Source organism: Agriterribacter humi (assembly GCF_009192765.1).
Taxonomy (GTDB): Bacteria; Bacteroidota; Bacteroidia; order Chitinophagales; family Chitinophagaceae; genus Agriterribacter; species Agriterribacter humi.
In genome coordinates, this window is record NZ_VOHQ01000018.1 from 57,672 (window position 1) to 103,540 (window position 45,869).

At 41.4% G+C, this 45,869-nt stretch carries 48 protein-coding genes (1 of these 48 only partly in view); 23 read left to right on the forward strand and 25 right to left on the reverse strand.

What is annotated here, in order from left to right; all coding sequences use genetic code 11:
• On the reverse strand, positions 1-1,514 hold the 5' portion of the coding sequence (locus FRX45_RS21340) for a prolyl oligopeptidase family serine peptidase (RefSeq protein WP_152270518.1). The gene continues 856 nt to the left of window position 1, outside the view; only the first 1,514 of its 2,370 coding nucleotides appear in the window; the start codon lies at positions 1,512-1,514; the stop codon falls past the left edge of the window.
• Between the two features lie 15 nt (positions 1,515-1,529).
• Positions 1,530-2,921 (reverse strand): magnesium transporter, encoded by a 1,392-nt coding sequence (mgtE, locus tag FRX45_RS21345; protein WP_152270519.1) that lies wholly within the window; start codon positions 2,919-2,921, stop codon positions 1,530-1,532.
• Between the two features lie 88 nt (positions 2,922-3,009).
• Here mgtE and FRX45_RS21350 point away from each other — a divergent pair, with 88 nt between their 5' ends.
• A complete protein-coding gene (locus tag FRX45_RS21350; RefSeq protein ID WP_152270520.1) occupies positions 3,010-3,396 on the forward strand; it encodes an SET domain-containing protein in 387 nt (128 codons plus the stop codon).
• 116 nt (positions 3,397-3,512) lie between these two features.
• On the opposite strand, the gene FRX45_RS21355 is transcribed toward FRX45_RS21350, so the two are convergent.
• Positions 3,513-4,394, reverse strand: coding sequence for a fructosamine kinase family protein (locus FRX45_RS21355; RefSeq protein ID WP_152270521.1), 882 nt, complete (start codon positions 4,392-4,394; stop codon positions 3,513-3,515).
• Between the two features lie 385 nt (positions 4,395-4,779).
• The gene (locus FRX45_RS21360; RefSeq protein WP_152270522.1) at positions 4,780-5,700 is read right to left on the reverse strand and encodes a hypothetical protein; all 921 of its coding nucleotides are present in this window, start codon (positions 5,698-5,700) and stop codon (positions 4,780-4,782) included.
• Between the two features lie 545 nt (positions 5,701-6,245).
• Between FRX45_RS21360 and FRX45_RS21365 the strand changes: the two genes are divergently transcribed.
• Positions 6,246-6,536, forward strand: a complete 291-nt coding sequence (locus FRX45_RS21365) for an isoamylase early set domain-containing protein (protein WP_152270523.1) — start codon at positions 6,246-6,248, stop codon at positions 6,534-6,536.
• 85 nt (positions 6,537-6,621) lie between these two features.
• On the opposite strand, the gene FRX45_RS21370 is transcribed toward FRX45_RS21365, so the two are convergent.
• Positions 6,622-7,503 (reverse strand): alpha/beta hydrolase, encoded by an 882-nt coding sequence (locus FRX45_RS21370; RefSeq protein ID WP_152270524.1) that lies wholly within the window; start codon positions 7,501-7,503, stop codon positions 6,622-6,624.
• A 77-nt stretch (positions 7,504-7,580) separates the two neighbouring features.
• Positions 7,581-8,513: a glycoside hydrolase family protein gene (locus tag FRX45_RS21375; RefSeq protein ID WP_152270525.1), complete on the reverse strand. Its 933-nt coding sequence runs from the start codon at positions 8,511-8,513 to the stop codon at positions 7,581-7,583.
• Positions 8,514-8,782: 269 nt separating this feature from the next.
• Here FRX45_RS21375 and FRX45_RS21380 point away from each other — a divergent pair, with 269 nt between their 5' ends.
• From FRX45_RS21380 to FRX45_RS21390, 3 genes are all read left to right on the forward strand, one after another.
• Positions 8,783-9,874 (forward strand): mechanosensitive ion channel family protein, encoded by a 1,092-nt coding sequence (locus tag FRX45_RS21380; RefSeq protein ID WP_152270526.1) that lies wholly within the window; start codon positions 8,783-8,785, stop codon positions 9,872-9,874.
• 122 nt (positions 9,875-9,996) lie between these two features.
• Positions 9,997-11,331 (forward strand): MATE family efflux transporter, encoded by a 1,335-nt coding sequence (locus tag FRX45_RS21385; RefSeq protein ID WP_152270527.1) that lies wholly within the window; start codon positions 9,997-9,999, stop codon positions 11,329-11,331.
• Positions 11,332-11,394: 63 nt separating this feature from the next.
• On the forward strand, positions 11,395-12,336 hold the full coding sequence (locus tag FRX45_RS21390; RefSeq protein ID WP_226805505.1) for a bile acid:sodium symporter family protein: 942 nt from the start codon (positions 11,395-11,397) through the stop codon (positions 12,334-12,336).
• Between the two features lie 44 nt (positions 12,337-12,380).
• Here the strand turns inward: FRX45_RS21390 and FRX45_RS21395 are convergent, their stop codons facing one another.
• The 4 genes from FRX45_RS21395 to FRX45_RS21410 form a co-directional block, all read right to left on the reverse strand.
• Positions 12,381-13,253 carry a sulfite exporter TauE/SafE family protein gene (locus FRX45_RS21395; protein ID WP_226805506.1) on the reverse strand — a complete coding sequence of 291 codons (873 nt, stop codon included), beginning with the start codon at positions 13,251-13,253 and terminating at the stop codon, positions 12,381-12,383.
• 81 nt (positions 13,254-13,334) lie between these two features.
• Positions 13,335-13,622 (reverse strand): hypothetical protein, encoded by a 288-nt coding sequence (locus tag FRX45_RS21400; RefSeq protein WP_152270529.1) that lies wholly within the window; start codon positions 13,620-13,622, stop codon positions 13,335-13,337.
• A 62-nt stretch (positions 13,623-13,684) separates the two neighbouring features.
• Positions 13,685-14,638: an NAD-dependent epimerase/dehydratase family protein gene (locus tag FRX45_RS21405; RefSeq protein ID WP_152270530.1), complete on the reverse strand. Its 954-nt coding sequence runs from the start codon at positions 14,636-14,638 to the stop codon at positions 13,685-13,687.
• A 120-nt stretch (positions 14,639-14,758) separates the two neighbouring features.
• Positions 14,759-15,598 (reverse strand): oxidoreductase, encoded by an 840-nt coding sequence (locus FRX45_RS21410; protein WP_152270531.1) that lies wholly within the window; start codon positions 15,596-15,598, stop codon positions 14,759-14,761.
• A 64-nt stretch (positions 15,599-15,662) separates the two neighbouring features.
• On the opposite strand from FRX45_RS21410, the gene FRX45_RS21415 reads away from it, so the two are divergent.
• Positions 15,663-16,493, forward strand: a complete 831-nt coding sequence (locus tag FRX45_RS21415; protein WP_152270532.1) for a ThuA domain-containing protein — start codon at positions 15,663-15,665, stop codon at positions 16,491-16,493.
• 4 nt (positions 16,494-16,497) lie between these two features.
• Here the strand turns inward: FRX45_RS21415 and FRX45_RS21420 are convergent, their stop codons facing one another.
• A complete protein-coding gene (locus FRX45_RS21420; protein WP_152270533.1) occupies positions 16,498-17,997 on the reverse strand; it encodes a S8 family serine peptidase in 1,500 nt (499 codons plus the stop codon).
• A gap of 176 nt (positions 17,998-18,173) precedes the next feature.
• Here FRX45_RS21420 and FRX45_RS21425 point away from each other — a divergent pair, with 176 nt between their 5' ends.
• The 5 genes from FRX45_RS21425 to FRX45_RS21445 all read left to right on the forward strand — a co-directional run bounded on the left by FRX45_RS21425 (position 18,174) and on the right by FRX45_RS21445 (position 21,325).
• On the forward strand, positions 18,174-18,665 hold the full coding sequence (locus tag FRX45_RS21425) for a VOC family protein (RefSeq protein WP_152270534.1): 492 nt from the start codon (positions 18,174-18,176) through the stop codon (positions 18,663-18,665).
• Positions 18,666-18,747: 82 nt separating this feature from the next.
• Entirely contained in the window at positions 18,748-19,170 is a 423-nt protein-coding gene (locus FRX45_RS21430) for a hypothetical protein (RefSeq protein ID WP_152270535.1), read from the forward strand.
• Positions 19,171-19,633: 463 nt separating this feature from the next.
• A complete protein-coding gene (locus FRX45_RS21435) occupies positions 19,634-19,885 on the forward strand; it encodes a short-chain dehydrogenase (RefSeq protein WP_152270536.1) in 252 nt (83 codons plus the stop codon).
• Positions 19,886-19,964: 79 nt separating this feature from the next.
• Entirely contained in the window at positions 19,965-20,315 is a 351-nt protein-coding gene (locus tag FRX45_RS21440) for a hypothetical protein (protein ID WP_152270537.1), read from the forward strand.
• A gap of 245 nt (positions 20,316-20,560) precedes the next feature.
• A complete protein-coding gene (locus tag FRX45_RS21445) occupies positions 20,561-21,325 on the forward strand; it encodes an SDR family NAD(P)-dependent oxidoreductase (protein ID WP_152270538.1) in 765 nt (254 codons plus the stop codon).
• 174 nt (positions 21,326-21,499) lie between these two features.
• Here the strand turns inward: FRX45_RS21445 and FRX45_RS21450 are convergent, their stop codons facing one another.
• The gene (locus FRX45_RS21450) at positions 21,500-22,138 is read right to left on the reverse strand and encodes an endonuclease III domain-containing protein (protein WP_152270539.1); all 639 of its coding nucleotides are present in this window, start codon (positions 22,136-22,138) and stop codon (positions 21,500-21,502) included.
• 247 nt (positions 22,139-22,385) lie between these two features.
• On the opposite strand from FRX45_RS21450, the gene asnA reads away from it, so the two are divergent.
• Positions 22,386-23,387 carry an aspartate--ammonia ligase gene (gene asnA / locus FRX45_RS21455; RefSeq protein WP_226805507.1) on the forward strand — a complete coding sequence of 334 codons (1,002 nt, stop codon included), beginning with the start codon at positions 22,386-22,388 and terminating at the stop codon, positions 23,385-23,387.
• Positions 23,388-23,420: 33 nt separating this feature from the next.
• Positions 23,421-24,704 carry a PQQ-dependent sugar dehydrogenase gene (locus tag FRX45_RS21460; RefSeq protein WP_226805508.1) on the forward strand — a complete coding sequence of 428 codons (1,284 nt, stop codon included), beginning with the start codon at positions 23,421-23,423 and terminating at the stop codon, positions 24,702-24,704.
• 292 nt (positions 24,705-24,996) lie between these two features.
• Here FRX45_RS21460 and FRX45_RS21465 read toward each other — a convergent pair whose 3' ends face one another.
• Both FRX45_RS21465 and FRX45_RS21470 read right to left on the reverse strand, forming a co-directional pair.
• On the reverse strand, positions 24,997-25,956 hold the full coding sequence (locus FRX45_RS21465) for a 3-keto-disaccharide hydrolase (RefSeq protein ID WP_226805509.1): 960 nt from the start codon (positions 25,954-25,956) through the stop codon (positions 24,997-24,999).
• A gap of 83 nt (positions 25,957-26,039) precedes the next feature.
• Positions 26,040-27,071: a PAS domain-containing sensor histidine kinase gene (locus FRX45_RS21470; protein ID WP_152270541.1), complete on the reverse strand. Its 1,032-nt coding sequence runs from the start codon at positions 27,069-27,071 to the stop codon at positions 26,040-26,042.
• A 244-nt stretch (positions 27,072-27,315) separates the two neighbouring features.
• Between FRX45_RS21470 and FRX45_RS21475 the strand changes: the two genes are divergently transcribed.
• Positions 27,316-28,431, forward strand: coding sequence for a hypothetical protein (locus tag FRX45_RS21475; protein ID WP_152270542.1), 1,116 nt, complete (start codon positions 27,316-27,318; stop codon positions 28,429-28,431).
• Between the two features lie 113 nt (positions 28,432-28,544).
• On the opposite strand, the gene FRX45_RS21480 is transcribed toward FRX45_RS21475, so the two are convergent.
• Complete coding sequence (locus FRX45_RS21480; RefSeq protein WP_152270543.1) at positions 28,545-28,976, reverse strand: SRPBCC family protein; 432 nt, start codon at positions 28,974-28,976, stop codon at positions 28,545-28,547.
• Between the two features lie 205 nt (positions 28,977-29,181).
• Here FRX45_RS21480 and FRX45_RS21485 point away from each other — a divergent pair, with 205 nt between their 5' ends.
• From FRX45_RS21485 to FRX45_RS21500, 4 genes are all read left to right on the forward strand, one after another.
• Positions 29,182-29,679, forward strand: a complete 498-nt coding sequence (locus FRX45_RS21485; RefSeq protein WP_152270544.1) for an RNA polymerase sigma factor — start codon at positions 29,182-29,184, stop codon at positions 29,677-29,679.
• The gene (locus FRX45_RS21490) at positions 29,669-30,307 is read left to right on the forward strand and encodes a hypothetical protein (RefSeq protein WP_152270545.1); all 639 of its coding nucleotides are present in this window, start codon (positions 29,669-29,671) and stop codon (positions 30,305-30,307) included. Before FRX45_RS21485 ends, FRX45_RS21490 begins: the two co-directional genes overlap by 11 nt.
• A 46-nt stretch (positions 30,308-30,353) precedes the next feature.
• Complete coding sequence (locus tag FRX45_RS21495) at positions 30,354-30,938, forward strand: PhnA domain-containing protein (protein ID WP_152270546.1); 585 nt, start codon at positions 30,354-30,356, stop codon at positions 30,936-30,938.
• A gap of 152 nt (positions 30,939-31,090) precedes the next feature.
• Positions 31,091-31,840, forward strand: coding sequence for a DUF4412 domain-containing protein (locus tag FRX45_RS21500; protein ID WP_193311804.1), 750 nt, complete (start codon positions 31,091-31,093; stop codon positions 31,838-31,840).
• 26 nt (positions 31,841-31,866) lie between these two features.
• Here FRX45_RS21500 and FRX45_RS21505 read toward each other — a convergent pair whose 3' ends face one another.
• Positions 31,867-32,289, reverse strand: a complete 423-nt coding sequence (locus FRX45_RS21505; protein WP_152270548.1) for a VOC family protein — start codon at positions 32,287-32,289, stop codon at positions 31,867-31,869.
• Positions 32,290-32,419: 130 nt separating this feature from the next.
• Between FRX45_RS21505 and FRX45_RS21510 the strand changes: the two genes are divergently transcribed.
• Together FRX45_RS21510 and FRX45_RS21515 are read left to right on the forward strand one after the other, a co-directional pair.
• Positions 32,420-32,629 (forward strand): VF530 family protein, encoded by a 210-nt coding sequence (locus FRX45_RS21510; protein WP_152270549.1) that lies wholly within the window; start codon positions 32,420-32,422, stop codon positions 32,627-32,629.
• 9 nt (positions 32,630-32,638) lie between these two features.
• The gene (locus FRX45_RS21515; RefSeq protein WP_152270550.1) at positions 32,639-33,187 is read left to right on the forward strand and encodes a DUF1415 domain-containing protein; all 549 of its coding nucleotides are present in this window, start codon (positions 32,639-32,641) and stop codon (positions 33,185-33,187) included.
• A 26-nt stretch (positions 33,188-33,213) separates the two neighbouring features.
• Here FRX45_RS21515 and FRX45_RS21520 read toward each other — a convergent pair whose 3' ends face one another.
• The 8 genes from FRX45_RS21520 to FRX45_RS21555 all read right to left on the reverse strand — a co-directional run bounded on the left by FRX45_RS21520 (position 33,214) and on the right by FRX45_RS21555 (position 41,635).
• Entirely contained in the window at positions 33,214-33,816 is a 603-nt protein-coding gene (locus tag FRX45_RS21520; RefSeq protein ID WP_152270551.1) for a hypothetical protein, read from the reverse strand.
• A gap of 308 nt (positions 33,817-34,124) precedes the next feature.
• Complete coding sequence (locus FRX45_RS21525; RefSeq protein ID WP_152270552.1) at positions 34,125-35,042, reverse strand: sugar phosphate isomerase/epimerase family protein; 918 nt, start codon at positions 35,040-35,042, stop codon at positions 34,125-34,127.
• Between the two features lie 223 nt (positions 35,043-35,265).
• The gene (hutU, locus tag FRX45_RS21530; RefSeq protein ID WP_152270553.1) at positions 35,266-37,008 is read right to left on the reverse strand and encodes a urocanate hydratase; all 1,743 of its coding nucleotides are present in this window, start codon (positions 37,006-37,008) and stop codon (positions 35,266-35,268) included.
• Between the two features lie 50 nt (positions 37,009-37,058).
• On the reverse strand, positions 37,059-37,358 hold the full coding sequence (locus tag FRX45_RS21535) for a type II toxin-antitoxin system RelE/ParE family toxin (protein ID WP_152270554.1): 300 nt from the start codon (positions 37,356-37,358) through the stop codon (positions 37,059-37,061).
• Positions 37,343-37,603, reverse strand: a complete 261-nt coding sequence (locus tag FRX45_RS21540) for a hypothetical protein (protein ID WP_152270555.1) — start codon at positions 37,601-37,603, stop codon at positions 37,343-37,345. Before FRX45_RS21540 ends, FRX45_RS21535 begins: the two co-directional genes overlap by 16 nt.
• A gap of 9 nt (positions 37,604-37,612) precedes the next feature.
• Entirely contained in the window at positions 37,613-39,148 is a 1,536-nt protein-coding gene (gene hutH / locus FRX45_RS21545) for a histidine ammonia-lyase (protein ID WP_152270556.1), read from the reverse strand.
• A 174-nt stretch (positions 39,149-39,322) separates the two neighbouring features.
• Entirely contained in the window at positions 39,323-41,068 is a 1,746-nt protein-coding gene (locus tag FRX45_RS21550; protein WP_152270557.1) for a phospho-sugar mutase, read from the reverse strand.
• Between the two features lie 72 nt (positions 41,069-41,140).
• Complete coding sequence (locus tag FRX45_RS21555) at positions 41,141-41,635, reverse strand: phosphoribosyltransferase family protein (protein ID WP_152270558.1); 495 nt, start codon at positions 41,633-41,635, stop codon at positions 41,141-41,143.
• Positions 41,636-41,725: 90 nt separating this feature from the next.
• On the opposite strand from FRX45_RS21555, the gene FRX45_RS21560 reads away from it, so the two are divergent.
• Complete coding sequence (locus FRX45_RS21560; protein WP_152270559.1) at positions 41,726-43,048, forward strand: (Fe-S)-binding protein; 1,323 nt, start codon at positions 41,726-41,728, stop codon at positions 43,046-43,048.
• Between the two features lie 85 nt (positions 43,049-43,133).
• On the opposite strand, the gene FRX45_RS21565 is transcribed toward FRX45_RS21560, so the two are convergent.
• Entirely contained in the window at positions 43,134-43,679 is a 546-nt protein-coding gene (locus FRX45_RS21565; protein WP_152270560.1) for a YceI family protein, read from the reverse strand.
• Between the two features lie 153 nt (positions 43,680-43,832).
• On the opposite strand from FRX45_RS21565, the gene FRX45_RS21570 reads away from it, so the two are divergent.
• Together FRX45_RS21570 and FRX45_RS21575 are read left to right on the forward strand one after the other, a co-directional pair.
• Entirely contained in the window at positions 43,833-44,612 is a 780-nt protein-coding gene (locus FRX45_RS21570; protein ID WP_152270561.1) for a (Fe-S)-binding protein, read from the forward strand.
• A gap of 2 nt (positions 44,613-44,614) precedes the next feature.
• Complete coding sequence (locus tag FRX45_RS21575) at positions 44,615-45,172, forward strand: NUDIX hydrolase (protein ID WP_152270562.1); 558 nt, start codon at positions 44,615-44,617, stop codon at positions 45,170-45,172.
• Positions 45,173-45,869 lie beyond the last annotated feature (697 nt).

Consider the following 45,869-nt stretch of genomic DNA (forward strand, 5'->3'; position numbering starts at 1 on the left):
AATTCCCATGGATTGTTGGTATACGAATACAATATCGCTGCTTGTTTTTCGCCGGGCGATAGTATTACATCATTGGCGCCTGTCATTGTAGTTATGCGCTCAGCCCTCCCACCGGTTACGGGCAAACGATAGCATTGCTTTTCGCCGGGATGCACTTCATTGGTGGTGATGTAAAAATGTTTTTTGTCGCCCGATAACAAGCATTTCTGTACTTCGTATTGGCCGGAAGTAAGGGCTGTTTTTTTGCCTGTAACAACATTTATTATATATACATGCGAATACCCGGTGACTTCTGATTGAAACCAAAAATCGGTCGCGTTGATCCATCCCGTATTCGTGCTGTTGATACCGGGTCCGCCTACCCATGCTTCATCGCGCTGCCTGTCTAACAAAGATAAAGTGCCTGTAGCCGCATCTAATTTCATCAGCCACCTGTCTTTATTATCATGAGCATCTATATCCACCACCGCATAATTGCCATTGGGAGACCATGAGAGATTTGATATACGCACTGCCCTTGGCTTACGCTTTGATTTCTTTTTCAATAATTCCGGGTAGTCCTTTACATAATCGGGCAAATCCAGTATACCGGGTATTGAATCCGTTTTAAAGGCTATTACCGTATCTTTTTCGCGGTCGAATACAAACAATTCGCTTGAATCCGGGGCAGCGCCAACCTTAGTGCGTCCATTAATATCTTCAGTAAAACCAGTTGCTGTTACATAATTGGGTATAATTGTTTTTTGGGTATTACCCGCAGGCTTAGAAAGAATATAGGTGATAAATCTTGCGTTGGAACTAACCGTTATACCGGAAATTGTTTTATCACCGGTATAAATGGGTTTCAGTATCTTTTTCTGCGGCAGGTTTTTTTCGTATGCTGCTTTGGCATCTTTTTTTTCCTTTCGCTCCTTTAATACTTCCATCCATTGCAACTGGTCTTTCTTCAGCCATTCTTGCTGGCTGTTTAATTTTTTATTGCTGTCTGTTGCAGGCGGGGGATTGCCTTTTTGGAAATTGGTTAGCTGGATGATTTCGCCATTGGTTATGTCCCAGGCAAATACATTATGATCATTCAGGTATATTACTCTCGTATCGTTAAATGAAAATGACGGATTGGATTCTTTCAGTGTTGTTTGAGTAATGCGCTTTATTTTGCCTGTTTTGCTGTTCACGATAAAGATGTCATCGTCTTTGGCGTATACATACATCGTTCGGTCTGCATTAAACCGGATGTCACGGGCGTATACAATATTCTGCTTTTGAAATACAGTTACTTTTTGCGGTATGTTATTTTCACTTGTAATATAATACAACGAATCTGCCGGCGCCTTGTCCGGGTTCCAGTTAAAGTACAACGTTTTCCCATCTGCGCTCCAGAGTGGATCTGAGGGAGAAACGCCTATCCATTTGGGGTCTCTCATAATTTTCTCAACAGTCAGTGGTGCCAGCGACTGGGCAAAGACGAAGGAACCTGCAAAAAGTATAAGAAAAAAAAGACTGATTTTTTTCATGAAGATTATTTTATATCAGAGTAAAATGCCCTGCAGGAAAATATAAGCCATAGAAAAATAAATAATCAGCCCGGTAACGTCTACTAAGGTAGCCACAAAAGGAGCGGATGATGCGGCGGGATCTGCGCCCAGCTTTTTAAGAAAAAGGGGTAGCATGGAACCACTGAGCGTTCCCCACAATACCACGCCAATCAAAGAAAAACCTACTGTGAGCGCTATAAAAAACGAATGAACGCCATATACATCCGGGAAAATATACGACCACAGCTCTACACGCATAAAACCAATTAATCCTAATACTGTACCCAGCATCAGCCCGGATAATATTTCTCTTTTCAATACCCGCAGCCAGTCGGAAATATATACTTCGCCCATAGCCATTGCCTGAATAATTAAAGTGGACGCCTGCGAACCGCTATTACCCCCGCTGGAAATGATGAGCGGTACAAATAGGGCCAGCACTATTGCTTTGGTGATCTCGTCCTCAAAATAGCTCATAGCCGTTGCTGTTAACATTTCCCCCATGAAAAGAACAACCAGCCATCCTGCCCTTTTACGAAAAAGCTTAAACAAAGGCATTTCAAGATAGGGTTCATCCAATGCTTCGGTACCGCCTATTTTTTGCATATTTTCCGTAAATTCTTCGTTGGCAACCCAAAGCACATCATCAATGGTTACAATGCCCAGCAATATATTGTTATCATCTACAACGGGAAGGGCTACCCTATTGTTCATTTTAAATATATTATTGGCTTCTTCCTGGGTATCATGTACATTCAGTGCAATGAAACGTTTGTCAATTATCTCCGAAAGAATAGTATCGGGGTTAGCCAGAATGATCTCCCGTATCCGGATATCATCTACAAAAGCGCCTCTTTCATTAATAACATAAATTACATCAATCGTTTCTATATGCTTTCCTTCCGTACGTATTTCATCCAGCACTTCTTCCACCGTCCAGTCTTCATGCACCGCTATATAGTCTGGTATCATTAAACGCCCAACGGATCCTTCGGGGTATCCGAGCAGCGCCAGCGTTATTTTTCTTTCCTCCGGATCAAGCAGTTTAATAAGCTCTCTTACCGCACTTGTAGGCATCTCTTCCAGGAAAGCGGTACGGTCATCTGCCGGCAACTCATTGAGCAATTCGGCGGTTTTGAGCGGAGGCAATGATTTGATGATCCTTTTTTGTTCGGGTACATCCAATATTTTAAAAGTACTTACCGCCCTGTGGGGAGAAAGAATGGAGATGATCTGCGTTTCATATTCCTCATTGTCGCTGATGAGTTGCGCCACATCACTGATGTTCTGATTATTCAGAAAATCCTGCACGGTTAATTTATCGTTGGAAGCAATGGCTTCATCAAACTGATCCTGCAATGAAATTGTTTCCTCTTCGAAGGACATAATTTTTATTTTGATGTTGCAAAATTAGAAATAGCTTTGAGCATCGCTCCTGTAACTGCATTGGGAAACCAAATCTATTTTGCCTGATATGCTTTCTGAATACCTGTATATAGATAACACCAAAGATAAAGGACGGGGCGTTTTTACCCGCAAAAAAATAGCAGAAGGAACGATTATAGAAATATCTCCCGTAATTGTAATGACCGGGGAAGACAGGAAACTGCTGGATCAAACCCTTTTACACGATTATATTTTCGTATGGGGAAAAAATAAGGATCAATGCTGTATGGCGCTTGGCTATATTGCCGTATATAATCATGCTTACCAGTCGAACTGTGAGTATTTTATGGATTATGATGATCATATCATGTACATCAAAACCGTAAGAGCAATTCATACCGGAGAAGAATTAACCATCAATTATAATGGTAACTGGGATAACAAAGAAAAAGTATGGTTTGATGTAAACGATTAAATGCGTGTGTGAGGTATCAGGCACAGCTGTCAGCTATCAGAAGCCTGCTAACGACAGGCTGAATTTCTTTTTTGCTCATAGCTGAATGCTGACAGCTTCCTTGCTATTTGGTATTCCTATTTATATTGATTGAGCGTTTCAACCACTCTTTCCCTGTAACTTCCGCCAAACAATAATAAATGTACCAGCAGCGGGTACAACTGGCATAACGCCACACGTTGCCGCCAGCCGGGCTGGAGCGGGAAATGATGTTCATATGCTTCATAAAATATTGAGTCAAATCCTCCAAAGAGCAGGCTCATGCCAATATCCATTTCCCGGTTCCCGAAATATAGGGCAGGATCAAATATTGCCGCTTGTCCGTCAGTGTCTGTAATAAAATTTCCGTTCCACAAATCACCGTGCAGCAGCGATGTCTTTTCTTCCGGAAAAATGCCATGCAGTTTATTGCAAATTTGTTCAATGGCAGTTAGATGTTCCGCCTCAAGCATTCCTTTTTCATGTGCTTTGCGTGCAAGCGGTAATATTCTCTCTGTTGCATAAAAATCCGCCCAACTGTTGTGCTGGTGGTTGGGTTGCACCAGCTTACCAATATAATTATTATAGCCCAAACCGAACATATCTTCGCTTTTATGATGGAGCCGGGATAGGCTTTCGCCAAAACCTTCCCAGAAATGTTTGGACATCTGCCCCGGTTGTATATATTCTATCACCAGGAAAATCTGCTGGTTAAATTTACCATCAAACAGCGGACGCGGCACTTTTATGGTTCCTGTATCTGCCAGTTGTATCAATCCCCTGGCTTCCTTTTCAAACATATCTAATCCAAATATGGAAGCGTTTACCTTAATGAAAAAATTGCCCTTGTTTGTTTCGAGCACAAAACACCTGTTGATGTCCCCGCCATATACAGCCTTATATTGATGTATGGATGTTGGGGAAGAAAAAAAATCAGTGAACCTTTGCTGTAAATGTTCAAGTAAAGCGGCGTGCAGCATAGCAGCTATTATTTTGAACGAAGGTAATATGGAAAAAGAACCAAATAACAAATAACAAGAACCAATCCTGTTCGCAGTGGTGGATAAAATCCGAAACGATAAATCCGGAATCCGAAGGGCTGTCAGCGGTCGGCTTTCAGCAATCAGTGTAAAACTACTAATGATCGAATGAATACTCCTTCTTTGTACTGCTCAAAGCGGAACCCGATACCTTATAGCAAGGTACCAGGCAACAAATAATAAAAACAAACCTGTCCGCAGTGGTGGATAAAAATCAAATCACAAATTTCAAATCCGAGGCAATACAAGAAAAGAAGTATCCGCCTTGTAGATAGTACTCACCCACCGGTAGCAGATAGCCCATAGCTGACGGCCGATACCTGTCCTAATAAGCTACCATCGCGGTAACGCTGTTTCCGTTAGGCCCTGCCCATACTAATTTGTAATAGTAATTCCCGGAAGGACATGATACGGGGTTGCCACCGGCATCCAGTCCAAAAGTAGCTGTGGCGGTTATTGATCCAACTGTATGTTGTATTGCACCGCTGGTTAAGCGAAAGTTACAATCCTGGCGAATCACCAAAGGATCAGTGGTTGCGCTGGTAAATGCAGAGCCGAAACGATTGGTTCCCCAAACAGCAATCGTGTTATCATTGCTTTTAGTATGGGTACCTGAAACCGCGACTACTATGCCATTATCGTAGGTAAACACGCGTTGCTGGGCTACCTGCCAGCTACGCTTTCCACCATTATTAAATGCAACATTTAAACCGGTGCTGGAAACCGTATGTGTTATGGATTCCAGTGATGACAATTGCACTAATAATCCTCCACTCACATTGGTGAAAGTTTGCTCACCATTAATCGTAATGCTCTTTTTATCTCTCTTTCGTGTCACTTTAAAATCTTTATATTCGATTTTAAATGACGCTCCCGCATTTTTCCATTGTGTACCCGTGGGAGCTGATAAAACAATAACGCCTTCCCGGGTCCGGCTTCCCAAACATTCTCCGCCATTAAAGGATATGGTAATGGTTTGCGGATTGTTCAACAGATCAACCGCTATAGAAGCATCACAAATAATATTATCCTGGTGCCTGGGGCTGACCGATCCGGCATCCAGCACCAGATTAGCATCAGAAACTACCGCGTCGGTCTCTGATGTAAAAAAAGCCTCGTCATCAGCATGGACCGAAATTTCGGGGTCATCTTTTTCCGTAACCGAATGATTATCTTTTTTACAAGCCGTAAAGCTGAGCAACAAAGCAAGGGAAAACAATTGGAGGAAATGCATGTTTTGTTTCATAAAAGAGGAATTAAAAAATTGGGAGCCGGTATTTTGAAGTTGAATTGCCGGATATGTGTCCGGCTTTTAAATTATTTCAACCATCCTGATTTAACGTGAGAGCATATTTTTTATTTCGATAAAATACCTGTTACCGCCCGATGAACAAAAGAATAAAATCTAATGATTTGATTACTATAATTTTATTAAAATGTTAAATAAATGCTATATGAAAAAGGAAACTTTAAAACAATAATGGAGCAACTATTCCCGGAACTGCGTAATGCGGGAGTATAGTTCTTATCTTAAACTATTAATTTGAAATTTATATTTTAATACAAGTATTTGACTATCACATATATATAATAAATATAAAAAATAAAATATGAGATAATGATTTTAAGAACCCTACTTATACACATATATGTGGAAAAAATCAACTCAGGCTTTCAGGTTACTTTTTACACTTCATTGTATTAAAGGCAGAAAAAGGTGTTTACCTTTGAGCGATTTGCTTTGCCGTTATTTTAAAGTATTTTATAAACCAACAATTAAAAAGAAAGCACATGGTACAGAAAACCTATTTTAAAACCAAAGATTACTGCAAAGTAAAATTCGCTTTTAAGCCTGAAAACGCTGAAACTGTTGAAATACTGGGATTGAACAGCGATTGGGAAAATGCAGTTTTAATGAGCAGGAAAAAAGACGGAACATTTAGTGCCGATGTTAACCTGCCTAAAGATTCAAAGCACGAATTTAAATATAGGGTAAACGAAACAGAATGGATTAATGATCCCGAAGCTGACGGACTGGAACCTAATATTTATGGTAGCACCAATAGCGTGATTTCCATTTAAATTTACTTTTTAAATTTTTTTTATCGCCGGTAACTTTCGTACTCATCCTGATTACGGGGTTACCGGCTTTTCTGTGTTATGCCAGTTATTTTGCATCTGGCATAGAAGCCAGTTTTGTATCTTTTAGCCAGTCTGCCAAACGTTGCGGCCAGTTTTTAATGCTTACCAGTGAAGATCGGGCTCCCATGTTGAATGCATGTTTACCTTGTGTATACAAATGAACCTCTACCGGAACCTTTGCCTGGCGGTGCATTTGCAATAATTTCACAACGGGTTCCGAACAGCATTCATCATCATTTGCCGCCAGTAAAAAAGTGGGAGGAGCTGTAGCTGAAACCGAATCAGGAACGGCTAAAGGTCCCGGGTAAATTAAAATTTGAAAAGATGGTCTTGCAGATAGCACATCAATCTTATCAGGTTTCACCGTATGATTTTCCAGGTAATGATAAGATACCCAGCCTGCCATTTCGCCTCCCGCTGAAAACCCCATCACCCCTACCCTGGCGGTATCAATATTAAATTCTTTTGCCCGGCTGCGAACCAGGCGCATAGCACGAAAAATATCCTGCTTTGCATTTTCCTCCGTATACAATGAGCTTTCCTCCCGGAATAAACGATATTTTAAAACGAATGCGGCAACACCAATGCTGTTTAAATAATTTGCCGCATCCTTACCCTCCGCATTAAATACAAGTGTACGATGTCCGCCGCCAGGACAAACAATCACAGCAGCACCAGTTGCCTTCTCCTTTGGAGGCAGAAAAACGGTAACCGAAGGATTATGAATATTTTTCACCCACCAGTCTTTGGCCTCTTCCTTTTCATCTTTTTTATTTTCAAAACCGGGAGGGCCGTTTTCCCAAAGCGGTATAACCGTTAAACCGTTCTGTGATTTTACCGAACCGGATACCAAAACAAATACCATACAGGGAAGTGTATAGAGCAGCAAAAATTTCCTGGTGAACATAGTGTGCATTTAAGCTTGCTACTAAGCTAAGCATAAATTTTATCCGGCGGGGGAAGAAATAGCTGTTTCACCAGTTACTATGGCAAACTATCCGTAGCGGGAAAAAATACCTTCACATCAGGATGCATTGTATAGAGCCTGTAGCGTTTACCATCGTTTACTAAAATACCGCTCGAAGTATTGTTACCCATAATGGGGTTATTGTCATATTTTTTCCAATGGATCAAATCTTCCGAAACAGCAACACATGTTGACCATTCGTGCCAGTCTTCGTAGGCCGAAGCATGGTAATATGCGTAATACAATCCTTTGTACTTTATTACCTGGTTGACCGCCACAGCATACCTGTCATATGTTTCCGGTCCCATCTTTAATACCGGTTCATCCTGTATGTTGGTCCATTGTTTCATATCTCTGGAAGCAGCGAGCCAAACGCCCAGGTCGCCCCGTTCGTAAAACAAATACCAAGTTCCGTTTTCCTTCCATACCGTGGGCGTTCCGTATGCGCCTTTATCTATAGGTTCACCGTTGGTTTTGCGAATGTCAAGATTACCCTGTCCTGTCCAGTGAATGCGGTCTGTTGATGTAAGCAGGTGTGCAATATCATCTCTTCCTTCGGCAAACATATAATAAATGTCATCTTCTTTCATCACAAATATATCTTCCACCCAGTCCAGCGAATAGACCGGATTATCTTTATGCCTGGTCCAGATGAACCCATCAGGCGAAGAAGCATATCCCAGGTATTTCACTTTATCCTTTCCATTTTCATAACCGGTATACCAGAGATGGTAGATACTGTCTTCCCGGAGTATATACCCCCTTTCACGAATCTGGCTATCCCATGAGCCGCCGCCGGTGCCTGCAAAAACAGGATTGTTTTTATATGGGATGAAGTGAACGATTTCTTCGGGAAATACACTTGAACCGCTGATCGCTTTTTTTGTATATCCGCATTGTAAGCTGCAGGCAGCTAACAATAAAATAAAAATTGTTTTATGTCTGTACATAACGTATTGCGGTATTATAACTGAAAGGTAACGCAATATGCGAAAATATTTGCCCCCCCGGATGTTGGTGATAGGTTGCTCATTTGTAATTGAAACAAATCATCACATTATACTATCCTAAATGCATAACCGAAGCATCACCGGCAAAAGCGTATCCGCAACCAATACTGCTAATATGTGCATCGGTTTTTTAACATGGTTATGCCATCGTAATGTGGTAAATTTGCACCTTTTCTTTTTTGTGCTGCTTATATTAAAGTCCATGTATCATGAATGAAATTTTACAACAAATATATTGGGGAAATACCATTGCTGCCTATTTAATAGCTGCGGGCGGAATAGTGGTGGTTTGGCTCATAGTGAAAGTTATCAAAGGGATCGTTATCCGTTATTTAAAGAAAAAGTCGCTTCGCACCGACAATATTTTTGATGATCTGCTGATTAAAGGAACAGAGAAATTCATTATTCCCTGTATATACCTTTTGGTAAATTACAGCATTATTACACAGCTTACACTTCAACCCAAATTAGCACGTATATTAGAAGTAGCCATTATGGTAATCACCACTTATTTTGTGGTAAGGCTTATCAACTTTGTTGTTCATGGCGCCATTTTGCTGCGCATGAACAGAAAAAAAGAAGCGCCGGAACGTGTTAAACAGCTTTCGGGAATTTTGATGGTGGTAAAAGGCATAATATGGGCATTTGGCCTGATCACTCTTATAGATAACCTCGGATACAATATCACCACCATTATTGCCGGATTGGGTATTGGGGGAATAGCCATAGCATTAGCCGCACAGAATATATTGGGAGACCTTTTCAGCTACTTTGTCATCTTTTTTGATAAACCTTTTGAAGTAGGGGACTTTATCGTGGCAAACAACTATAGTGGGATTGTGGAAAAAATAGGTATTAAAACCACGCATGTCAGAAGTCTCGACGGGCAGCAATTGGTAATGCCGAACTCAGAACTGGTGAAAACAGTAATCAACAATTTTAAAAGACTCGAAAAAAGAAGGGTTGTGTTCAATGTTCGCTTAGTGTACTATACCCCTTCAGAAAAGCTTAAGGAAATTCCGTCAATAATAAAGGAGATTATCACCAACAATAAAAACGCATCATTCGACAGGGCGCATTTTAAATCGTTTGGTGAGTTTAGCATGGACTATGAAATCGTTTATTACATCAATTCCCCGGATTATGTTTTATACATGAATACCCACCAGGAAATATGTTTTGCTATTTTCGACAGGTTTGAAAAGGAAAAAATAAAGTTTGCATTACCCACACAAACTATATTTTCAACCAACATCCCGGAAAATAATACTGTTGCCGCGCATGCAGCGGATCGGCAGTGATGCCAATGAATCATTGTGCATTACAAAAATAAATGACTGACCGGTATGCTGTTCACGGTATGTAAATTTCCAACTGCTTTATTTTAAAATATTCCATCTTTGCTGCCATTATCTCAGGTTATATGCATTTATCCTTATGGGGTGAAGCCAAAAGCACCCTGCGTTTATCGTTTCCTATAATACTGGGCGAATTGGCCCAGATGGCGCTGCATATTATTGATACGGCGATGGTAGGTGCGCTGGGATATAAGCAACTGGCTGCAGGCGCGCTGGTATTAGCCGTTCTGAATATTCCCTTTGTAATAGGCATTGGCATGACCATCTCCGTTTCGCAATTGGTATCCATGTCGCACGGGCGTAAAGACGGACAAAAAGTATCGCATTATTTTTATAACGGGTTCTGGCTATGCGCTGCAACGGCAGTTGTTATTTCCTTATTTCTTGTGCTTGGTAAGAATATCCTCTTTCACTTAAAACAAGACCCTGAAGTAGCCGCACTGGCTGTTCCTTTTTTGGAGCTGATGGGGTGGAGTGTTATTCCCATGTTACTTTTTATGTCGCTCAAGCAATTTAGCGATGGATTGGAGAAAACACGTACCGCAATGATCATTTCACTTGTTGCATTACCCGTAAATATATTCATCAACTGGCTGCTGATCTTCGGCAACTGGGGTTTTCCCCGGCTCGAATTACCTGGCGCCGGCTGGGGCACACTTATCACCCGTTCGCTGATGTTTCTTGCACTTGGCGCTGTTATTTTATGGCACCCGCTTTTTCGCCGTTATATCATCGTAAGAAAAAAACAGTGGAAGATCCGCCTAAAAACGATCAGAGAATTATTACATATCGGCGTGCCCAGCAGTTTACAGGTAGGCATGGAAGGTGGTGCATTTGCCATATCGGGTATAATTATTGGAACCATTGACGCTACATCCCAGGCAGCCCACCAGATAGCGCTAAGCTGCGCTTCATTTACCTTTATGGTATCTATGGGACTTGCACAAGGCAGCTCAATAAGAGTAAGCAACGCGTATGGCAGGCGCAACAGATTGAAAATAATTTCAATCGGCAAAAGCACATTGATCACTGCTTTGCTGTATGGCGTATGCTGCGCCGTTATCTTTATTGTATTCCGCAATTTATTACCTGTAGCATTTAATGAAAACGCAAACGTTATTCAAATGGCATCATTACTGCTGATTTATGCAGCGGTATTCCAGATATCCGATGCCACCCAGGCTATAGCGGCGGGTTTGTTGCGCGGCATTAAAGATGTTAAAGTACCTACCCTGCTCATTGGCGTCGCATATTGGATTGTGGGTATCCCTGTGGGATATGTACTGGCTTTTAATGGAAAACTGGGCGCTACAGGTATTTGGATTGGGTTCATCGTGGGACTCTCCTGCTCCAGCATATTTTTATGTTACCGCTTTTTAAGAATGGCAAAGAAGGTTTAATGGAGTGCCTGGCATGATAGTAGGTTGTGGGTTGTTTTATATTTATTTAAAGCTTAGCCACATTTGCTAAAAATCTGTATCTTCCTTTTTACGATTGTTTACCTTATAACCAGTGTTAGCATGAACCCCGGTATTATTTCAACTGCATTATTACCCCTTGCGTTGGCCATCATTATGTTCGGGCTTGGCCTTTCTCTGAAGCTCACCGATTTTAAGCAGATATTTTTGTATCCCAAAGCCATGATCACCGGATCATTTACACAATTGGTATTATTGCCTGTTTTAGGATTTATTATTGCGGCGTTATTATTGAAAAACAGCCCGGAACTGGCAATTGGGCTCATCATTCTTGCGATGTGCCCGGGCGGGCCTACTTCCAACCTGCTTACCCACCTGGCCAATGGCGATACGGCGTTGTGCATTTCCTTAACCGCCATCTCAAGTATTGTAAAAATATTCACCATTCCCCTTATGGTTAATATTGCCATAGGGCATTATATGGGTATTGCTTCTGAATTTCATCTTGATGTGCTGAGCTCAATCCTTAAAATAGTGACCATTACTATTGTTCCCGCAGCTATTGGCATGGTAGTAAAGGCTTTGGCGCCCGGCTTTTCTCAAAAAGCGCAAAAACCGGTAAAGATCATGTCGGCCATTTTTTTGGTGCTTGTTATTTTCGCTGCCATCTACCAGGAAAGAGGAAGCATTGTACAATCCATGGTACTTGCGGGGCCGGCAGCACTGCTGCTGAACTTATCGGGTATGCTTCTGGGTTACTATATACCCAAACTGTTCAACCTGCCTTTGCCGCAACAAATCACCATCAGTATCGAAACCAGTATTCAAAATGGCACTTTAGCCATTGCAATTGCCAGCAGTCCGCTTATGCTGGGCAATGCAACCATGGCCATTCCGGCTGTGGTATATAGCTTAATCATGTTTATTACAGCAGGATTATTCATTTCACTTGTTAACCGGAGAAAAGCGAAACCGGTAACGGCGTAGCTAAAATAAGCGGAATATATCCCCTGATGTACGGAGCCCGGGTTTTAGGACATTATTCCCCATAATAACCTTAGTGCTACCAGCGCAAGACAAAGGGCCAATGCTTTTACGATAACCGTTCCTTTTATTTTATGAGAAAGCCAGGCGCCCAACTGAGCACCTGCTACCACGCCAACGCATAGCCATATTACCATGCGTAATATATAGGGATCGTTATAGTTTCCCTGCGAGGCATGTACGATTACGCTAACGGTAGCCATAACCGCAAGAATAAAATGCGAAGTAGCTGTAGCAATATATACGGGAAAGCGGAGCAAATGCACCATTGCCGGCACGTGAATAATGCCGCCGCCAATACCCAGCAAAGGTGAAAGATAGCCTGTTATCACGCTTATGGCAGCGCCGGTATAGGCATTATACGTATACCGGTATGTGGTGTTTTTATTGTCTGTAAGCACATTAAACCGTTGTCCTTTGCTATTGCCGGTGCGCTCATTCTGCGAATAACCGGGGTCTCCTTTTTTAAACAAAAGAAAGGCAGACAGTGAGAGTAGCAGAATACCGAAAATGATATTGAAAACTGAATACGGAATATATTTTGTGGTGTACACCCCAAGTATAGAGCCGGGAACAGTAAATAGAGCGAACAATATGCCCGCCCTGTAATCAATGCGGCCAGAGCGGCTGTACGCTACAGAACCCGAAACGGCATTAGCGGCCACAATAACAATAGATACAGCAGTAACAATTTCGGGTGAGAACTGCGGGTGAGTTAATAATAATAAGGGCACAAGAATAAAACCTCCCCCCGCTCCTATTAATGTACCAATCGTGCCAATAACAAAACCTGTTAACAACAATACAGAAATACTATCAAAAATCATCGGGTGAACTATGCGGGGAATTATGGATATCATTCCAAAGATAAAAGTATCCGCTGTAAAAAATGCTTGTCAACCTGTTGTAAAGATTGGCAACCATTTAAACCTGTTTTAAAATTATGCAGAACCAGGCTTTGCTTTCGGTTTAATCCTTTTCCGTTCCGGCGATTTTGAAGCAGTTTTGCTATTGTCCGGATGTTTTGCTTTGCTAACTGGTTTTGTTTTAGGTTCTTTTATTTTCTTAGCCGCTTTAACAATATCATCAGCAAGCACATTGCTCATCTTTCTTATCCGTTTAAAAAATTTTTTGGCATCTATTTCACCCCTTATATCTTCAAGAGCGGTTTCAATTTTTTTGGACACCTTATCACGGAATTCTTTTTTTGATATTTTTTTATCGGTCATAGGCATTATTCATTTAATAACTCAAATATAATAGTAGCGTAACATTTCCAATGTTAAGTTTTTCATTTAAGGAGATTTTCATTTCTTTCCTGCCATTCCAGTGCCTCCTGAATAGCGGCAATGGAACTGTACCGGGGCTTATACTGCAAAAGGCGCCGGGCTTTTTCAATACTGCAGCAGGGACTATGAATGAGATGATCCCAGGTAATTTGGGCGTCTTCATCAGATACATATTCCTTCCATGTTTGCCAGTCCAAAAATTTCAGATTCGCAGGTTTATCTAACCATTCAGCTATTGTTTCGGCGTAGCCCCGCATACTCATGGCTTTGGCGGAAACGATATTGAAACTTTCTCCCTTAGCCGCCGAAGCATGACTGATCGCCAGCTCAAAAGCCTGCGCCACATCGTCAGCATGCACATGATGCAGCGTTTCCATGCCCAGGTTAGGCAGTAGCACTTGTTCGCCATTGGCTAATTTTTTGAAGACCTCCGGGTTGAGATTACCTGCCGGGTTAACTGGTTTCCATCCCGGACCAACAATATGACCGGGATGAAGTATGGTTGCGGGAAAACCATTTTGCTTAGATTCCCCCAAAAGATATGCTTCTGCATCGGCTTTGTTCTTTCCGTATTCACTTAAAGGTTTGCGTGGCTGGTCTTCTTCAGTAGGTATCATTACGCTGCGGCCATATACCCATATGGTGCCGCAAAAAAGATACTGCCTGATGCTGCCCTCCAAAGCATTTACCATTTGCGCCGCACTTTTCCTGTTGAAACAAATCATATCAATGACAATATCAGGATCCATTTCGGCTATCCTTTTACCAAAGACATCTTGCTGCCCGGGAGCATTGCGATCCATTTTTACTTCCTTAACCGCATGCCAGGCTGCGTTTTGTATATAGGGCCTGCGTTCGTTGCGTGAAACGGAAATGACATGATGACCCGCGTTTACAAGCCGTGGCGCCAGAAATGTGCCTACATGGCCGGTACCGCCAATAATAATGATGCGCATGTTTAAAAATTCAGCAAATGATGAATGCTGTTGTAGTTAGCGGCTGTCAGTAATCAGCGATCGGTGGCCGATTGTTGCAGGTTTCAGGGGTATCTCCCTGTAACATGCAACCTGAAACCTTTATTCGCCTTCAGGGTAATCCGCTCCTTTGGTAACGTTCTCCCAATCATCAAAATCGCGTTGCAATGCGGCCAGTTTATTTTTTGCGTTCCTTAAGGCAGCGGAACCCAGCAATAATAGTAAAGGTGGATTTTCAGATTCCACAACATTTACAATCGCTTTTGCGGCACGCACGGGATCGCCTTTCTGGCTGCCACTATAACCACGCACTGTATTTTTATTTGCACCCGCCGTGGGCGCATAATCGTCAATAGTTAAGGCGCTGTCTTTTGCTGATCTGCCCGCCCAGTCGGTACGGAAGCCGCTGGGAGCAACAGTGGTTATTTTGATGCCAAGATGAGCCGTTTCTTTGGCTAAAGCTTCAGAATAGGCAGTAACGGCAAATTTGGTAGCGTTATAAAAACCAAGCGCCGGAAATGCAACCAATCCCCCGACAGATGATATATTAATGATATGACCACTGCGCTGTTTGCGCATAACCGGCAGTATTGCTTTAGTAACATGCGCCAGTCCCCAAAAATTGATCTCAAACATGCGGCGCACTTCCTCTTCCTCACTTTCTTCTATCGCCCCAAAATAACCGATGCCGGCATTGTTAACCAGCACATCAATACGGTTAAACTTTTGCAATGCCTGGGTTACAACTGCATTGATATCGGATTGCTTTGTTACATCCAATGGCAAAGCGATAGCCGTACCGGGATAAGGAGCTACTATATCAATTACATCATCTGTATTGCGGGAAGTCACTACGGCTTTGTATCCCTGTTTCAATACCAATTTGGCCAATTCGCGCCCAAAGCCTGTGGAACAGCCCGTTATTAACCATACTTTATCCATTTAATTTTATTTTTAAATATATTTTTGAGCAGCAGGAAATAGGTGTACTCCATTAAATATACGAATGAAAGCTATTGTAATTTATGTCTTTTGCTTTTTTACACTCTTTCGCGGCAATGCACAAAGCAGCAAACCGGAGTTTAAAGTAATTGCTTTTTACACGGCCAAAAACGACAAGGCACATATCAGTTTTGTGCATGAGGCCAACAGGTGGTTTCCGCAAATAGGCGCCCGTTATAATTTTGTGTATGATTCCACCAACAACTGGAATAACCTGAACACCAAATTCCTTTCCCAATACCAGGTAGTGCTTTTTTTAGACACCCGGCCTGAGACTACCGGACAAAGAAATGCTTTCAAAAAATATATGGACAATGGCGGAGCCTGGATGGGATTCCACTTTGCAGGTTTCGCACTTACTCCTTCGGATTTTCCACAGAACTGGAACTGGTATCACAATGAATTTATAGGGGCGGGACAATACAAAGGAAATACCTGGAGACCAACATCTGCTATTTTACGCGTTGAGGATTCAACTCATCCTGCCACGAGGCATTTACCGCAAACATTTACATCTTCTCCCAATGAATGGTATAGCTGGGAAAAAGATCTGCGGCAAAACCCGGACATCAAAATTTTACTATCCGTTGACTCATCAAGTTTCCCGCTCGGCACAGGGCCTAAACCACATGAAATATGGCACAGTGGCTACTATCCGGCAGTGTGGACGAATACAAAATACAAAATGCTGTATATCAATATGGGGCATAACGATATTGATTATGAACATAAAACCAATAAAGAATTGTCCTTCCAGTTTAATAATCCGGTTCAAAATAAACTGATTACTGACGGATTGTTATGGCTGGGACAAACAACGAACTATAAACCATAAACGACTATTTAACTGCTTTTTCCGCATTGATTTGCCCGTTACCAAAATAGCCATCTTTGCCATGGGCGCCCAGATCTGTAGAAGCGTTTTTTAATACCTGGTCAATCATTTCCGGCGAAGCACGTTTCCCATATTTTCCATATAATAAAGCGGCAACAGCACTGACGTGCGGTGCAGCCATACTTGTTCCGGCAGCCCATGAATAAAAGAGCTCATTAGTAGTTTCATCAATGCCGCCAATATTAAATATAAAATCGAACACAAACTCATAGTTTACCACAAACCCCACTTGTACTACCTGCGTATTTAATGGATTGCTGTAATTGCCACCCGGTGCACCATATGCGATGAATTTTTTGCCTGAATTGGTAAAAATAGAAGGCAGATACAAAGAAGTATCCTGGTTTATACCCCATCCCAATGGACCGTTGGCAGCAATGGCTAATACTCCCTTACACGCTGCGGGGTAAGTAATAAAATCCTTCTCAAAGTCGTAGTTATAAGCATCGTTGCCTGCTGCCGCAATTACTGTAACATCCTTTTTGTTGGCGAATTTAACCGCCCTGTTCATTGCTGTAACCAATTCTTTTATATCCCTGCCGTACTGCACTATTAAATCGTCTGATGGATCATCCGGCGTACCATTATCATCCATATATGTTCTACGGGGCAATTCTCCGCCAAGGCTCATATTAATAACATGGGCGCCATTAACAGCCGCATAATAGATGCCATTTATTATCGCGCTGAATGTTCCGTCTCCTTCATCGTTTAATACTTTTATCAAAATGAGTTTTGCCTGCGGGGCTACGCCAACCACACCTTCATCATCATTCAACGCAGCAATGGTGCCTGCAACATGTGTTCCATGGCTAAAACCTTCTGTTCCATGATACTGTATCTCTTCTCCATCAACAAAATTATGTGAGAGCATAATATTGGGCATTATTTCCGGATCGTTCAGCAAAAAGCCACCATCCAGCACAGCTACTCTTGCGCCGCTACCCTGGAATCCTTTAGCCCATGCCTGCTCTGCATGCACGGAATTCAATCCCCATTGTAAAAAACGTAAAGGATTATTATTTACTATAGGCGGTGGAGTGGCATTCTTTCTGTACGATGCTCCTGCTGCTGTTATTTCCCTTTTGCTAATTCTATGTATTTTTTCCGGCAGTCTCCAGTTCAATACAACATCCACCACTACCGATTCAATACCTGCAACCCGGCGGGCCTTTTCGGGAAAGGATGGGTCGGGTGTTTGTACTTCTATTAGTCCTAATTCATTATTGCTATTCTTTAATACAAATCTTCTTACACCCAGCTTGCTTAATTCTGCGGCTATATTTTGTGTATTAATACCTTCTTTTACAACAATAATAAATCCACGGTCCTGGTTGGGAATGTGCAGCGTTCCACTGTTTTCAAATCTTGCATTCATATCTTTTGTGCAGGAAGTGTAAAGGATACCAATGCATAAGGCGAATAAGCATAGATTGTTTCTCATGGCAATAAGTTTAAATTTTTAGAAAATAAAACGGGATATTGAGGATGGAGATCTGTACTTACACAGGGGAGGAATGAAATGACCAACAAATCTTGCAAAATAATATTACATTATCAAGGAAGTATATAAATATATTTTCCTTATCCCGTTTACATTTGTGCATAAACGCATTCATTATGGGTACAGATTATATTATTCCCGCACAAACGAGAATCGGGCATGTACATTTAAAAGTATCGGATATTGAAAAGTCGCTGGCGTTTTACCGCGATTTGCTTGGGTTTGAAGTAACCACCATGTATGGCAGCCAGGCCGCATTTATATCTGCCGGAGGCTATCATCATCATATTGGTTTAAATACCTGGCATAGTAAGGGAGCGCCACAGGCGCCAGTGTATGGTGTTGGTCTGTACCATACAGCCATTGTTTACCCCACACGTAAAGATCTTGCGGTCATTTTTGAACGCCTGCGAAAGGCAAAATATCCATTAACAGGGGCAAGCGATCATGGGGTATCAGAAGCATTGTATTTAGATGACCCTGATGGTAATGGCGTGGAGTTGTATTGGGACAGGCCAAAGGAATTTTGGCCGTCTAAAACTGATGGATCATTGGATATGTATACAAAAGCGCTTGACCTTGACGATCTTTTAAAAACATTAGACTGACAGGTAATATTGATTTTTCGTATTTATAATCAGGATTTACCCGTAAACTGGTTATTTTCGCGACAAACAAACTCATGTTGTTATGTACACAGGAATAAAACATTTTCATTCGGGACTGGCTTATTTGTTACTGGCAGGATTGGTTATAGCGATTATTTATGCAATCGCATCACGCAAAAAAAGCTTTACCGCCGGAAGCCGTAAAATAGCTTTAATTGGATTGATATGTGCTCACCTTCAGTTCCTGTTGGGAATAGTGCTTTATTTTCTGTCGCCATTGGGTGCTTCCAATTTTTCGGGAGATGCAATGAAAGAGAAAGTGTCAAGATTGTATATAATAGAACATCCTTTAATGATGCTTATTGCCGTTGTATTGGTTACCATTGGCTATTCCAGGGCTAAAAAGCTAAGCAGCAACACCAAGAAATACAATAGTATTATCCTTTTTTACAGTATTGCTTTGATTTTAATGCTGAGCGTTATTCCGTGGAATGTATGGCCATAAATCCACAGATTTTATAACCCGCAGTACTTTTAGATATCAGCGCTGTATTATTAAGTATTTTACCCTTTGGGAATTTACAATAAGCCGGCTACTGCCTTGTCTTAATAAATGGCAGCACCTGTGATGGCCGGCTATTTCCTTGCCCGAAAAGCGATTAAATCGTAAATAAAACGTATCTTTGCATTATTATTTGAGTTAATCTTTTGTAAGCGAACAATCTCTGCTCTCATATTTTTCTTTTACACCAGCGCACTGCTCAAGTTTTATTTGGTTTCTGTCTGCTATGAAAATATAAGAAATGTAGATTTCGGATGCCGGGTGCAGACAAGATTCGTTTTACCAATTGGATAACCATATTCCTGGGGCTAAATAAAATGATTTGCCAAAGTGGTAGCTTTCAGTTTATTAATGCACCGGATGGTATTGCTGTAGAATAATTGTACTATATTAAACAAATTCTCGTATGACAAATGATAAAATAGAAAAGTTCATTGAATGCAAACCGAAGAAGAATGTTAAGGTAAATATCCATTTTAAGCAGAGAGCTACGGTAAAAGGATTATTTATCCGTACGGATGATTATGAGGAACTGAAATCAAAAAATTTTTGGCGTATTGTGTCGGATTCGAAAGTAGAAGAATGGGAAAAAACAAAAGATAGCAGTCTGGCGCGTATATACAATGGCGCCGAATTTACCCGCCTGAGTGATAATTGAAAAGCAGTTGTGCCTCACTATTGGTTGCGGAAAATGATTTAACGTTCAACAGTTAATAAAATGAAAAAATAATATTTGTATGTTCACACAAACATGGAAAAAATATCTCCCGGTTATCGTTATCCTTTTAAAACGCTCTGCCGGTTCGGAGCAAAAGCTGAGTATGAACCATACAGATTTTGAAAGGGCAACCGGTGGACGTAAAATCAAATTCAGCTTTACACAGCTCCAGCTCAACAAAGGGCGAATCAATTCTGAAATAAAGCAGGCTGCCGTTGCTAAAGAACTGGCCGATCTGTTGCGGGAAGATGCAGTGACCAAAAAGTTAATTGCAGGTCAGTATCTTGAATTTTCGCTGAGCAACGATTTTCAACTGAGCATTAAAAACAATACTCCCCTCGCTGAAGCAACTGTTGAAGCTGAGTCGTAATAAACTATCCAGGTAAAATTCCGGGCGTTGGATATATTGCTCCAACTGTCTTCTTCCACTGTATGTAGCTACATTAACAACCTCTTCCGCTTTTATTTAAGTCTCTTAATATGAATGCCCGCAATGCGGCGGTTACCTGTGATCGCCCCATATTCCTATAAAGCAATATCCAGAAGTTCATAAGGATGGTATCAACTTTACTTATACAAACTTAGCTTTGCAGCAATATTTTAAAAAAAACCTTTATGTCATCTAAATCGAAAATTGCACTGGTAACAGGCGGAAGCCGTGGATTGGGAAAAGATATGGCATTAAGCATAGCCAAAAAAGGGATAGACGTCATTCTTACCTACAGAACAAATAAAGAAGAAGCGGAAGATACCGTACGCCAGATAGAAAGCGGCGGACAAAAAGCCTCATCACTTGCATTAGATATGAACCGGTTTTCTTCGCTTGATCAGTTTGTAAAAGAAGTGATCCATATACTCGGGACAAAATGGAATACGAACAACTTTGATTTTTTGGTAAACAATGCCGGTATGGGCGCCACTGTTCCCTTTTTAGAGGTAACAGAAGAACTGTTCACTGAATTTCTGAATGTACATTTCAAAGGCATTTATTTTCTTACACAAAAACTTGTGCCCTTAATAAATGAAAATGGCCGAATTATTAATATTTCTACCGGTACTACCCGGTTTTCCAATCCGGGCTATTCCGTTTATGCATCCATGAAAGGCGCAATAGAAGTTTTTACCAAATACCTTGCAAAAGAATTAGGAACAAAAGGTATTGGTGCAAATGTGGTAGCGCCCGGGCCCATTGAAACAGATTTCAACAGTGGGGCTATCCGCGGCAATCCTCAAATGAAAGAAAGGCTGAGCAGCCTGTCGCCATTGAACCGTGTGGGTGCTGCAAATGATATAGGCGGTGTGGTAGCTTTTCTTTGTACGGAAGAGGCCCGGTGGATCAACGGGCAACGTATAGAAGTGAGTGGTGGTATCAATGTATAAAAAGCGACCAGATAGAAAAATAAAAAGGTCGGCAGTTTATCTTACCGGGGCATTTTCTAATTGCAGGTTAAGTTATTGAGTTTAGTATGACGTGAAGGCTTATTAACGCAGCGGTTTTCACTACGCCGTTTTTCAACCCGCAATTAAAGCGGTGGAATAACAGAAAATAAAAAGTTACATCGTTGTTTGCCTGTGTGCTTTGTAGTACGCGCAAAAGGCTTTCATAAAACATATCTCGCATTTGGGTTGCGGTCTGCAAATCTCTCTGCCATGAAACGACATCGCCATACCCGCATCCCATTCTTTTTGTGGCAATACCGCCATCAGTTGTTTTTCAATTTTATTTGCATCGGTTCCGGTGGCGATACCGAGTCGTGGAGCAACACGTACTACATGCAGATCCACAATTATGCCTTCTGCAGGTTGGCCTGATTCACGCAAAATAACATTGGCCGATTTTCTGCCTATACCTTTTAAAGCAGTAAGACCTTCAAGGGTTGTTGGAATATTTTTATCGTCTTTAATCGTCTGCCCCATCTCCATCAGCCATTTTATTTTATTGCCGAAATTGCGCACCGATCCGATAAACGGCGTTAAGGTTTCGGGAGTGGCTTTTGAAAGCGCCCGCATATCAGGAAAAGATTCAAATAATTTGGGTGCGAGTTCATTAATATGCCTGTCGGAATCCTGTGCCGATAAAACCACCATTACCACCAGTTGGTAAACGTTTTCATAATTCAGCGGGTGTTTTTTGTTTTTATATTTTTTGATCAGCGGCTTAACGGCTTCGGCCCAGTTGATTGCGGCAGACATAGTAAAAGTTTAGAGGGTAAATCTACTTAAAATACAGGAAAGGAAATACAAGTAATGAAAACAATAGGTAGCAGCATTATTATCCTGTGTTTGAGTTTATTTAAGTGGGAAAAGTTCCGGACAATTAAAGGAGACATAAAATACATATCTGTTTAGAAGGAAATTGTATCTTTTAATAGGGTGGATGGTAGTGAAAAATTGTAATTTAAATTAAAACCCGACATTTGCCTTCCAAAATATTATAGTGATGAATGAAATCTTGCAAAGGGAAGCGGCAATAACACTGGTAAAAGATACTTTCAGCCGGTTTCTTTGTGATTATTTACACCTGACAAAAGTGTCGTCTCCACTTATTGTGTTAGATGGAACGGGGTTGAATGATGACCTGAATGGTATTGAGCGACCTGTTTCATTTCCTGTCAAATCTTTGAATGAACAACGCGCTGTGGTTGTTCACTCTTTGGCCAAATGGAAACGTGTTCGGTTAAAAGAGCTGAATGTAGATACCGGCAGGGGTATTCTTACTGATATGCGTGCGCTTCGACCGGATGAAGATTACAGTCCTATACATTCTATTTATGTTGACCAGTGGGACTGGGAAAAACATATTGATGTTACCGACAGAACTTTGTCATACCTGAAAAAAACGGTAAGTTCTATATTTAATGCTTTAAAAGAAACAGAACAGGTTGTATCTCAGTATTACCCGGATATGCTGCCTCAACTTCCGGAAAAGATACATTTTATTCATTCTGAAGATCTGTTACAACGCTTTCCCGGCCTTTCGCCCAAAGAAAGGGAAAACGCTGTCGCAAAAAAATTCGGAGCAGTATTTATTATAGGTATTGGCAACAAACTGTCACATGGTAATCCTCATGATGGTCGTGCAGCAGACTATGACGACTGGAGCACTGAAAATGAAGAAGGACACAAAGGTTTAAATGGAGATATCATTGTATGGCATCCTGTTTTACAGTCGGCATTTGAACTTTCTTCTATGGGCATTCGTGTAGATAAAAATGCATTGATCAGGCAGTTAAAAGAAAAAAATTGTGAACAAAAATCAACCCTACCTTTTCATAGCAGTTTACTAACCGGCAAGTTGCCCGAAAGCATTGGCGGAGGTATTGGCCAATCAAGATTGTGCATGTATTTATTAAGAAAATCGCATATTGGGGAAGTGCAGGTCAGCATATGGCCTTCAGAAGAAAAGAAAAAGATGTGCGGGAAGGGAATTGTTTTGTTGTAATGATTATTAAACAGACAATATAAAACCGGCACTTTGATTATATTTACATCTTACAAAACCAAAGACAATTTTATGCAAATGAAAACCTTCGCATGTTTTTCAATTATTGCTGCTGCCATTTCGCTTTACGGATGTGCGGGCAATAACTCATCTGCCGATACTGCCAGCGCTCCCGCCGCCGATTCTACGGTGATTCCGCCGGTTGAAACCAACGCTCCTAATGTGGATTACAAGCCCGCCTTTGAGGGACAAACCAGAGTTAATGGAGTAAAAACCACCACACCTTATAAAGTAGAAAAGATAGCCGAAAATCTGGGCAGGCCCTGGGCAATTGTTCCTATGCCCGACGGCCGGTTATTGGTAACAGAAAAGTCGGGTTACATGGAGATCCACAGTGCCGATGGTGCATTGGTTAAAAAAATTACCGGTTTCCCCGCAGTGGACGATGGCGGCCAAGGTGGTATGCTTGATGTAGCATTTGATCCGGAGTTTGCACAAAATAAAACGATCTATTGGTCATTCTCTGAAAAAAAGGGTAAAGGAAATTTAATGGCGGTAGCCAAAGGGCAAATCTCTGCCGATGAAGCTACTGTTCAAAACCCCACTGTTATTTTCCGCGCCACACCGGCGTTGGAGAGCAAAAATCATTTTGGTTCCCGCCTGGTATTTGATAAAGATGGCAACTTGTTTGTAAGCACAGGTGAAAGATCAATACTGGAAGGACGGAAGCAGGCGCAATGGCTGAACTCTGGTCTTGGAAAGATATTTAAGATCACCAAAGAAGGTAAACCTGCTACGGGCAATCCTTTCATTAACCAGAAAGATGCCATGCCGGAAATTTATGCATATGGCATACGCAATGCACAAAGTCTTGACCTTAACCCGGTAACCGGGGATTTATGGGAGGCTGAATTCGGTCCGCGCGGTGGCGATGAACTGAATCGCATTCAGGCAGGTAAGAATTACGGCTGGCCTACTATTACCTATGGAATAGAGTATGATGGCAGAAAGATTGGTGATTCCATTCAGCAAAAAGAAGGGATGGAACAACCTGTTTATTACTGGGATCCGGTAATTGCACCCAGTGGTATGGTATTCTATACAGGTGATGCGATCCCGGAATGGAAAAATAACCTGTTCATAGGAGGATTGGCCAGCATGCATATTATACGGCTGGTAATTGAGAATAATAAAGTGGTTGGAGAAGAAAGGTTACTGGCGGATAAGAAAGAAAGGTTTCGGGATGTGGCCCAAAACAATGGCATACTATACGCGGTTACCGATGGCGGAAGTATGTACAGGATCAGCAAACAGTAGAACTGCAAAGCAATTGAATAAAAAATCCCCGGTAGCAGGCTACCGGGGATTTTTTTATAGGGATATGCATAATGCTCTGCATGAGATAAGAGGGTTTGGTTCAACAGGTGCCACATCTCTCGTTTTGATACTTCAAAGGCGGAGGGCACTTAGCCACTCTCCGGGGTGGAAAGGGGATTGCCTGCTTACCGGCAGGCAGGGGTGAGTTAAAACAAGGCTGGTAAATGCTTTTGTCATTTTTCCCAAACAACAATGCCCCAACCATAAACTCCCAAACTATAAACTATAAAACTTATTTAGCCGGGGTTAAAACAATATTCCTGTATTCAATGGGTCCATGATCACCCTGGATGTATATGGGTCCCGGTTCTCCCTCATTGCTGTTTAACGCGCCACCGGTAATACCGGGTATTGCCTGGTTACAAATTACTGTTTTACCGTTCAGTACAACCGTAATCATTCTGCCTGTCAGGGTTATATCATAAGCCTGCCATTCACCCGCATTTTTAGCCGCCATCTCGCTCGGGGTGAGAAATCCGTATACTGCTCCAAGCAGATCTTTTTGCGGCTGTTTTCCTTTGCTGTCTTCTATCTGTACTTCATAGCGGCCACGCAGGTAAATGCCACTGTTACTGCCGCTGGGACAACGAAATTCAATATGGAGTTTAAAATCCGTAAACGTTTTATCCGTGATCAGGTTGGCGCCCGATTTCGGACTTGTTAATACCCCGGAAATAACCTTCCATTGATTTTCACCCAGCGCTTTCCAACCCGTAAGGTCTTTGCCATTAAACAGCTTCAGCGGAGTTCCCCAAACCGGCGCCTTTTCTCTTATCAATAACGGGGCTCTGCGGGCAGTCCAGTTATATGTTTTGCCATTGGCAGCCGTCATGGTGCCTGCTAATACCTCACCCTGGAGGGTTCCTTCAAAAGAGAGGTCATTATCCTCTTCTTCCCACTGCGGCGGTAAGCTGAAACTTATTTTTCCATCGGCAAAATGAATAAGGGAAACAGGACGGGCACTACCGGTAATTCCCACATACTGTCCTACCAGCCTCTTATGACCCGAATGGATCACTTCGAGCCAGGCCGGGAACTTTTTCCCACCATCCTCAATCGTAATATCCCAGCGCCCTTCAATGGCCGGGTCAGCGGGTTTTCCGGAAGAAATTATACCTGCTTTAGCTGATACAGATGCTAATGACAAGATGAAAACAACTGGTATTAACATGCGTCTTGTGATATGCTTCATATAGATTACTGATATTTTTTTCATCCGCTAATGTACTAAAGAAACAAATATGATGAAGATATGCTGCTGAAGAAGAGCAAAGGTTAAGTTTTGGGTATGTGCACAGCAATACTTGTACCCTTCCCAATTTCACTATCAATAACCAGTACAGCATTTACTGAAACTGCCCGTTCACGCATCCTGATCAACCCCGGATCTTGCTTTATCTTTTCCTTATCGAACCCTTTACCATCATCAATGATTATAAGCCTGATGTGACCGGCTTCCTCTGTAATGCTGATTTTTACGGTGCTGGCCTGCGCATGATACATCACATTACTAAGCGCTTCCTGGCAAATCCTGAAGAAGTCCATTTTAATTTCCCGGGTTAAACTTTCTTCATCGTATGCACTTTCAAACGAACAGGGTATCCCGTTTAAAATGGAAAACTCTTTACAATGCCATTTCAATGTTTCATTCAGCCCAAGATCGTCTAACATATGGGGACTAATGGAAAAAGAAATTCTACGTATTGTACTGATCAGCAGTTCGGATGCCGCCAATGCATGTTCTATCCTGCTTTTTGATGATAAAGACAGTTCCGCTTCCCTGATGTATATATCTTCCAGATCCAATTTTACAACAGAAGCCAATTGAGCCAGTTCCTCATGCAATTCAACTGCAAGGTATTTTCTGTCTTCTTCTATACTGCTTTTAAAATGGGTAGCTAAACTTTTAAATTTTGCATACTTTTCTTCAAACTGCTTTTCGATTTGTTTTTTTTCAGTAATATCTTTTGCAATGGCAAATACAATTTCTTTATCCGGAAAATAGATGGAAGTCCATGCCAGCCAAACAAAATTTCCCTGTTTGGTAATATACCTGTTCTGAAAATTAAGGAGCGCCTTTCCACTCAACAGGCTTATTCGTTCCTGGCGTGTAAATTCCCTGTCTTCCGGATGTATAAAAGACTCAATAGGGCGGGCATATAATTCCGCTTCCGAATAGCCAAGTGAATTAATAACAGCAGGATTTACCCTTTTTAAAAAACCATCCTTTCCTGCTATGCATACCAGATCAGGTGTCCTTTCAAAAAAAGTAAACATTTCATGTCCTGCGTTGGTTAAATGCGTCATAGTTTATGAAAGTCTGCCAATATTCTTTTGCGAAATTACCAATATGGTAACATCGTGTAAAATAACTCAGACGGAAGGTTCGAAAGAACCTGCTATTTTCTGAATATTCGTGGTAAAGTTAATGTTGTAAATCTGATACTTGCGGATACACTTATCAAAGGAGTACTATTTATCGGCTATAAATGCCGTTAAGATAAAAGTAGCTTCCTGCCTTTATACTATTAAATGATAAAATCTCGTTTTGATGATGAAAAACCAAGCAGGTGTTAAATATTATCCTGATCCCAATTATAAAATCACAAAAGTCTTAAGTATTATTGCTTTTTATTTATTACACCCTACCCCCATGAAAGCTTTAAAAAATACTTTTTTTAGTTTATCTGCCAGCTTTTTTCTTCTTTGCCTTATTGCAACAAGCTGCCAGAAATCGGTCGAGCTTCCCCAAACTTCTGAAGCAGACCCTTCGGCAATCTTTAAATTGCCATTTAGCTCAATCAGCAGTGCAAATATTAATATTACAGGCAATTTTAGAACTGGAGTACCGCTCAGCGATTCGGAGCGTATAAAGTTGAAAGTGGATGTTATTAAACCCGGGAACTGGAATTATAAAAGCGATACCATTAATGGTATTTCGTTTTCGGGTTCTGGTATACTTGCAGATACCGGTCAACAAATACTTACCTTATATGGCGCCGGTATTCCTCTGGCGCCGGGAAATATTTTACTTTCTGTAAAGGAAGACACTGCTTTGATGCGCTTAACTGTTCCTGTATTGCCAAAAGATACGGCATCCGAACCTGTGCCTGAAGCGTTATATTTTAAAATAACGATAGATGGTACTCAATATGACCTGACAGTTACGGATGATGGGCTTAACCAGATTGTAGATATGCTGGGAGCTACGGAAGATGGTGATACTGCTTCCATTGGAACGGGAATGGGACCTGTTGCTTATCCATCTCCGCAGGGAAAAGGGACTATATCATTACAAAAAGGCTTTATATATGATTATTCTTCGGCCACAGAGGAAGATTTTAAAAAATTCTTTCAACCGGGATCATATCCTTTTGCATTCAACCACACTCAGAACATAGGAGCTGGCATTATAATCTCCTGGGCCAGTTCAGAAGGAAGTTCAGAAGGACGACATTATTCTACCTTCAGTTTGGTCAGCAATAATGATCAAACAGGCAGCTTTTTTAGAATAACCGGCATAGAAGATGGATTTAATTCCAGCGGAAAATATTTCGTAAAAGTAAAAATGCAATTCAGGTGTAAACTTTATGAAGTACACACAAAAGAGATAAAAGAATTAACTGCCGGTGAAATGGTTACTTATTTTGTAAAAAATCATCGCTGACATACAGTACAAAATTGTAAAACCAGGTATTTAATTGAGACAAATGAAAACTGCCGGATCGAATACGGATTCTTTTACCGTACCAGGGTTGCAAGCTAAACTGCCTGAAAATATCAGTTGCCTGTTGCTTCTGTATATTTCTTAAAGTTGTCGAGTATAGCCTGCCAGCCACCCTGCTGCATTTCCACGGAGTGCGTATCTTCTGCTTCAAAGCTTTCCGTTATTTTGGTTTGTTTTCCCTGTGTGGAAAAAATTATTTTCACTTTTCTGCCATCCCCAAGTGTGTATTCAATGTATTCATTGAGTGTTACCGCATCGTATACACCTCCAAAATCAAAGCCCATACTGCCGTCTTTGGCTTCCATCCGGGATGTAAAACTGCCGCCTGCGCGCAAATCATTTTCTGCACGCGGAGTATGCCAGTCATCGGAAGCATTGTTCCATTGGATAATGTGTTCGGGTTTTGTCCAGCATTCCCAAACTTTTTCTACCGGTGCATTAATTGTATTTTCCACCGTAATGGTTGTTTTGTTCTGCGTTGCCATTTCTTAAAGTTTAATCGTTATTGCCTTTATTTTACTATGCAAACATCCAAAAACCATGCGAAACAAACGAAGTGCAAAAGCGACATTATATGGGTTGTTTGCGACAATCATTAAGCGAAATCCAAATGTGGCGTTTAATATTAAATGCTAAAACTGTAAGAAATTCATTGAACTTACGACTAATGAATTAAAGTGGAAAATTAGAATGGAAAAAGAATTCACTGAATTAATAAATAATCACCGTGCATTGATATTCAAGGTGTGTAACCTGTATTGCAGCTACCCCGAAAGCCGGAAAGATCTGTTCCAGGAAGTGGTTTTGCAACTCTGGAAGTCTTTTCCCGGTTTCAGGAAGGCGTCGGCCAACAGCACCTGGATTTACAGAGTAGCACTCAATACAGCCATATCCAATTTCAGAAAAGAATCGAAGAAGCCGGAAAAACGCCCCCTTACCCTACTGGAGCTTGACATTCCGGATATACCGGGCACTTCAGAAAAAGAAGAAGACCGGAGCGCGCTTAACCAGGCAATCGCAAAACTCACAGAAATAGAAAAAGCTGTTATTATGCTGTACTTAGATGAAAAAACCTATGATGAGATAAGTGAAATTATTGGCATTTCCAACAGCAATGTAGGGGTAAGATTAAACAGAATAAAAAATAAATTAAGTGAACTTATAAAAACCAATTACAATGAATATTGATCAATTAAAAACAGACTGGCAGCGATACAATCAAAAACTTGAATTATCAAAGCGCTTAAACGAGGAGCTTATACACAGTATGCTAAAAGAAAGATCGCGGTCGAGGATTGCAAAGATCAGGCGTGATAATATAGTTTATATGATTTTAATGATGATGAATTTGGTGATCCTGGCAGCTATATTCACCGGCAATCCCTTTGATTTTAAATACGCACTACAGTATATTCCGTATGGTATTTTAGCAATCGGCGTGCTGTTGGCTATTGTTTCTCTTTTTAAAAGTTTACAAAGCTTTAATGTGAATTTAAACCATGTGAATCTTGATTTTTTTCTTAAAAAAACAATTGCCGAATTTGAGAAGAACAGGAAAATGGAAAGATGGTTTGGTGTCATTATCGTATCTGCAGGCGTTTTAACAGGCTTATCCTTTTTACCCAACAAACTGCAAAATAAACCACCGGGTCAGGCATTGATTGAAACTGCTGTTAGTATGGTACTAACCGTGGTCATTTATATCATAGCATTTAAACTGGGGGCATTTAAAAACAGGAAGAAAGAAGGCTTTGAAAATGATTTAAAAGAACTGAATACATTAAAAGCTATTTCTTCAGAATTAGGTGATAAATGACCAATCCGAATGAATTATCTTCGCCGCCTTATTTAAAAACGGAAGTATGAAACTGGATGAAATATTGCTTAAAAGAAGCGAAAACAAGTGTGAATTATGTAAAGCGGAGGATAGGATTATAGTGTACGAGGTGCCCCCTGCATCGGGTGCAAGTGAAGAGAACTGCATTATAATATGTAATACATGTTCTGTGCAAATTGAAAAAAAAGCGGAATTAGACAGCAGCCACTGGAAATGTTTAGCGGAAAGCATGTGGAGCGAAGTGCCTGGTGTGCAGGTAATGTCGTGGCGAATACTGAACCGGCTGCGGAATGAAAGCTGGGCGGCAGATAACCTGGATATGATGTACCTTGATGAAGAACAACTTGCCTGGGCCAAAGCAACAGGTGACCATGAAAATGACGGAACAGTGGATCTGCATAAAGATTGTAACGGCCAGGTATTGCAAACCGGCGACTCCGTAGTGTTGATTAAATCACTGGATGTAAAAGGTTCAACACTGAATGCCAAATTGGGTACGGTAGTAAAAAACATCCGTGTAGTGGAAAATAATATTGAACAGATTGAGGGGAAGATAGAAGGACAGATGATTGTAATCCTTACTAAGTATGTAAGAAAGCAGAACAGTTAATTGTTAATGTTAAGTACACTAAAAAGACCATAAAAGAATTTGCCATCTGCCTGGATGGATATTCCCCGGTACGCTTCCGGAATTACCGGCAAATGCGTGAAAAATTGATGTATCTTGTCATGAGGAATCTTTATTATTATAAAACCCGCATTATGAAAAAAGCTTTCGCTTCATTTTTTCATTCGTCACCCTTGCTTAGAGTGGCTTTGGTTTTAATAACAATATACCTGTTCCCGGCGGAGAACATATATGCGCAGGAAGGCATAAAGCTTCCTGATGAATACCAATTTAAGCTGGGCATTACCTACGAAATGTCGTCAGGTAAAAATAATAATTTGAAAAAAACACAGGACATTAACATGTGGTATTCTGAAGCCGGTTATACAGGTGTTGGAGTGGGGAACCAGGCTGCAATGTTTATGGTGTATGATATGAAGTCAATGAAAATGATCACACTCATGGAAGCGCAAAAAATGGCGATGATAATGGATATGAAAAAAATGGCAGAACAGGCTGCGGCTAAAACAGGCGCCGTTGAAAAAGACGCAGGTGATGTAAAAATTACCAAAACGGGTAAAACAGAAAAGATACTTGGCTATACCTGTGAGCAGTACAAGATAATCAGCGATAAATCTGAATCCCTGGTTTGGGTTACCAGTGCACTGGGATCAGGATTTGGCAATTATGCCCAAAGCATGGCAATGGCGATGGGCGGTGGTAAAGCAAAAAAAGGGCTGGGTTTTCCGGATATGAAAGGTGTAACCAATGGTATAATGCTGAAAATGGAAGCCACAGATCCTTCAACAGGTGATGTAATGCGGATGGAGGCAACTTCTGTAAATAAAGATGGAAAAAAAATTAATGTAAGCGGTTATACTACGATGAATATGCCGGGGCAGTAATCGAATAATTTGTATAGAATTGATGGTTATTCCTCCAGTTTCCATTTTGGATTCCATACAACTTCCCATATGTGACCATCAGGATCCTGAAAATAACCGGCATAGCCGCCCCAAAATGTATCGGATGGCGGTTTGGTAATTTGAGCGCCAGCCTTTTCAGCCTGCTGCATTACTGCATCAACCTCCTCCCTGGTATTGACGTTATGTCCGATAGTGAATTCTGTTGCATTTGGCAAACCAGGCCGTAATGCTGTGTCGTGTGCAATATCTGCCCGGGGCCAGATGGCTAATTTAAGACCGCTCTGCAAATCAAAAAAAGCGACCGCGCCATGTTCAAATTCAGTTCCAGCAATACCCTGTGTTGGCAAGCCCAAACCATCCCGGTAAAAATTCAATGACCGTTCCAAATCGCTCACACCTAATGTTAAAACAGTAATTCTGGGTTTCATAATTTAAAAATATGTTTTTTATTATTTTGTTGCACAAAAACAGATCGAAGTATTTGATGCAAAGTTAATTTAACTGCCTTTATGTGTTCAGGCTAACCCATTACAGCTATCTTTGTTACAAACGCTGCGTATGCAATCCAATGACCCGCTTCATGGCAAAACGCTTGAAATGATCCTTCAAGAACTGGTGTATCATTTTGGTTGGGAAGAAATGGGAAGCATGATCAGGATAAATTGTTTTATCAGCAATCCCAGTATAAAATCTTCGCTGAAGTTTTTGCGTAAGACACCCTGGGCAAGAAAAAAAGTGGAAGACCTGTATGTCAAATCCCTTACTTAAAAAATAAACATGAATGCGCCCGATATTGAGATCATCATAACACAAACAAAAAAATGGATCACCGATGTGGTGGTGGGTTGCAATTTTTGCCCTTTTGCAGCGAAAGAGCTAAAGCGAAACACAGTTCACTACAAAGTGTTGGCCAATGCTACTGCTATTACGGCCCTGGAAGCAGTTTTAGCTTTACTGCGCCATTTAGATGACAATGACAATATAGAAACATCCTTCTTAATCCTGCCCGGCAGCTTTCCTTTATTTGATGCGTATCTTGACCTGGTTGACCTTGCTGAAAAATTGCTTGCCAAAGAAAATTATGAAGGTATTTACCAGGTTGCCAGCTTTCATCCCCAATATATATTTGCCGGAAGCAGGGATAATGATCCTTCCAACTATACCAATCGTTCTCCTTATGCTATGTTGCACTTTTTAAGAGAAGACAGTGTGAGCAAAGCGGTAGACAGTTACCCGGCTATCAATAAAGTACCGGAACGCAACATCGCCTTTACAAGAGAAAAAGGACTTCGCTATATGCAGCAATTATTGGCGGACAGCCTCTGAAATACCGCTGGCAATGAGCCGCTTTTTTAAAGTTTATATTGTATACCCATTCCAAAAATAGCCAGCGGAAATGTTTTTTCTTTGGTCAGCCATGAACCGCTATATGTGTACGAGCCAATAATATCTATGTGCGCGGCAACAGCGCATCCTACAGTAGGTGATATTACGGGTCTAAGTTTGGTTTTGGAATAACGGTAATGCGCACCGCCTCCGTTAAGTTCAATAAACCATCCGCCCGTTTCTCTTTTAAAATCCTGGTGTATGTAACGTGGTGCGCCAAAGTTAAACCTGTAACCCGCCATAAGAATTATAGCGCTCACGTTATTGAATTTACCATCATCAAATGAGCCCCAAAGCGGGCCGTCGGTTGGCATTGTATGTGTACCCTTTACGGTAATCACATATTGATTATAGGCGTCTGCATTTTGCTGCGCATTAAACATCAGCTTGGCATCCATGGCTACCCCTATTGTTGCAGGATAGGAGAATCCATTATATGAGCCCTGAATATTTACTGCTAACTGGGGCGATTTTGTGGGATAAGGAACTGTTTTTTTGATGACTTGCGCCTGAACTGACATGGCAAGGAACAGAGAGCAGGTGAATCCTAAGAGTAAAAGCTTTTTCATTACATAAAATTTGGTTGAAACAAAAAGGCTTTTCCGCTTTATACCCGGATCATTTAATTTGCAATTGATGCAATGTTAAATGATCATAGAAATAGGATTTTCATCATTGATCATAGAAATGGGATTTTCTGAACCCAAAAATATAAGGATAATGCTGCGTCTATGATATTTTTCGGTGAACCATACAATAGCTTCGGTGAAGGGTCAAAATAAAGCGATTTTTGGAAGGACTAATGCACAATATGGCATGTGCTTAACCTGTATTTACAGGCCGTGCCACCAGATTATTGGAGAGTAACAATAAACAATTATTTATTAAAATGCGCTTTCATTATCTTAGGATAATCGGCCAGCGCCACTTCCGGTTCTGCAATTTCGGGATGCCATAATTTCTCCCATTCGAAACTGTAATATCCCCTGTAATTTCCTTTCTTTAAAAGATCTATCGCTTCAAATACAGGAACTTCGCCCCGCCCTAAAAGGGTGTATTGTAACTTGCCGTTAACCAGTTTGTTATCCTTAATATGCGTATGGAGGATGTATTTCTTCAATTTTTGATATACCTCCACTGGTGATTCTTTAGTTACTGACCACATGTTGGCAATATCCCAAACCAATCCTGTATGTGCATGTGCAGCATGTTGCATAATTTTTTGGAGGTCTTCACTTTTAACCAGGTCGCCATGGGTTTCCATTAAAACCGTTACTTTACTATCCTTCGAAAAATCACCCAATTCCAATAAGCCTTTTGTAATCAGATCTATTGTTGCATTTCTATCCTGCCCTTTTGGAAAATTATTCGGGAATACCCTCACAAAAGGGCAATCTATTTCCTGCGCCAGCTCAATAAACCGGCGGGCTTCATCCATATTTTTTGTTCTTTCCGTTCCTTCAGCAAAGTGCAGGTTGGCAGAAGATCCCAGTCCAGCAAATTGCAGTTTTTTTTCTTTCATCAGCGTAAGCGTATTCCTTTTATTTTGCGCATTTCTGAATGCGGGGCATTTAGTAATATCTAATTCGCGTTGTATGCCTCTTATCTCAATACCCCTATATTCATGTGCTGCCGCAAAGTCAACAATTTCTTTAAAGCTCCAGTCGGGGCAACCGAGTGTGGAAAAAGACAGCAGCGGGTGATCCTTTTTTTTAGTAAAGGAAAAGCCGGTAACAGATGTCCCCAATAATACAGCGGATGTATTCAGAAATTTTCTGCGTGTAAAATGATTCATGAAAAAAAGTTATTTCGTTCGTTTTACATATAAATATAGGTATTGGATATGACAGATGATGCAAATAAGTTAGATCAATGATCTGCCGCTTAACACTTGATTTCAATCTAATTTTCAGTAAAATTGAGGAAATCAAATCATATCGGAAGAAGATGAAGAAAAAAACACTTAATCCCCGGAAGAATTTAGAAAGGCAACTCAGCAATGGCGTACAAATTTAAAACTATCCAATTCTATCCTTTATATCTAAGTAATTGGCTTTTGCGGTTTCTTTAGCTGTTTCATACCCCGCATCTGCATGCCGGATTACTCCTATGCCCGGATCATTTCTCAGCACTCTTTTTAATCTTTGTTCCGCATCATCGCTACCATCGGCTACAATTACCATTCCTGCATGAATACTATAACCCATTCCAACGCCACCGCCATGGTGAAGACTCACCCAACTGGCGCCACTGGCAGTATTCAGCAATGCATTTAGAATTGGCCAATCGGCTACAGCATCGCTGCCATCCAGCATCGCTTCTGTTTCGCGATTAGGACTTGCTACGGAGCCGGTATCCAGGTGATCGCGGCCGATCACAAGAGGCGCTTTTACTTTTCCTGTACGCACCAGTTCGTTAAAGGCAGCCCCTGCCCTTTCTCTTTCGCCTTGCCCTAACCAGCAAATGCGGGCCGGCAAACCCTGGAAAGCGACTTTTTGCTGAGCAAGATCAAGCCAGCGGATCAGCGGTTTATTTTGAGGAAACAGCTCGCGAATTTTATCATCCGTAACTTTTATATCATGTGGATCGCCACTGAGTGCTGCCCAGCGAAAAGGGCCCTTACCTTCGCAAAACAGGGGACGAATATAGGCTGGAACAAAACCGGGAAAATCAAAGCAACGACCATGTTTTAAATCCGCCACGGCGGACAAGTTTAAGGGTTGATAGCTGATATTTTTCTCCTCATATTCCTGTGCCCTGGCCCTGATATTGTTACCGTAATCAAAAGTGATGGCGCCTTTATCCATCAGTTGCAGCATGAGTTGCACATGCAGGTACATGCTTTCATAACTCTGCTCCAGGTATTCCTCCGGGTTGGTTTCTCTCAGTACATTTGCCTGCCCGTTAGTAAGGATGTGCGGTACATACCCGATCAGCGGGTCGTGGGCAGAGGTTTGATCGGTAAGCGTATCAGGAATAATATTGCGTTCGAGCAATCGTTGTAACAGATGAACCGCATTGCATAATATTCCAATGCTCTTCCCTGCTCCTTCAGATTTATACCTCACTGCTTTATCAATCGCATCGTCAATATTTGTATATTTTTCATCGAGATACCGGGTTTCAATGCGCTTGTCAATACGCCATTCTTCCACTTCAGCAATAAGCGCTGTGCCTTCATTCATGGTAATAGCCAGTGGTTGTGCACCACCCATACCACCTAAACCTGCAGTTACATTAAGTGTTCCCTTTAATGTTCTGTTGAAATTTTTATCAGCAATTGCTGAATAGGTTTCATAAGTTCCCTGTACAATGCCCTGGCTGCCGATATAGATCCATGAGCCTGCTGTCATTTGCCCGTACATCATCAGTCCTTTTTTTTCCAGTTCATCAAAATGCTCCCATGTGGCCCATTTGGGTACCAATTGTGCGTTGCTGATGAGTACCCGTGGTGCGTCTTTGTGCGTTTTTAGAATGCCTGCAGGTTTGCCGGATTGTATTAAAAGCGTTTCATCATTCTCCAGTATTTTTAATGCACGGATGATCAGGTCAAGCGATTCAAAATTTCTTGCGGCTTTACCCCGGCCGCCATATACAATCAGATCATCAGGTCGTTCTGCTACTTCGGGATTCAGATTATTGAGTAACATTCTTAATGCCGCTTCCTGTATCCAGCCTTTGCAGGTAATTGTGGTACCTGTGGGTGTGCTGTATTTTACCGGATCGTAGCTTTGTTTAAGTGGATATTCTATAGCTGCCATAACTGTTTCATCTTTTAACAAAATGATTCAGAAAAAAATGTATCCGTGATTTATTCATACTGATTTTTTTGGGGATCCTGTTTCGATTCTATCCAGTCAACTATATAGATTGTTTTGCCTTTAATACGATAATATAATTTATTATGCTTGCTGATGATCAGTTTCCGGTAATCACTTTTTTTTGCAGAAGGCATACCCGCAAAGGGAGTTTGCTTGAGTGATTCTATTTTAAGATAGAGCTCCTTAACGAATTTTTCTGCTGAAACTTTCGACCATTCCTGTTCAATCCATGCAGCAATCTTGCCGGATTTAATTACAAATCTTTTGTTTAAAATTATTTTGTAAGCCATCTGTTCATGGCTTTTTTAAAATCATTCATTGTTAAATACTCACCCGACTCCATCTCTCTAAATCTATCTTCCAGAATAATTATTTGTTCTTCAGTAAGATCATCCTCCCCTGCATCTGCCTCTTTTATACGGTTTTGAATAATATAGGGCACAACATCGTCATTAAGCACGTTTAAGACGTGCTCATCTTCAATACTGTCAATGAGCTGATGTAATTCCTTCTTAAGTTGTTTCTTTGACTTCATAAGATAGCTTTATTCAAATTTACTTAAATTATCTGAAGCTGGTATGTTGCATTCTTCTACGCTACGGCTCAGAAATGCCCCAGCTTTCACCATATCGTCATGCAATACCCTGTCTTCCGTATTAAAAGATACTTCTTTCCGAAAAGCAGCAACTACCTGTTCTACAATATTTGAACTTTTTAGTGGCCGGCGGAATTCCAATGCCTGCACGGCACTCAGCAGTTCAATGGCCAATACTTTTTCTACATTATCAATAATGCGCAAACATTTTGTAGCGGCATTGGCGCCCATGCTTACATGATCTTCCTGGTTGTTGGAAGAAGATATAGAATCTACTGATGCCGGGGTACACAATTGTTTGTTTTCACTTACTATGCCAGCGGCAGTATATTGCGGGATCATAAAGCCGGAATGCAATCCAGGGTCTGTAACCAGGAACAATGGCAATCCGCGCTGGCCGCTGATGAGTTGATAGATACGCCGCTCGGAGATATTGGCCAGCTCACTCATGGCAATGCTCAGAAAATCCAGCGTTAAGGCCAATGGTTGCCCGTGGAAGTTACCACCGCTTAATACCAGCCCTTCATCCGGAAAAATATTGGGGTTATCCGTAACTGAATTGATCTCCTGCAGAAAAACCTGCTTTACGTATTCAAAAGCATCTTTGGTAGCACCATGCACCTGGGGCACACAACGAAAAGAGTAAGGGTCCTGTACCTGCTTTTTCTGTGCAGCAGCTAGTTCACTCCCCGCTATATAATTCCGGATCATTGCTGCCGTGGCTATCTGCCCTGCGTGCGGTCGAATCTCCTGTATCTTTTCATGAAAAGGTTCAGTTGTACAATCAAACGCATCGAATGAAATGGCAGTGATAAGGTTCGCCCATTGTATCAATCTTGCGGCTTTAACCAGGCTATACATTCCGTACGCTGTCATAAATTGTGTGCCGTTGATCAGTGCCAGCCCTTCTTTGCTTTGTAAATGTATAGGCTCCCACCCCTTTTTGGCCCAGGCTTCACCTGTTTTCATTTTTGCATCGCCGTACCAAACTTCGCCTAAGCCTATAAGAGGTAAACTCATATGACTGAGCGGCGCCAGGTCGCCGGAGGCCCCTAATGAGCCCTGGGTATAAATTACAGGCAATACATTGTTGTTGTGCATGTCCATCAGCCGCTTTACCGTATCAATCTGCACACCGGAATAACCATAGCTTAACGATTTTATTTTGAGCGCCAGCATCAGCTTCACAATGGGTTTGGGTACTTCTTCGCCTAAGCCGCAGGCGTGCGACATCAGCAGGTTAGCCTGCAACTGTTCTATCTGTTCATTGCTGATGGCTACATCCTGCAAAAAACCAAAACCAGTATTGATACCATAATACAACTGATCGCTTTTTTCCAGCAACTGGTTAAGATAGCTGCGGCATTTGGTAATGCGTTCATGGGCATCAAAGGTAATGGAGACGTCCTGACTATATTCCAGCAGGTTCTTCACCTGGTCAAAGCTTAGCGGGCTTCTGTCTAAGGGAAGGTAATTATAACTCATGCTGGTATTTTGATTGGTAAGTTAGGTGTGATTGGTTGATTAGGTGACTGGTTTAGTGGTAATGTTTGTGAGCTGATTAAACACATTGCATTATATCACATTAAAAAAACCGTGTAGCTTTAGTAAAGCATTACACGGTTTTAAACAATCAGCTAATATTTTTCTCCGAACCTGTTACAACTTTAAATCCGTAATAATGCTTTGTATGCGTTGATCCAGTTCCGCGCTCACTTTGTCAAAATCAGCGGCACTTTCAAGCCTGGTATTTACGCTAAAATAAAATTTTATTTTAGGTTCTGTACCCGAAGGTCTTGCAGAAATCTTACTACCATCTTCAAGTATAAACTGCAATACATTTGATTTGGGCAGTTTGATCTCCCATTCTTCTCCCGTTACCGGGTTTTTGCCTCTCCGCAGTTCATAATCCAGCAACTGTACAACAGGTGATCCGTTAATGGATTTCGGCGTGTTCTTCCGGAAAGATTCCATCATTTCGGCAATCTCTTCCTGTCCGCGCATGCCTTTTTTGGTAATGGAAATAAGATGCTCCTTATAAAATCCATACTGCACATACAGGTCAATCAATTTTTCAAAAAGACTTCTTCCTTTATTTTTTTCATAAGCGGCCATTTCGCTAAGTATAGCCACAGCGCTCACCGCATCCTTATCTCTTAATTTTGAACCTACCATTAAGCCATAGCTTTCCTCTCCGCCGATAATATAATTTTCACTACTTTCTTTTTCTTTGATCAGCTCTGCGATCCATTTAAAGCCGGTAAGCACATCATAGCAGGTTACGTTATTTTCTTTGGCTATACGGTTGATCATATCGGTGGTTACGATGGTTTTTACCACCATATCATTTGCCCTTGCTATACCCTTGGATTTACGGGCTTCTATAAGATAGTTAAATGCCAGCACGGCTGTTTGATTTCCATTTACCAGCACCCAGTTGCCTTTATGATCCTTAACAGCAATGCCTACCCTGTCTGCATCGGGGTCGGTTCCCAAAAGAATATCTGCATCTATTGCTTTGGCTTTTTTTAAACCAATGCTCATCGCCTCACTTTCTTCCGGGTTGGGATAAACTACCGTTGGGAAGTTGCCATCCGGCTTCGCCTGCTCTTCCACGATAGTGACATTGGTAAAGCCGTATCTTTTTAATAATTCGGGCACAAGCATAATTCCCGTGCCGTGAATGGGTGTGTATACAATTTTGAGATCGTGCTGTCTGGCAATCACTTCAGGATATACGCTCAAATCCTTTGCCATCTGCCAGTACGCTTCATCCATATCCTTACCAATAAGCTGTACCCGGTCTTCGCTACCACCTGCCTGTCCGGCAGGCAGGCTCCACTTCACTTCATCAACAGAGGCAATTTTATCCACTTCGGCGATTACATTTTTATCGTGTGGCGGAACCAATTGTCCCCCATCGTTCCAATAGGCTTTATAACCGTTGTATTCTTTGGGATTATGAGAGGCCGTACATACCACACCGCCCTGGCAACCCAAATGGCGAATGGCAAAAGACAGTTCAGGCGTGGGACGCAACGATTCAAACAGAAAAACCTTAATGCCATTGGCGGCCATCACATTGGCAGTGATCTCTGCAAACCGGCGGCTGTTATTGCGGCTATCATGCGCAATGGCCACTCTTGTTTCACCTCCGGGGTAGGTTTTTTTTAAATAATTGGCGTAACCCTGGGTAGCCATACCAATCGTATACTTATTAATACGGTTGGTGCCCACCCCCATGATGCCCCTTAATCCGCCGGTTCCAAATTCAAGATTTCGGTAAAAAGCTTCTGTTAATTCATCGGGATTTTCTGCTTCGAGTTTTTTTATTTCATTTTTGGTGGCTTCATCAAAAGAACCGTTGAGCCACATATTTACCCTGTCTCTAATTTTGGTGTCCATATTGTATCATTATAGTTTGCAATCAATTTAGGTAAATTCATCGAATTTCGGGGAAACCGGTAAATTATCAAATTATTCGAGCCATGCACCGGTAATATTTTCGTTTTCTACCTCTACAAAAATGTGCTCCTGTAAAGTAGTGGCAACAGCATATCCCACATAGTCGGTATGCACCGGGAAAGTTTTATGTGTTCTGTCTACCAAAGCAAGCGTTTGAATTTTTTTTGGCTGATCCTGCAAAAATGGTTTTAAGGCATATAGCATGGTTTTGCCGCTGTTGGCTACATCGTCCACCACTATCACCACAGCGTCATCAAAGTTTTTCCCGCTGCTTACGGTAATCTTGCCCGGCCGCCTTTTATCGTCTACCGCAATATCCATCACTTCAATCTTTCCTTTAAAAGTATCGCTTAATAATTGTTTCAGCTTTTGGGCAATTACTACTCCATTTTCCCTGATGCCTGCCAATAGTATCTGATCTTCGCCTGTATTGCGTTCCACTATTTCAAATGCCATCCGTCTCAGTATCTTGTCTATTTTTTCTTTAGTAAGAATGTAGTTCTTCATCCTTCATGAATTAATCTTATCAAAACTAAGCGGTATTAATGAATAAAACAATTCGTACTAAACATCTTATCTTAGCGTTACAACTATGCTATGATACACATTGCTTCGCAAATTATTTTTATTATCGCTGCTGCTACCGGTATCGGCTTGTTTGCAAAAAGAATTGCAGGCATACGTAAAAATATACTTACAGGGCGAGATGCTGATTATACCGGTCAGCCATCTGTGCGCTGGAAAAATGTGCTGTTGCTTGCCTTTGGGCAAAAAAAAATGTTCAGGAACCCATTGGTGGCAGTGCTTCACTTTTTTGTGTATGCGGGATTTATTATCATTAACATAGAAGTGCTGGAAATTATATTAGACGGTATATTGGGAACACACCGGTTATTTGCACCGGTGTTAGGAGGACTCTACAGTTTTTTGATCAACGCGTTTGAAATACTGGCGGTACTGGTCATTGTATCCTGCGCTATTTTTCTTATCCGCAGGAACATTATAAAACTGAAAAGATTTATCAGTAAAGACTTAGACGGATGGCCCCGCAGTGATGCAAACTACATATTGATTACAGAGATCGTGCTGATGCTGCTTTTTTTAACCATGAATACAACCGACCTGGTATTGCAGGGGAAAGGCTATGGTTATTATGCCGAAAATCCTACCGGCCGGTTCATTGTATCGGGTATGCTCACTCCTTTGTATGGATCATTTAGTGAAGCAACGCTGGTAGCAACAGAAAGAAGCTGCTGGTGGCTGCATATACTGGGTATCCTGGCATTTATGAATTATTTGCCTTACTCCAAGCATTTGCATATTCTGCTGGCCTTTCCCAATGCCTATTATGCGCGATTATTACCCAAGGGAGAAATAAATAACATGCCTGCTGTTCAGAACGAAGTGTTATATGCCATGCAGCCTGAACTGGCGCCTGCTGATGCTCCTCCCCCAGCCCGTTTTGGGGCAAAAGATGTGTTTGATTTAAGCTGGAGAAACTTGCTTGATGCGTATTCCTGCACCGAATGCGGAAGATGCTCAGCTGCTTGTCCTGCTACCATCACAGGAAAAGCACTGTCGCCCCGGAAGATCATGATGGATACAAGGGACAGGGTGGAAGAAACAGGAAAGAATATAAGGCTGAACGGAACGTTTAAAGATGATGGCAAGACTTTATTGCATGATTATATTACCGTTGAGGAACTGCGCGCCTGCACTACCTGCAATGCCTGCGTGGAAGAATGCCCGGTAAGTATTAGTCCGCTTGAAATTATTCTTGAGCTGCGCCGTTCGCTCGTAATGGAAGAAAGCAATGCCCCGCAGGAATGGAATGCCATGTTCAGCAATATTGAAAACAATTTCGCGCCCTGGAAATTCAGCCCCGATGAAAGAGATAGATGGACGGGAGAAACGGGGTAAAGTGTTACAAGTTGCAGGTTACAGGGTCCATTGTTACAAGGAAATACCCCTGAAACCTGCAACTTGTAACCTGTAACAACCCCATTTATTTATCGCTTTTTGCCAGCACCTTAAGGTTCAGTGTAACATTATCTCCCATGCTTATACTACCGCCACCCACATTATAATCCCTGCGGTTTAATGTAAATTCTCCTTCAAAAAGCATATCATTTTCTTTTGGCGTTGCTTTAAAGGGAAAAGAAACCTCTTTGGTCACGTCTTTAATAGTAAGTTTTCCAAAAACAAAAAGGTATTCTTTATTGGTGCTTGTAGTTACCTGTGTTGACACAAAATGGATGTCCGGATACTTTGCAACCTCAAAATAATCTTCCGACCGTAAATGATTATCGCGCTGATCAATGCCGGTATTGATGGTTTTAACATCTATCGTTACATCAAAATGACAAGCGCTGAGGCTATCGGGGTGAAAAATAATTTTTCCCTGCAATCCTTTAAAGCTTCCGCTAACGTTCACACCAAAGTTCCTGATCTTAAATCCTATTTCCGATCCTTCGTCAACGGGTGTAAAATGCTGTCCGAAACTTATAGTAGTTACAATCAGTGCAGCAATTAGGGTAAATATTCGCTTCATGCCTTATAATAAGTTATTGTATCCTTCAAAGATATTAACAGATTTGTTAATGCCTTGCTTATATTCAAAGCATAATCTGCTCATAACATATAGTAGCGTAAAATAGTATAATGATAAATTTCGTTTAGCTTTGAAACTAAAATTATATTCAGCATGAAGGTTCCGTTAATGTCAGAATTGTATGCCAACCAGGAGCGTCCGGACATACTATTTTGGGTAGGTTGTGCCGGTAGTTTTGATCAGCGGGCGCAAAAGATAACAAAGGCCTTTGTAAGCATACTTAATAAAGTAAATATAAAATATGCCATCCTTGGAAAAGAAGAGGTATGTACCGGTGATCCGGCCCGGAGAGCAGGTAATGAATTTTTATTCCAGATGATGGCTTACCAGAATATCCAGGTACTAAACAACTATGAAATAAAAAAAATAGTTACGGCCTGCCCGCATTGTTTTAATATCCTTAAAAATGAATACCCCGAACTGGGCGGCAGCTATGAAGTGATACATCACGCTGTTTTTTTGCAGCAATTGATTGATGAAGGAAAAATAAAGATGAAGGAAGCCGGAGATTTTAAAGGAAAACGCATTACCTACCACGACAGTTGTTATTTGGGACGTGCCAATAATATTTATGAAGCGCCGCGCAAAGTGCTGGAAGCGCTTGATGCTGAACTGGTGGAAATGAAACGGTGTGGCAGCAAAGGATTATGCTGCGGTGCCGGTGGGGCGCAAATGTGGAAAGAAGAAGAGAAGGGTTCCATACGCATCAATCACGAAAGAACCAATGAAGCCCTGGAAACCGGGGCCAGCGTAATTGCTTCCGCATGCCCTTTTTGCAACACCATGCTTACCGATGGAGTTAAGAACAAAGAGAAAGAAGACAATGTGCGGGTGCTCGACATTGCCGAATTGATCAATGCCTCAATGCAGTAAATATGAAAGACCTGAAATGGAAAGTTTTATCATCGGAATACCTTTATAAAGCTACGTGGTTTACTATCCGCAAAGACAAATGCGAAACGCCGGAAAAGAAAATTGTTGATCCTTATTATGTATATGAGTTTCCCACCTGGGTTACCGCAATGGCGCTTACAGAAGACAAGCAGGTGGTTATGGTTCGTCAGTACCGGCATGCGCTGGGCGAAACGATTATGGAAACGCCCGGGGGGTGCGTGGATGATACCGATGCCTCTTTGCAGGCTGCCATTGAAAGGGAATTATTAGAAGAAACCGGTTATGCATTCAGCCATTACGAATACCTGGGAAAAATATCACCTAATCCTTCCACCAACGACAACCTTATGCATATGTTTATTGCAAGTGGAGGCAAAAAAGTGCAGGAGCAGCAACTGGATCACAACGAAGAAATAGAAGTATACTTATTCGGCATTGACGAGATCAAACAAATGCTGAAAGAAAATAAAATACTGCAGGCACTTCACACCACCTGCCTTTTTTATGGTTTACATAAACTGGGGTATATGGAGTATTAAATTAAATCCGAAGCCTGGAAGACCGAAGGAATACAAATACAAAGCACCAAGAAGCAAAAAAACAAGAACCAAACCTGTCCGCCGTGGCGGATAAAATTCAAACCTTAAATGCAAGCCTTAAACCACAAATCATAGACCACTAATTAAAAAAATCGGAAGAAGAGAAAGGTCAAAAGAGATAAGTCAAAGAAAGAAGCACCCGTTCAATCGTTAGCAGTTACCACCTGATAGCTTACACCTGATACCTACTAAAAAAAAGCATCAAGTTTTGTTGATATGTCGGCTTGCGCTTTCATACTACTAACCCGATGCTTTCGTGATGGGCTTCCATCTTCTGACGGATTTCCGCTCATCGTGTTACTTTCTTGCTGTTTCCAGTATTACTTGTAACGATTGTCCAATAAAGATACTTCATAATTTTACCTGTTTCCAAGTTTTTTGCTGATTTACTACGCACCGGAAATGCACCTGGTTATGCACCAAAATAAGAGGGTTTTGCAGGTTTTGGATGGAGTTGTGCACACATTGCTATGAAATACAGGGTTCCGAACGCCCATTTCAAATCCGAAGTCATTAGTGTCCGGTAAAAATACTTGATTGATAAATTAAAAGGAGGCGAGTAGCCTCCTTTTTCGGTATTTTTAAGTTACCACACAAAAAAACAGCCGATGAGTAAAGGTACTTTTTTTACCGGACA

Coding starts and splice junctions, on each gene's coding strand:
- FRX45_RS21355 (WP_152270521.1), bottom strand. CDS start 4,394: ATGCTGCACGCCGCTTTACTTGAACATTTACAGCAAAGGTTCACTGAT.
- asnA (WP_226805507.1), top strand. CDS start 22,386: ATGAATGAAATCTTGCAAAGGGAAGCGGCAATAACACTGGTAAAAGAT.
- FRX45_RS21535 (WP_152270554.1), bottom strand. CDS start 37,358: ATGGCTTACAAAATAATTTTAAACAAAAGATTTGTAATTAAATCCGGC.
- FRX45_RS21490 (WP_152270545.1), top strand. CDS start 29,669: ATGAATATTGATCAATTAAAAACAGACTGGCAGCGATACAATCAAAAA.
- FRX45_RS21405 (WP_152270530.1), bottom strand. CDS start 14,638: ATGCGCATCATTATTATTGGCGGTACCGGCCATGTAGGCACATTTCTG.
- FRX45_RS21425 (WP_152270534.1), top strand. CDS start 18,174: ATGGGTACAGATTATATTATTCCCGCACAAACGAGAATCGGGCATGTA.
- FRX45_RS21510 (WP_152270549.1), top strand. CDS start 32,420: ATGCAATCCAATGACCCGCTTCATGGCAAAACGCTTGAAATGATCCTT.
- FRX45_RS21515 (WP_152270550.1), top strand. CDS start 32,639: ATGAATGCGCCCGATATTGAGATCATCATAACACAAACAAAAAAATGG.
- mgtE (WP_152270519.1), bottom strand. CDS start 2,921: ATGTCCTTCGAAGAGGAAACAATTTCATTGCAGGATCAGTTTGATGAA.
- FRX45_RS21450 (WP_152270539.1), bottom strand. CDS start 22,138: ATGTCTGCCGCAATCAACTGGGCCGAAGCCGTTAAGCCGCTGATCAAA.
- FRX45_RS21410 (WP_152270531.1), bottom strand. CDS start 15,598: ATGGATAAAGTATGGTTAATAACGGGCTGTTCCACAGGCTTTGGGCGC.
- FRX45_RS21465 (WP_226805509.1), bottom strand. CDS start 25,956: ATGAAGCATATCACAAGACGCATGTTAATACCAGTTGTTTTCATCTTG.
- FRX45_RS21445 (WP_152270538.1), top strand. CDS start 20,561: ATGTCATCTAAATCGAAAATTGCACTGGTAACAGGCGGAAGCCGTGGA.
- FRX45_RS21565 (WP_152270560.1), bottom strand. CDS start 43,679: ATGAAGCGAATATTTACCCTAATTGCTGCACTGATTGTAACTACTATA.
- FRX45_RS21550 (WP_152270557.1), bottom strand. CDS start 41,068: ATGGACACCAAAATTAGAGACAGGGTAAATATGTGGCTCAACGGTTCT.
- FRX45_RS21440 (WP_152270537.1), top strand. CDS start 19,965: ATGTTCACACAAACATGGAAAAAATATCTCCCGGTTATCGTTATCCTT.
- FRX45_RS21430 (WP_152270535.1), top strand. CDS start 18,748: ATGTACACAGGAATAAAACATTTTCATTCGGGACTGGCTTATTTGTTA.
- hutU (WP_152270553.1), bottom strand. CDS start 37,008: ATGGCAGCTATAGAATATCCACTTAAACAAAGCTACGATCCGGTAAAA.
- FRX45_RS21350 (WP_152270520.1), top strand. CDS start 3,010: ATGCTTTCTGAATACCTGTATATAGATAACACCAAAGATAAAGGACGG.
- FRX45_RS21540 (WP_152270555.1), bottom strand. CDS start 37,603: ATGAAGTCAAAGAAACAACTTAAGAAGGAATTACATCAGCTCATTGAC.
- FRX45_RS21375 (WP_152270525.1), bottom strand. CDS start 8,513: ATGTACAGACATAAAACAATTTTTATTTTATTGTTAGCTGCCTGCAGC.
- FRX45_RS21360 (WP_152270522.1), bottom strand. CDS start 5,700: ATGAAACAAAACATGCATTTCCTCCAATTGTTTTCCCTTGCTTTGTTG.
- FRX45_RS21500 (WP_193311804.1), top strand. CDS start 31,091: ATGAAAAAAGCTTTCGCTTCATTTTTTCATTCGTCACCCTTGCTTAGA.
- FRX45_RS21380 (WP_152270526.1), top strand. CDS start 8,783: ATGAATGAAATTTTACAACAAATATATTGGGGAAATACCATTGCTGCC.
- FRX45_RS21560 (WP_152270559.1), top strand. CDS start 41,726: ATGATACACATTGCTTCGCAAATTATTTTTATTATCGCTGCTGCTACC.
- FRX45_RS21495 (WP_152270546.1), top strand. CDS start 30,354: ATGAAACTGGATGAAATATTGCTTAAAAGAAGCGAAAACAAGTGTGAA.
- FRX45_RS21575 (WP_152270562.1), top strand. CDS start 44,615: ATGAAAGACCTGAAATGGAAAGTTTTATCATCGGAATACCTTTATAAA.
- FRX45_RS21475 (WP_152270542.1), top strand. CDS start 27,316: ATGATGAAAAACCAAGCAGGTGTTAAATATTATCCTGATCCCAATTAT.
- FRX45_RS21470 (WP_152270541.1), bottom strand. CDS start 27,071: ATGACGCATTTAACCAACGCAGGACATGAAATGTTTACTTTTTTTGAA.
- FRX45_RS21400 (WP_152270529.1), bottom strand. CDS start 13,622: ATGACCGATAAAAAAATATCAAAAAAAGAATTCCGTGATAAGGTGTCC.
- FRX45_RS21365 (WP_152270523.1), top strand. CDS start 6,246: ATGGTACAGAAAACCTATTTTAAAACCAAAGATTACTGCAAAGTAAAA.
- FRX45_RS21480 (WP_152270543.1), bottom strand. CDS start 28,976: ATGGCAACGCAGAACAAAACAACCATTACGGTGGAAAATACAATTAAT.
- FRX45_RS21395 (WP_226805506.1), bottom strand. CDS start 13,253: ATGATATCCATAATTCCCCGCATAGTTCACCCGATGATTTTTGATAGT.
- FRX45_RS21415 (WP_152270532.1), top strand. CDS start 15,663: ATGAAAGCTATTGTAATTTATGTCTTTTGCTTTTTTACACTCTTTCGC.
- FRX45_RS21505 (WP_152270548.1), bottom strand. CDS start 32,289: ATGAAACCCAGAATTACTGTTTTAACATTAGGTGTGAGCGATTTGGAA.
- FRX45_RS21520 (WP_152270551.1), bottom strand. CDS start 33,816: ATGAAAAAGCTTTTACTCTTAGGATTCACCTGCTCTCTGTTCCTTGCC.
- FRX45_RS21525 (WP_152270552.1), bottom strand. CDS start 35,042: ATGAATCATTTTACACGCAGAAAATTTCTGAATACATCCGCTGTATTA.
- FRX45_RS21370 (WP_152270524.1), bottom strand. CDS start 7,503: ATGTTCACCAGGAAATTTTTGCTGCTCTATACACTTCCCTGTATGGTA.
- FRX45_RS21485 (WP_152270544.1), top strand. CDS start 29,182: ATGGAAAAAGAATTCACTGAATTAATAAATAATCACCGTGCATTGATA.
- hutH (WP_152270556.1), bottom strand. CDS start 39,148: ATGAGTTATAATTACCTTCCCTTAGACAGAAGCCCGCTAAGCTTTGAC.
- FRX45_RS21385 (WP_152270527.1), top strand. CDS start 9,997: ATGCATTTATCCTTATGGGGTGAAGCCAAAAGCACCCTGCGTTTATCG.
- FRX45_RS21420 (WP_152270533.1), bottom strand. CDS start 17,997: ATGAGAAACAATCTATGCTTATTCGCCTTATGCATTGGTATCCTTTAC.
- FRX45_RS21555 (WP_152270558.1), bottom strand. CDS start 41,635: ATGAAGAACTACATTCTTACTAAAGAAAAAATAGACAAGATACTGAGA.
- FRX45_RS21570 (WP_152270561.1), top strand. CDS start 43,833: ATGAAGGTTCCGTTAATGTCAGAATTGTATGCCAACCAGGAGCGTCCG.
- FRX45_RS21435 (WP_152270536.1), top strand. CDS start 19,634: ATGACAAATGATAAAATAGAAAAGTTCATTGAATGCAAACCGAAGAAG.